Annotated in this window: 58 protein-coding genes (2 of these 58 cut by a window edge); 25 read left to right on the top strand and 33 right to left on the bottom strand. The window is 41.3% G+C overall.

Annotated elements, in window-relative coordinates:
- Nucleotides 1-182: the 5' portion of a hypothetical protein gene (locus tag CL667_08785; protein MAL17796.1), read on the bottom strand. The gene continues 571 nt to the left of window position 1, outside the view; only the first 182 of its 753 coding nucleotides appear in the window; it begins with the start codon at nt 180-182; the stop codon falls past the left edge of the window.
- A gap of 76 nt (nt 183-258) precedes the next feature.
- Nucleotides 259-1,602 (bottom strand): thymidine phosphorylase, encoded by a 1,344-nt coding sequence (locus tag CL667_08780; protein MAL17795.1) that lies wholly within the window; start codon nt 1,600-1,602, stop codon nt 259-261.
- Nucleotides 1,603-1,630: 28 nt separating this feature from the next.
- On the opposite strand from CL667_08780, the gene CL667_08775 reads away from it, so the two are divergent.
- The 3 genes from CL667_08775 to CL667_08765 all read left to right on the top strand — a co-directional run bounded on the left by CL667_08775 (nt 1,631) and on the right by CL667_08765 (nt 4,077).
- Entirely contained in the window at nt 1,631-2,767 is a 1,137-nt protein-coding gene (locus tag CL667_08775; protein ID MAL17794.1) for a hypothetical protein, read from the top strand.
- Nucleotides 2,768-3,041: 274 nt separating this feature from the next.
- The gene (locus CL667_08770; GenBank protein MAL17793.1) at nt 3,042-3,548 is read left to right on the top strand and encodes a hypothetical protein; all 507 of its coding nucleotides are present in this window, start codon (nt 3,042-3,044) and stop codon (nt 3,546-3,548) included.
- Nucleotides 3,535-4,077: a hypothetical protein gene (locus CL667_08765; GenBank protein MAL17792.1), complete on the top strand. Its 543-nt coding sequence runs from the start codon at nt 3,535-3,537 to the stop codon at nt 4,075-4,077. The genes CL667_08770 and CL667_08765 overlap by 14 nt, the downstream gene beginning before the upstream one ends.
- Nucleotides 4,078-4,082: 5 nt before the next feature.
- On the opposite strand, the gene CL667_08760 is transcribed toward CL667_08765, so the two are convergent.
- The gene (locus tag CL667_08760) at nt 4,083-4,622 is read right to left on the bottom strand and encodes a hypothetical protein (protein MAL17791.1); all 540 of its coding nucleotides are present in this window, start codon (nt 4,620-4,622) and stop codon (nt 4,083-4,085) included.
- A 243-nt stretch (nt 4,623-4,865) separates the two neighbouring features.
- On the opposite strand from CL667_08760, the gene CL667_08755 reads away from it, so the two are divergent.
- Entirely contained in the window at nt 4,866-6,611 is a 1,746-nt protein-coding gene (locus tag CL667_08755) for a Na/Pi cotransporter (GenBank protein MAL17790.1), read from the top strand.
- Nucleotides 6,612-6,815: 204 nt separating this feature from the next.
- Here CL667_08755 and CL667_08750 read toward each other — a convergent pair whose 3' ends face one another.
- The 3 genes from CL667_08750 to CL667_08740 all read right to left on the bottom strand — a co-directional run bounded on the left by CL667_08750 (nt 6,816) and on the right by CL667_08740 (nt 9,290).
- Nucleotides 6,816-7,796: a hypothetical protein gene (locus tag CL667_08750; GenBank protein ID MAL17789.1), complete on the bottom strand. Its 981-nt coding sequence runs from the start codon at nt 7,794-7,796 to the stop codon at nt 6,816-6,818.
- A 26-nt stretch (nt 7,797-7,822) separates the two neighbouring features.
- Nucleotides 7,823-8,257, bottom strand: a complete 435-nt coding sequence (locus CL667_08745; protein MAL17788.1) for a cupin — start codon at nt 8,255-8,257, stop codon at nt 7,823-7,825.
- 133 nt (nt 8,258-8,390) lie between these two features.
- Nucleotides 8,391-9,290 (bottom strand): hypothetical protein, encoded by a 900-nt coding sequence (locus CL667_08740; GenBank protein MAL17787.1) that lies wholly within the window; start codon nt 9,288-9,290, stop codon nt 8,391-8,393.
- Between CL667_08740 and CL667_08735 the strand changes: the two genes are divergently transcribed.
- Nucleotides 9,285-9,575, top strand: a complete 291-nt coding sequence (locus CL667_08735) for a hypothetical protein (protein ID MAL17786.1) — start codon at nt 9,285-9,287, stop codon at nt 9,573-9,575. The genes CL667_08740 and CL667_08735 overlap by 6 nt on opposite strands.
- A 268-nt stretch (nt 9,576-9,843) precedes the next feature.
- On the opposite strand, the gene CL667_08730 is transcribed toward CL667_08735, so the two are convergent.
- From CL667_08730 to CL667_08720, 3 genes are all read right to left on the bottom strand, one after another.
- On the bottom strand, nt 9,844-10,308 hold the full coding sequence (locus tag CL667_08730; protein ID MAL17785.1) for a DUF5063 domain-containing protein: 465 nt from the start codon (nt 10,306-10,308) through the stop codon (nt 9,844-9,846).
- A gap of 153 nt (nt 10,309-10,461) precedes the next feature.
- Nucleotides 10,462-11,220, bottom strand: a complete 759-nt coding sequence (locus CL667_08725; protein MAL17784.1) for a hypothetical protein — start codon at nt 11,218-11,220, stop codon at nt 10,462-10,464.
- A 677-nt stretch (nt 11,221-11,897) separates the two neighbouring features.
- The gene (locus CL667_08720) at nt 11,898-12,740 is read right to left on the bottom strand and encodes a hypothetical protein (protein ID MAL17783.1); all 843 of its coding nucleotides are present in this window, start codon (nt 12,738-12,740) and stop codon (nt 11,898-11,900) included.
- A gap of 137 nt (nt 12,741-12,877) precedes the next feature.
- Between CL667_08720 and CL667_08715 the strand changes: the two genes are divergently transcribed.
- From CL667_08715 to CL667_08650, 14 genes are all read left to right on the top strand, one after another.
- Nucleotides 12,878-13,657: a tryptophan 2,3-dioxygenase gene (locus tag CL667_08715; GenBank protein MAL17782.1), complete on the top strand. Its 780-nt coding sequence runs from the start codon at nt 12,878-12,880 to the stop codon at nt 13,655-13,657.
- A 63-nt stretch (nt 13,658-13,720) separates the two neighbouring features.
- Nucleotides 13,721-14,314 (top strand): hypothetical protein, encoded by a 594-nt coding sequence (locus tag CL667_08710; protein MAL17781.1) that lies wholly within the window; start codon nt 13,721-13,723, stop codon nt 14,312-14,314.
- Nucleotides 14,315-14,402: 88 nt separating this feature from the next.
- A complete protein-coding gene (locus tag CL667_08705) occupies nt 14,403-15,587 on the top strand; it encodes a hypothetical protein (protein MAL17780.1) in 1,185 nt (394 codons plus the stop codon).
- Nucleotides 15,587-16,699: a hypothetical protein gene (locus CL667_08700; protein ID MAL17779.1), complete on the top strand. Its 1,113-nt coding sequence runs from the start codon at nt 15,587-15,589 to the stop codon at nt 16,697-16,699. The genes CL667_08705 and CL667_08700 overlap by 1 nt, the downstream gene beginning before the upstream one ends.
- Before the next feature lie 217 nt (nt 16,700-16,916).
- Nucleotides 16,917-17,984 carry a recombinase RecA gene (gene recA, locus CL667_08695; GenBank protein MAL17778.1) on the top strand — a complete coding sequence of 356 codons (1,068 nt, stop codon included), beginning with the start codon at nt 16,917-16,919 and terminating at the stop codon, nt 17,982-17,984.
- Nucleotides 17,914-18,660, top strand: coding sequence for a hypothetical protein (locus CL667_08690; GenBank protein MAL17777.1), 747 nt, complete (start codon nt 17,914-17,916; stop codon nt 18,658-18,660). Before recA ends, CL667_08690 begins: the two co-directional genes overlap by 71 nt.
- The gene (locus CL667_08685; GenBank protein ID MAL17776.1) at nt 18,657-19,745 is read left to right on the top strand and encodes an AI-2E family transporter; all 1,089 of its coding nucleotides are present in this window, start codon (nt 18,657-18,659) and stop codon (nt 19,743-19,745) included. The genes CL667_08690 and CL667_08685 overlap by 4 nt, the downstream gene beginning before the upstream one ends.
- 76 nt (nt 19,746-19,821) lie before the next feature.
- Nucleotides 19,822-20,406, top strand: coding sequence for a phosphoribosylglycinamide formyltransferase (gene purN, locus CL667_08680; protein MAL17775.1), 585 nt, complete (start codon nt 19,822-19,824; stop codon nt 20,404-20,406).
- An 11-nt stretch (nt 20,407-20,417) separates the two neighbouring features.
- Complete coding sequence (purH, locus tag CL667_08675; protein ID MAL17774.1) at nt 20,418-21,992, top strand: bifunctional phosphoribosylaminoimidazolecarboxamide formyltransferase/inosine monophosphate cyclohydrolase; 1,575 nt, start codon at nt 20,418-20,420, stop codon at nt 21,990-21,992.
- Between the two features lie 143 nt (nt 21,993-22,135).
- Nucleotides 22,136-23,200 (top strand): rod shape-determining protein, encoded by a 1,065-nt coding sequence (locus tag CL667_08670; GenBank protein MAL17773.1) that lies wholly within the window; start codon nt 22,136-22,138, stop codon nt 23,198-23,200.
- 95 nt (nt 23,201-23,295) lie between these two features.
- Complete coding sequence (locus CL667_08665) at nt 23,296-24,057, top strand: rod shape-determining protein MreC (GenBank protein MAL17772.1); 762 nt, start codon at nt 23,296-23,298, stop codon at nt 24,055-24,057.
- On the top strand, nt 24,054-24,524 hold the full coding sequence (gene mreD, locus CL667_08660; GenBank protein ID MAL17771.1) for a rod shape-determining protein MreD: 471 nt from the start codon (nt 24,054-24,056) through the stop codon (nt 24,522-24,524). The genes CL667_08665 and mreD overlap by 4 nt, the downstream gene beginning before the upstream one ends.
- Before the next feature lie 63 nt (nt 24,525-24,587).
- Nucleotides 24,588-26,369: a penicillin-binding protein 2 gene (mrdA, locus tag CL667_08655; GenBank protein ID MAL17770.1), complete on the top strand. Its 1,782-nt coding sequence runs from the start codon at nt 24,588-24,590 to the stop codon at nt 26,367-26,369.
- On the top strand, nt 26,362-27,612 hold the full coding sequence (locus CL667_08650; GenBank protein ID MAL17769.1) for a rod shape-determining protein RodA: 1,251 nt from the start codon (nt 26,362-26,364) through the stop codon (nt 27,610-27,612). Before mrdA ends, CL667_08650 begins: the two co-directional genes overlap by 8 nt.
- Here the strand turns inward: CL667_08650 and CL667_08645 are convergent, their stop codons facing one another.
- A complete protein-coding gene (locus CL667_08645) occupies nt 27,613-28,227 on the bottom strand; it encodes a ribonuclease HII (protein ID MAL17768.1) in 615 nt (204 codons plus the stop codon).
- A gap of 115 nt (nt 28,228-28,342) precedes the next feature.
- Here CL667_08645 and CL667_08640 point away from each other — a divergent pair, with 115 nt between their 5' ends.
- Entirely contained in the window at nt 28,343-29,455 is a 1,113-nt protein-coding gene (locus CL667_08640; protein ID MAL17767.1) for a hypothetical protein, read from the top strand.
- Nucleotides 29,456-29,514: 59 nt separating this feature from the next.
- Here the strand turns inward: CL667_08640 and CL667_08635 are convergent, their stop codons facing one another.
- From CL667_08635 to CL667_08575, 13 genes are all read right to left on the bottom strand, one after another.
- Nucleotides 29,515-30,063: a hypothetical protein gene (locus tag CL667_08635; protein MAL17766.1), complete on the bottom strand. Its 549-nt coding sequence runs from the start codon at nt 30,061-30,063 to the stop codon at nt 29,515-29,517.
- Between the two features lie 23 nt (nt 30,064-30,086).
- Nucleotides 30,087-30,605: a hypothetical protein gene (locus CL667_08630; protein ID MAL17765.1), complete on the bottom strand. Its 519-nt coding sequence runs from the start codon at nt 30,603-30,605 to the stop codon at nt 30,087-30,089.
- A 54-nt stretch (nt 30,606-30,659) separates the two neighbouring features.
- Nucleotides 30,660-31,196 (bottom strand): hypothetical protein, encoded by a 537-nt coding sequence (locus tag CL667_08625; GenBank protein ID MAL17764.1) that lies wholly within the window; start codon nt 31,194-31,196, stop codon nt 30,660-30,662.
- Nucleotides 31,196-33,670 (bottom strand): outer membrane protein assembly factor BamA, encoded by a 2,475-nt coding sequence (gene bamA, locus CL667_08620; GenBank protein ID MAL17763.1) that lies wholly within the window; start codon nt 33,668-33,670, stop codon nt 31,196-31,198. The genes CL667_08625 and bamA overlap by 1 nt, the downstream gene beginning before the upstream one ends.
- 19 nt (nt 33,671-33,689) lie before the next feature.
- A complete protein-coding gene (locus tag CL667_08615; GenBank protein ID MAL17762.1) occupies nt 33,690-34,517 on the bottom strand; it encodes a di-trans,poly-cis-decaprenylcistransferase in 828 nt (275 codons plus the stop codon).
- A 73-nt stretch (nt 34,518-34,590) separates the two neighbouring features.
- Complete coding sequence (locus tag CL667_08610; GenBank protein MAL17761.1) at nt 34,591-35,061, bottom strand: 6,7-dimethyl-8-ribityllumazine synthase; 471 nt, start codon at nt 35,059-35,061, stop codon at nt 34,591-34,593.
- A 1-nt stretch (nt 35,062) separates the two neighbouring features.
- Entirely contained in the window at nt 35,063-35,914 is an 852-nt protein-coding gene (locus CL667_08605) for a phosphatase (protein ID MAL17760.1), read from the bottom strand.
- Between the two features lie 3 nt (nt 35,915-35,917).
- The gene (locus tag CL667_08600) at nt 35,918-37,561 is read right to left on the bottom strand and encodes a hypothetical protein (protein ID MAL17759.1); all 1,644 of its coding nucleotides are present in this window, start codon (nt 37,559-37,561) and stop codon (nt 35,918-35,920) included.
- 7 nt (nt 37,562-37,568) lie between these two features.
- On the bottom strand, nt 37,569-39,581 hold the full coding sequence (locus CL667_08595) for a lytic transglycosylase (protein MAL17758.1): 2,013 nt from the start codon (nt 39,579-39,581) through the stop codon (nt 37,569-37,571).
- Nucleotides 39,582-39,690: 109 nt separating this feature from the next.
- Entirely contained in the window at nt 39,691-41,403 is a 1,713-nt protein-coding gene (locus CL667_08590) for an NAD+ synthase (GenBank protein MAL17757.1), read from the bottom strand.
- A gap of 98 nt (nt 41,404-41,501) precedes the next feature.
- A complete protein-coding gene (locus CL667_08585) occupies nt 41,502-42,863 on the bottom strand; it encodes a succinate-semialdehyde dehydrogenase (GenBank protein MAL17756.1) in 1,362 nt (453 codons plus the stop codon).
- A 175-nt stretch (nt 42,864-43,038) separates the two neighbouring features.
- Nucleotides 43,039-44,217 carry an aspartate aminotransferase family protein gene (locus CL667_08580; GenBank protein MAL17755.1) on the bottom strand — a complete coding sequence of 393 codons (1,179 nt, stop codon included), beginning with the start codon at nt 44,215-44,217 and terminating at the stop codon, nt 43,039-43,041.
- 65 nt (nt 44,218-44,282) lie between these two features.
- Entirely contained in the window at nt 44,283-44,906 is a 624-nt protein-coding gene (locus tag CL667_08575; protein ID MAL17754.1) for a thioredoxin family protein, read from the bottom strand.
- Between the two features lie 46 nt (nt 44,907-44,952).
- Here CL667_08575 and CL667_08570 point away from each other — a divergent pair, with 46 nt between their 5' ends.
- Entirely contained in the window at nt 44,953-45,486 is a 534-nt protein-coding gene (locus tag CL667_08570; GenBank protein MAL17753.1) for a hypothetical protein, read from the top strand.
- Here CL667_08570 and CL667_08565 read toward each other — a convergent pair.
- Nucleotides 45,446-46,312, bottom strand: coding sequence for a hypothetical protein (locus CL667_08565; GenBank protein MAL17752.1), 867 nt, complete (start codon nt 46,310-46,312; stop codon nt 45,446-45,448). The genes CL667_08570 and CL667_08565 overlap by 41 nt on opposite strands.
- Before the next feature lie 111 nt (nt 46,313-46,423).
- Between CL667_08565 and CL667_08560 the strand changes: the two genes are divergently transcribed.
- Nucleotides 46,424-47,323, top strand: a complete 900-nt coding sequence (locus tag CL667_08560; protein MAL17751.1) for a 3-methyladenine DNA glycosylase — start codon at nt 46,424-46,426, stop codon at nt 47,321-47,323.
- A gap of 113 nt (nt 47,324-47,436) precedes the next feature.
- On the opposite strand, the gene CL667_08555 is transcribed toward CL667_08560, so the two are convergent.
- Both CL667_08555 and CL667_08550 read right to left on the bottom strand, forming a co-directional pair.
- Nucleotides 47,437-47,895, bottom strand: a complete 459-nt coding sequence (locus CL667_08555; GenBank protein MAL17750.1) for a hypothetical protein — start codon at nt 47,893-47,895, stop codon at nt 47,437-47,439.
- Between the two features lie 123 nt (nt 47,896-48,018).
- A complete protein-coding gene (locus CL667_08550; protein ID MAL17749.1) occupies nt 48,019-49,038 on the bottom strand; it encodes a low specificity L-threonine aldolase in 1,020 nt (339 codons plus the stop codon).
- Between the two features lie 145 nt (nt 49,039-49,183).
- Here CL667_08550 and CL667_08545 point away from each other — a divergent pair, with 145 nt between their 5' ends.
- Both CL667_08545 and CL667_08540 read left to right on the top strand, forming a co-directional pair.
- Nucleotides 49,184-50,338: a hypothetical protein gene (locus CL667_08545; GenBank protein ID MAL17748.1), complete on the top strand. Its 1,155-nt coding sequence runs from the start codon at nt 49,184-49,186 to the stop codon at nt 50,336-50,338.
- Between the two features lie 68 nt (nt 50,339-50,406).
- Nucleotides 50,407-50,958, top strand: a complete 552-nt coding sequence (locus CL667_08540) for a hypothetical protein (GenBank protein MAL17747.1) — start codon at nt 50,407-50,409, stop codon at nt 50,956-50,958.
- Nucleotides 50,959-51,017: 59 nt separating this feature from the next.
- Here the strand turns inward: CL667_08540 and CL667_08535 are convergent, their stop codons facing one another.
- The 4 genes from CL667_08535 to CL667_08520 all read right to left on the bottom strand — a co-directional run bounded on the left by CL667_08535 (nt 51,018) and on the right by CL667_08520 (nt 54,115).
- On the bottom strand, nt 51,018-51,713 hold the full coding sequence (locus CL667_08535; GenBank protein ID MAL17746.1) for a hypothetical protein: 696 nt from the start codon (nt 51,711-51,713) through the stop codon (nt 51,018-51,020).
- A 55-nt stretch (nt 51,714-51,768) separates the two neighbouring features.
- Nucleotides 51,769-51,996, bottom strand: a complete 228-nt coding sequence (locus tag CL667_08530) for a hypothetical protein (GenBank protein MAL17745.1) — start codon at nt 51,994-51,996, stop codon at nt 51,769-51,771.
- Nucleotides 51,993-53,207 carry a 2'-deoxycytidine 5'-triphosphate deaminase gene (locus CL667_08525; GenBank protein MAL17744.1) on the bottom strand — a complete coding sequence of 405 codons (1,215 nt, stop codon included), beginning with the start codon at nt 53,205-53,207 and terminating at the stop codon, nt 51,993-51,995. The genes CL667_08530 and CL667_08525 overlap by 4 nt, the downstream gene beginning before the upstream one ends.
- 89 nt (nt 53,208-53,296) lie before the next feature.
- Complete coding sequence (locus CL667_08520; protein MAL17743.1) at nt 53,297-54,115, bottom strand: carbon-nitrogen hydrolase; 819 nt, start codon at nt 54,113-54,115, stop codon at nt 53,297-53,299.
- Nucleotides 54,116-54,244: 129 nt separating this feature from the next.
- On the opposite strand from CL667_08520, the gene CL667_08515 reads away from it, so the two are divergent.
- Nucleotides 54,245-55,258, top strand: a complete 1,014-nt coding sequence (locus CL667_08515) for a hypothetical protein (protein MAL17742.1) — start codon at nt 54,245-54,247, stop codon at nt 55,256-55,258.
- A gap of 27 nt (nt 55,259-55,285) precedes the next feature.
- Here CL667_08515 and CL667_08510 read toward each other — a convergent pair whose 3' ends face one another.
- From CL667_08510 to CL667_08500, 3 genes are all read right to left on the bottom strand, one after another.
- Nucleotides 55,286-57,208, bottom strand: a complete 1,923-nt coding sequence (locus CL667_08510) for a hypothetical protein (GenBank protein ID MAL17741.1) — start codon at nt 57,206-57,208, stop codon at nt 55,286-55,288.
- 84 nt (nt 57,209-57,292) lie between these two features.
- Nucleotides 57,293-57,508 carry a hypothetical protein gene (locus tag CL667_08505; GenBank protein ID MAL17740.1) on the bottom strand — a complete coding sequence of 72 codons (216 nt, stop codon included), beginning with the start codon at nt 57,506-57,508 and terminating at the stop codon, nt 57,293-57,295.
- Between the two features lie 73 nt (nt 57,509-57,581).
- Nucleotides 57,582-57,671, bottom strand: partial view of a hypothetical protein gene (locus tag CL667_08500; GenBank protein ID MAL17739.1) — the end only. Its footprint extends 2,931 nt past the window's final position; the window shows 90 of its 3,021 coding nt (coding positions 2,932-3,021); the start codon falls outside the window, past its right edge — the gene reads right to left on this strand; the stop codon is at nt 57,582-57,584.

Genomic DNA, 57,671 nt, shown 5'->3' with positions numbered 1-57,671 from the left:
CGATTCATCTCCTTTTGGAGCATCAACAGATTAGCTTTTACCGTCGCAATGTTTTCATTCATTTGAGGAATTTGATCGTTCAAATCCCGAATGTTTTGCTCAAGAATGAGTTTTGGATCTTCCATTGAGCTTATCAAACCACCGAACATAGATTTTATAGCACGGATAAATCGTTGAAACATAATACTTTCCTTTATTTTAAATGCCCTGTTTAAACTACCAACTAAATTAACCGATTATTAGTGTATTTCAAGCAACTTAAAGCTCAAATGCTCTGCTGCCTTTTTTGTCAATTGTATGACTCACCAAATGCACTGCCTCGGGTTTAGTGTTCGCAATAGTAACTGCCCCGAATAATTGATCGCTTGCAGCCTCTATTGCTGATGGCTTGTTCGTATAACCAGCCAAAATTGTTTCACCTTTAGTGATTTTATCACCAATTTTCTTTTTGAGGATAATTCCTGCCTGCGGATCTACATCATCTTCTTTGGTTTTTCGTCCAGCTCCCATTTCTACAGATGCCATCCCAATTTCAAAGGAATCCATCTCAGATACGTAACCGTCTTTGTCAGACTTAATCTCAAACTCATATTTAGCTATTGGATAATTTTCGGGTGATTTAATCATTTCCACATCACCACCTTGCTCTTCTACAATATCCAGCCATTTCTGAAAGGCCGCACCGCTTTCAATTTGTTTTTTGCTGATTTCAATACCTTCTGAAACATCTTTTGCTTTTCCGCCCAGATAAATCATCGTCCCTGACAACAGGTGGGTTATCTCCATAATGTCATCTGGACCGTCCCCATGCATGGCATCAATGCACTCTTCCACTTCCAGCCAATTACCAATTTTATATCCCAGTGGCTGATTCATGTTCGTAATGTAGGCGATGGTCTCTTTCTCAAACTGAGTTCCAATCCCTACTAAAGCTTCCCCAAGTTTAATGGCATCTTCTGTTGTTTTCATGAAGGCGCCGGAGCCTGCCTTCACGTCCAGAACCAAAGCATCAATTCCTTCAGCAAGCTTCTTACTCATGATACTTCCGGCAATAAGCGGAATAGATTCTACCGTGGCTGTAACATCCCGAAGAGCATACAAGCGTTTATCGGCTGGGGCTATTTCTTTGGTCTGACCAGCCAGTACCAAGTCATGTTTCCCAATAATTTCTTTATATCTGGCCAAATCCATATCCACATTAAAACCTGGGATGGATTCCAGTTTATCAAGCGTCCCACCCGTATGTCCTAAGCCTCGTCCTGAAATCATTGGGACCGGAACACCGGCTGAAGCAACAACAGGAGCTAAAATGAGCGAGAGTTTATCTCCCACTCCCCCGGTTGAGTGCTTATCTACTTTCTTACCTTTTACATGGGATAAGTCAACAATTTCACCGGAATGGAGCATAGCTTCTGTAAAAGCTGCCGATTCCTCATCATTCATCCCGTTCAGAAAAGCCGCCATTAAAAAGGCACTGATCTGGTAATCAGGGATTTCATCAGCGGTGTACAAGTTAATGAGATGCTGAATTTCTTCTTTCTCCAGCGTTTTCCCGTCTCGCTTTTTGCGTATAAGTGATACTATATTGTATTTTGTGTCCATGGTTCAAGTATAGACACTATAAAACTTTATTTCTCATTTCAAACAGGACTTTTTGATATACGTTGCAGCTGACCAAAATCTGTATAAAATTGAGGAACTCATTCCTTCAGAATGTAAACTCTCAACTCATAATCTTTCAGAAGGGATTCCTGATCTAAATCAAGCCGATGCCTTAATTGTTCGAACCGTTTCCCATCTGAATGAAGACACTTTCCCAAGCCCGCCCAATCAATTAAAGTTTATAGGTACGGCTTCTTCCGGCACCGATCATCTGGATAATGAGTACCTGGAAGGCAAAGGTATTACCCTGGCCAGTTCCAATGGGTGTAACGCCAGAACGGTTGCTGAATATGTGATGACCTCACTTTTGCTCTGGAAAGAAAAACATCAACCGAATACGCCTTTTGGTAAAGTTGGGGTGATTGGAGTTGGCAAAGCTGGTTCTGCAGTATCAGAGCTCTTGCAAGATTTCGGCATTGAATGCATTGAGTATGACCCTCCCCGTGAAGAAAGAGAGGCTGAATTTACATCTGCTTCTCTTAATGAAGTACTAGGAGCTGAGATTCTTACATTTCACGTACCATTCAATAAAAAAGGCAAGTACTCTACATTCCACTGGCTGAATGAGGAGAAACTATCAAACCGATCATATAAACTAGTTATCAATGCTGCGCGGGGTGGTGTGATTAACGAAATAGCTTTAATGAAAGCGTATGTGGAAGGCAGGGTCAAAAACTACGTGCTGGATGTTTGGGAAGGTGAGCCTGATTTCAATACAGAAGTGGCTAAACACGCATTTATAGCAACCCCTCATATTGCCGGCTATTCTGAACAAGCCAAAGTTAATGCTACTAAAATGATCTGTGATCAGATGGCTGACTTTTTTGAATTATCCTCCGGCTCCCTGAACTATCAAATACCTCCCCGGACTGAAGATTTGGCCCATATACAGTATGATCTCACCAAAATCATAACCCGCCTCCATCCTATCTTAGGATATGACAAGGCACTTAGAGATTTAATTGGCCGACCGGACAGAAAAGTCCTGTTTCGCAATCTTCGGAATGAATGGCCCTATCGGTTTGAATATAGTTCTCTAAGAATACGACAAGGATTATTGGATGAGTTTCCTGAATTGAAAAAAATTGGTATTCAGGGTTTTTAACCTTTGCTGCAGCTTTGAAGTGCTTTCCTTATCTATTTCCGATCAATCTATAAGCCTATCTGGTATGTGTTTACTCTTTTTGGCTTAAAAGCCTTGAAATACTTTTTGGTCAAGATCATAAACCAGCAAAGGTATTCAGACCTGCAGCTGCCCCTGATGACCGTTTTGTCATCCTTGCGAAAAGTCTTACCTGAGTTACTATAAGCAGTAGCAAAATTTCCAATTTTTTTGCATAATCAGGTTAGGCATTTCATTCTAACCTTCACTCCTGCATATGAATAAGCTTATCTCAACCCTATTGCTGGCTGGCTTACTTGTGGGGTTTTCCGGGTGCAAGACCTGGCATACTCTTGAGTTTGATACCGAATCCCAGCCCATTCAATTTGGTCCGCATCATACAACTGCAGGAGCTGATACGCTGGGTATTATTTCCGGTTATTATAAGCAACATTCTGAGGATGCCATCTATTCTGAGTCTGACAACGCCAGCTTGAGCGTAACGATGGGTGGAGATGAATATCTCGAAGAAAACCTAAGTGCCACTATCTACAAGTCGCTTGATGACCACCCTGATCACTTTATTGCAGATGGATTAGTTGAGGTGAAAGTTGAAAGAGGGGTCACATTTTGGGCTTTTCTGAGAACTATGATTGCCGGAGCCATCACGGGCGGGGAATCGGAAGGTGGAGAATATTCTACCGAAAAAATTCACTATACCGGCGTAGTTTATACCATCAACAAAGAAAGTAAAGAAAGTACGGAGGACAATGATGATGACTAGTCGCATGCATTTCGTGCTTTTGATACTCTTGATGCCAACACTCGTTTTTTTGAACGGATGTTCCGTAGGCGCTACCGTTGCTGTTACTGCCAAAGAAGTCGATCACCCGGTTTCATATACACACAGCTTCTATAACTCAAATGACGAACTTGTGGTTTCCGGTAGTTATGAAGAACTCAAAGACTTCAGCTTCACTTTCACTAAATGGGGAGTTTCTTCCTGGATAGAAATCCGAAACAGCGAAGACATTTCTAATCGGCTCAATAAAATCATTGAAAAAGAAAATGGCGATGCCATCACCAACCTGAAAATCTCTATTAATAATCCGTCCGGGAAAAATGGGCTTCTATGGTTTTCAAAGGTGATTACGATTTCAGCCTCTGCCTTATTTACTTTTTTAGCCATTTCAGATTCAGATCACCGTCCTGAATTTACCGCCATTGCCGCCGGGTCAACACTGGCCGCTCTCTTTACTCCTGCCGCAGTGGATATTAAAGTTGAAGGTACGGTGGTTAAACGCACAAACTGATCTGGCTATTCCTTGCAGGCAATATATTTAATTGCCTCTCCTATGCCTCTGGAATCTATAGTGTACTTGTAATATTGCTTTTTGAAATCGCCGTTATAAAACTCATAAGTAATTTCATCAGTCGTACTGTTCTTCACACAAATAACCTCGTGAACACTTTGATATTCAAGAGACCTTGTACTGCCTTTAAAACTGCTCTCTACACTTCTGGATATCAGATCAAACTGCTGTAAAGTTGAGAAGCGGTGTTCCATATTTAATACATCAAGATCTTCAGCATCTTTAGCCGAAAATGAACTATCAATAAAGCTGAACCGAACTCTAGGATTAGTAGAACGAATTAAAACGGGTGGCTCATAGGTAAAGGATATCGTTAAATAACTTTCATGATTTCTAATCCAGGTTATCATTGTATCTCCTTTTACTTCCCAAATTCCAATAACTTTTAGAGCTTTTTTTTCATCAACGGGCTGAGCTTTCAGAAAACCAGTTGCAATAATTGATATAAAAAAAAGGCTTTTGAAGAAGTAATTAAAGAGTTTCATATCTCATAGTTATCAAGATTTTATGTATCAATCATCATATTCGAACTATTGAATGATAAAAACAAACTTGATCTTACTCTACCAGTCAAGATTCCAGTATTTGAAATAGAGATGGGACTGCTGTCTTTTATATTTAGTTTCATAATCCCAAAGTCCTCAAATTACTTTTTAGTTTGAAAGCTACATCTCAGTATATTGGCGACCCGACATTTTTAATAACCAAGCCTGAATCAACCTGCACTTATGACCTACACTTTCTTCGACTTTTTCCAACTGATAGGTTCGCTTGGGATTTTTATTTATGGCATGAAGGTGTTCAGCGATGGTCTTCAGAAAGTAGCTGGAAATAGGCTTCGTGGTATTCTTAAAGGTATGACAACCACGCGCTTTCGTGGTGTTTTTACCGGTTTTGCTGCTACTACAATCACACAATCTTCCAGTACAACCACCGTAATGGTGGTGAGTTTTGTGAACGCAGGTCTTCTTACTTTTCTAGAGTCTACCGGAGTGGTGATGGGTGCTAATATCGGTACTACAGTTACAGCATGGATGGTCTCTATTTTTGGGTTCAAGATGCAGATCACTCCAATCGCGATAATGCTCATAGGTATTTTCTTCCCCTTTATGTTTGCCGGCAAGGAGCGGTTAAGAAATCTTGCTGAAGCTATGATTGGCTTTGGTATTCTTTTTATCGGACTCGATTTCATTAAAAATGCTGTACCAAACATTCAGAACAACCCTGAGATGTTCATGTTTGTAGATCAGTTTACCGAATTCGGCTTTTTATCAATTATCATATTCGTTTTTGCAGGTACTCTTCTCACGCTTGTAACACAATCTTCATCGGCCTCTACAGCTATTACGCTGGTTATGTTATTTCAAGGCTGGATTGATTTCCCAATTGCCGCAGCCATGGTTTTAGGCGAGAATATCGGAACTACGGTTACTGCGAATATTGCTGCTGTAGTTGGTAATGTTTATGCAAAAAGAGCAGCTCGCTTTCACTTCGTTTTCAATGTATTTGGGGTGATATGGATGTTGTTGCTTATGCAACCCTTCCTGATGGGTATTGACAGTGTGATGGGTTATTTCTCGCCTGAAGCAGGATCAGTTTTCAACACCACAGACGAGATGGGCAGGGCAAACGCTACACTAGCCCTCTCCCTTTTCCATACTACTTTCAACGTATTGAATGTGCTTTTTCTGGTTGCCTTTGTACCACGGATCGTAACCCTGATAGAACGTTACCAAAAGGAGAAAAAAGGAGACGACAGCACTTACCGCCTTCAGTATATTTCTTCAGGAATGATGTCTTCACCGGAACTTTCAATATCACAGGCTCATAAAGAAATTCAGCTATTCGGTAAGCTTATCGAAAAAATTCACTACAGCTTCGAAGCACTGCTTTTTAATAAACAGGGTAAGCAAAGCAAGTTCTTAAAGAAGATTAAAGAAAGAGAGAATATCACAGATACCATTGAACTGGAAGTGGCCGAATATCTAACTAAGATATCGAGTACTAACCTCACTGAAAGTTCAACAAGGCGCATTCGCGGGATGCACAGCATCATAAATGATTTAGAGCGGGTTGCCGACATCTACTATCAAATGTCTAAAACATTCGAGCAAATGCAATCTGAGGGAACTGATTTTAAGGAACCCGTACTTATTCGCCTTAAAGAAATGCTTAACCTTATCCTTGAGGATATACAGCTGGTCCGCAATAATCTCAAAAAAGATTACGGGACTGTAGACCTTGACGATGCAATTGAAGTAGAAGGATATATTGATGCCTACCGTGATGAACTCCTCGAATTCCATTACAGTCAGTTAGAAAATAAAGCTTACAGTAATAAAGCCGGATTCATCTTTTTGGATTACGTGAACCGAATGGAAAAAATCGGTGACCACTTATTCAACGTAAATGAAGCAATGGCAGGTATTAAAGTAAAAGCAGCATATGAAAAAGTGATTGAAGAGCGCGGGTAACTTTAACAACCTGCGGTTTTACCGGCATAGCCTTTTGGCTGGTAATGAATTAAAACTCATCTGTGAGATTCCCATTCTACTTTGCCAATTCCTAATTCTCTTGAGAAGGTGGAAGTAATGAAAATGCAGGTGGCCTGATCCTTAACGCTAATTTCGCGAATATTTGTCAGACACAGGCACTGTTTACGAAATTATAAGCAAGCCTTACTTCACTGCCGATCCATATATATCCAGAATCAATTCGGAGGTTGCTTTGGCACTTACCGGATCTGCTATTGGAGTCCCTCCCTTTTTCACGGCTTCCTCAAAATCCAGAATGATCTCTTTATGTGCGCTTACATCACTCACGGAAGCACTTGTAGCCCCGTCATGCTGGTATTCGAAATCCGTGTTTCCCGGGTTGGGAATGCCATCGAAATGCCATTCGCTTATGGTATCATCAACCATGATAAAACTTCCTTTTTCAGTATGGACTTCCAGGCGTGCTGCGAATCCCGGCTTTGTTGCTGTTGAGGCGATGATGGTGCCAATCATTCCATTATCGTATTTCAATAGAGCGGCACCATGATCTTCAGCTTCCATGTCGTGGGTAAAGGTATCCATCATACTCACAACTTTTGCAGGGAGGCCAAAGAACCAAACGTAAATATCTATATTATGACAAGCCTGTTGCATAAAGGGTCCGCCTCCGTCAATGCTATACCCTCCTCGATAGTCTGCGCTGTCATAGTAAGCCTGATCCCGATAAAATTTTGCGGTTAAATCGGCTGCAAATACTTTTCCCAAAACACCCTGTTCAAGTAATTGTTTTACCGTTTGATTGTCCGGTGTGGTTCGGCGCTGATAAGCTACGGCCAGTGTCAGATTATTTTCCTCACAAGCTGTGATGGCTGCCTCCATTTCATCACTGTCAATGCCAAGTGGCTTTTCTGTGATCACATGCTTTCCGTTTCGGGCGGCAGCTAATATTCCTTTACAATGTAATCCGTTTGGGGTAGTCACGATTACAGCATCAAAATCTGCCGATATCGATTCCAGGCTTGGGAAGTCAGGAATGTCAGTATTTGCAGCAATACGGTTCCCGCTTCGGCTTACACAAGCTACAATTTCAGAGTCCTTCAATTCTGAAATTGCATTCACATAAGTATTGCTGATATTTCCAGTTCCAATAATGACGTATTTCACGAGTAGTTCCTTTATGATTTAGATGATCAATCTACCGACAGGTATTTTTTAATAACTAAATATTTCAATTCAGTGTCTCCAACATTCCGGATTCCATGTTTGCTGTATGGTGGACAGTAAAAACTGGAATATGGACCTGCTTCAGTTGTTTCCCCATCCAGGTAAAACTCAGCCGTGCCTTCAAGCACAAAAAAGAATTCATCTTCTTCATGAGAGTGAGGAGCATGAGTTGCTTTTTGAGGTTCAACCACACTCATTTTCAGCGTCCGGCCATCCAGATATGTCTTGTCGACAAACCAAAACTGATACCCCACCTCTGTAGAATCCACTTCCTCAAGGTTGAAGGTGCTGACTGTATTCTTAATGGTAAACTTATCGCCATCACTCTTTTTTTCAGACTGAGCAAACAAGGTTACTGATGTTAGTGCCAGAATTGCTAATAAACATGTAGTCTTCTTCATTGGATTTACCTCAGGTTATTTATTTCTGTTGGGATGTAAGGACCCTGCGTTTAAACTGCGCGGAGACTATAAGTTAATAAAAGGCTAAAATTTCAAAACAAACAACTTTAGTAACCAATAGCTCGTCCTCGTGTCAGAACCGATCCCGGTTGCCGATGCCCCCAAAGCGCGGGTTAACCACGTTATTAAGCACCGATCCGAAGCGGTAGCGGAATCCGAAGCTGAATCCCGCCTCGTAGTTGGTTTTAAGCTGTGTGCGTCGGAGAAGTACATCTTCGAGGTCTGCATTGCCTTTTGGAAGATTGATCTGATCTCGGATCAATTCGAGAAATCCGCCAATCTCCACGGAAAGACCTCTGGTGATACGAATATCGAACTCTGCATCAAACTGAAGACTGTGCCGTGAGGGTTCGTGCAGATACTGAGAGGCATTGATGCCGACTTCGATCCCTCCCCACGGCTGTATCACTTCGTAGCCTGCATTGAGGAGATGCTGTGGAAGTAATTCTTCGATTTCGTTGTAAATGGTTGTGTCTCTATAAGTAATGTGCGAGGCTCCCAGGCGATAAGCAACCGTGAGCTGTCGCCGGTTTGCCTCCCGGTAAGGGAAAAGACTCCACTCCACTGCGCCCATAAAACGGTAGCGCCAGTCTACGTTGGAGAAGGTTGATGTAAGTACATCTCCGTAAGCACCAACGGACCAGTGTGGCGAGATGCTCCGAACGGCATAGCTGGTAAATCCGTCACGCCGGGCCGAGTTCGTGATCGTTCCTTCTTCCCGCTCAAACCGGTCGTAATTGTAGTTGAAGAAGGGACGGAACCGAAGCTTCCACTCCTCAGTCACGCGGCTGACGTACACCCCGTAGCGCGTGTCGAAGGAGCGCTGCTGGGACTCAAAGTCGGCGCTTCCGTCGGCATAAACCTCGATGGTCCAATGGTTCCAGGGGTCTTCCGTTGTTTGCGGCTGATCCACGGCATCCTCTTCGGATGGTGCAATATCCACAAACAGTCGGTCTCGCATGGATGTTTGCATCAGGTACGGTACGAGTGCTGCTTCGAGGGTTTGGAGGAAACCGTTCCGCTCTTCAGCCTCAGTGGTGTTGGCGGGTGTGTTGAAGACGGTCGAGAAATTCAACCCGTCAAATACCCCCAAGCCGATAATGTCGATGGTCTGTGCCTCGCCACCGGACCCTGTGCCCTCCCGGGTAACGAGGACATGGACATCAGCGACTTCACGGTCACGGACATGGTCCAGATAGGGCATCTCCTGCCGTATAAAGGTCTCATCGCAGAAGCCACAGTCGAGGAAGAGGGCTAGTCGCGTAGGTGGTTCCATTTCGACCTCCTGTGCAACCACAGGATGGACGGCAGCACTGAACCATAAAAGTACTATCAGACAAACTAAGGTTGCAGTGTTTAGATCATGGACTTGTCGCGGCATGGTTCTCAATTAAGGATGTAATGACCCAAAATATTACGGGCGCAGGGTTATGAGTATCCTTTGAAGTAGCGAAATTAATTCCTGCCAATCAAGTTTCCATCGCACCCCGTCCGCGTCCGATTTAAAACGCGTTACTATTTGCCGATTACAAGTAAAGGTCATGTAAGTACAATTGTAAATTTCTTAAATGTCTTCCCCAATGAGTTCTGAATAATAATTCATAATTCCATAGTGCATCATTTGTAGAAGTATTTTCAAATCGCCAACGAATGTTCAATAAATCTAAAGTAATATCTGTAATGTCATCTATAGCATCACCTGTGCAAATTTGAGTATCACCAACCTTATCACAGACATCACGTACGATATTATATAAACCAAGATCTGGAAATCTATTTTCTACTTTTTTACGAATTTCAGAATACTCAAAGGTTGAATTATCTAAATAGTCTTTGTCATCGAATTCGAATTCAATTTGGTGGGTGGAAATTGCCAATTTGTCCAAAGCAGAAATTAAATCACTCAATTTTTCGAGCTTTGAGTCCCGTTCTAAAACTAAATCAAGAAAATTATTTATTTCAGTTTGGATGTTCATAAAAGGAATAAGCAATTAATGACCCAGCGTTGAAACAGCGCTGGGATAATGATTTGGTTGAAAAAGCAAAATTAATTTCTGGCAATCAAGTTTCAATCGTACCCCTCCTAAATGCCTTGTTATTGCACATTATAAAGAGGCTTTCTGCAGATCCTACTTCAAACTTTTCTAAATCCTAAATAACCGCTTCGCCGTGGCGGAAGTTTTAGCATCTACTTCCTCTAAGCTCAGCTCAAACAACTCCGCTAACTTCTCAGCGGTATATTTCATAAAGGCGGGTTCGTTGCGTTTGCCCCTTTTGGGGGTTGGGGAAAGGTAGGGAGCATCGGTTTCCAGCACCATCTTGTCCAAAGGTAATTGGGCTACGGTTTTATCTACACCGGCGTTTTTAAAAGTAGCAACACCTCCAATCCCCAAATGAAAACCCAAATCGATAGCGCGCTTCCCCTCTTCCAACGTGCCGTTAAAGCAGTGCCAGATTCCCGTCAGGCTGCCGTCTTGCTCCTGCTCTAAAACCTTCAGCATATCGTCGGTGCTTTCCCGGTTATGGATGATGATCGGCTTCTTTACTTTCTTGGCTACCCGGCAGTGAGCATGCAGGCTCAGCTTTTGCTCTGTAACATGATCGGTGCTCCAGTAGTAATCGAGACCCGTCTCTCCCACTCCATAAATATCATCCTGAGAACATAAATCCAGCAGCTGCTTTTCGAAACCGTCTTCCAGTTCTTCTACATCACAAGGATGGAGCCCTGCCATTTTATAAAACGATATTTCAGGGTGATTCATCATCTCCATCTGCTTCAATGAACCGAAATCTATGGCCGGCATTAAGATAGCCTCGACTCCGGCCTCAACCGCTCGCCGGTTTACTTCGTCTCGGTCTTCATCAAACTTGGGGAGGTAAATATGAGAATGGGTGTCTATCACGGGTTGTACTTTTTCTTCTTGAATTTTCTGAGGAGCTCAAAGATGCTGAATCAAGTTCAGCATGACAAGCTTGGTCAATAATTAATGTTTCCAGCTTTGTCATCCCGAGCGCCTCTTTTTTATTTAAGGTGAGATTTACCAACGCGAGAGATCTCAAAATATATAACCCCTACTTAATTTAGCACCTGAACAGTCCCAAGAATAGGAAAATCCTTCGGAAGTATCCTCAGGATGACTTTGGCTTGGAATGAATAGGTCCGGACAAGTCTCTCCTTGTGAAGGAGAGATTTAGAGAGGTCGGAGTTATAGGGCTTTGAATCTTATCCCACTCGAAAACTCATTTTTTAAACAAATTATGAACCACACTGTAGAATCCAAATCCGGCATCCCGACCTCTTTTGTTTTCTCCTTATCAAGGAGAAAGACGCGTTGATAAAATTTCTACACTTTAACTCCGCATAAAAACTATAAATGGGCTCGAACAAGTCTCTCCTTGAGAAGGAGAGATTTAGAGAGGTCGGAGGTATCTGCTTCTGAACAACGAAATAGCTCCAATATTTCTGTTAACGAATTCCCTGAAATCTACAATCCTGAACTTAATTCAACATCTGAACAGGCTCAGGCATGGGAAGATCCTTCGGAAGTATCCTCAGGATGACTTTGGTTTGGACTAAGTGTTATCGCGAAAATTGTAGGGCGATATGCTCAATGGGACTGCGTATTACGGAGTAAATTTCTACCCCTTTTTGCTTGGCACAAGCCCGGAGTTCACTTTCAAAAACGGATGCAATAGAACCTACAAAGCCAAGTTCGTAAGACTTCGATTCTTCAGGAAAGAATTCGATTACATTGTCCAGAAATTCAGAAAACCCGTCATAGATAATTGCCTGCACTTCCCGGTGAGAAGACTTCTTTGCAAACACCTTGCATACGTGCCCAACATATAACTTTGCCTCGCGAGGTTGCTGAAGCCGATAAAACAACTCTGGGTAATCTATATCTTCCTGATCCTCAAAATAGGTTCTTAATTTTTTATCCATTGAGCCATCCAGGTAGGAGATTAGTAACTTTTGCCCGATCTGACTTGCGCTGCCCTCATCACCAAAAGGATAGCCAATGGATGGCATTTGTTTAACCAATCTGCCCTCTTTGTAGAAGCCCGCGCTGGATCCCGAACCAAGTATGCATACAATGCCTTCTCTTTGGCCGAACAAGGCAAGTCCCGCTCCATCAAGATCGGTTTGAACATGAATGGCTGATTCTTCAAAAACCTTGGAGAGATATTTCTCAACTTCTTTTTTCTTTTCGGATGCACCACATCCTGCCCCAAAAAAATAAATTCGGTTAATAGATTTCCCTAATAGGTTCGGCTTCAACTCTTTAACTAAGATCTGAAAAAACTCCTCTGCGGTTAGCAAATGAGGGTTAAGTCCTTCTGTTTGAATGAATTGAGGCTCTTCGCCTCCCAATAAAACCCAATCTGTTTTTGTAGCTCCGCTATCACCAACTAAAATATTCATGCGTCAATAGTACTGAAAAAGTATTAGATCTGAACTTTTTTATTCCTTAAAACTCTAAAAAAGCCCTTTTTTCTATAAATTCAAACTTAGCAATACTATTATGATCTGACTATTATTCCCTAAATAAAAAACCGCTTATGAGCCTGACTTATACCAATTACCTAAAAATTGACGAACTGCTTGAACTTCAGCAGCTTAAATCGGATCCCAAAGAACATGATGAAGTTCTGTTTATCATCATCCACCAAACCTATGAATTGTGGTTTAAACAGGTTCTTCATGAGTTTGATAAGCTTCGGAATAACCTGCAAGACGGAAATACCTGGGGCGCATTAAAAACCATGCGTCGCGTACTTACTATTTTAAAGACGATGGTATCTCAGATCGACATCCTCGAAACGATGACGCCGCTTGAATTTAACAGCTTCCGGAAATTCTTGGGTCAGTCAAGTGGTTTTCAGTCATTGCAGTTCAGGGAGATGGAAATTTTGTGCGGTTTACGGTTTCCACTGATGAAAGAAGCTCATAAAGATCAGCCCAAACACATCGAGGTCTTGGAAAAGCGGATGAAGGAAGCCACCCTTTGGGAAAGTTTTTGTGCGTATCTGAGAACCCGTGGTTATGAAGTCAACCCCAAGCGGGAAAATGAACAAGGACTCGTTCACAATCCCTCTGAAGAAATTCAGGATATTCTTGTCGAAGCCATGCAAAATGATCCTGAGGCTGCAGTAATTGCAGAGTTATTTGTGGATTATGATGAGGGATTACAGGAGTGGCGATACCGACATGTTAAAATGGTTGAGCGGACTATTGGAACCAAGAAAGGAACCGGCGGTTCTGACGGAGCCAAATATCTCCACAAAACACTAAACCACGCTATTTTTCCCGACCTGTGGGCCATTCGGTCTAAATTCTAAAACTTGATTTCTACCTCTCTTTTGTTAGATTTAATTTCTAATAAATATTCAACGGGGGTAAGTATGAAATGTCCAAATTGTGGGGAACAGCCTAACACTTTCTTTCAATCTATTTTTCCGGGAAGAGAAGAGCTCAAGAAAAACTATAAAGGTCGATTAAGCTGTAGAAAGTGTGGCGCCGAATTAGCTTATCAAAAAACAAAGAATGGATTCTATACTTTTGAGTCACCATTCTATATTCTATTGAGTGTACTTATTATTGCGATTATGACCGTAATGTGGGCTCTTATAATGAATCTTGAGGGTGCTTTTACGCCTGAGTCACACGATACAGGAATAATCATTTTGTTTATTGGAATGATGAGCATTTGTCTTTTCGGAGGGCTTTTATCCCGAAAATATATTCTCATTGAAATATATCAGCCTGAGGATGAACAGGAGGATAAAGAAAAAGCATCCTGGCTTGGAATGGGCTTAATGCTGGGTTATTCCATACTCGCCATTTTTGGATTCGGATTATTGAGTAATTATGCCACCGAGTATTCTTTTAGCCCGTTGGTTTACGTATTAAGCACTTTGGCTTATATGGGAATTTGTATTGGTATTGCCTTTCAGATTATGAATTCCTCCCTCTTCAAACCAAAAGGTGATAAATAGCTTTGATTTCAAAAACTAATCTGAAAAAGAACGTTGCTACGGCTATCTTGTTTATAGACTCAGCAGTACTAACCATACCAAATTTCGAATGTCAGATATTGATTTTTTAGCCAACAAGCTTGTCCCCCATTATTCTCGTTTTAACGTTTCAGAGCGCTTGCTTTTCACCGGACATTCCCATCAGGCCTGGCCGGATTTAGCCCGCGAAGGTCAGCTCGAATATTTTGATGTTTGTGCCCGGGAAGTGGACAACAAATGGGATGTAGCTTTTGAAAAGACAGAAATACTACGCAACTACCTCCGCGACTTTTATGACGATCCGGACGGACTCTACTGTCGCGAAGAAAGTACACACATTCTTTTTGTTAGCTGGATGAGCAGCCTGGATTTGAAGAATAAGCCCAAGATCATTTCTACTGATGGAGAGTTTCATTCTCTTTTTCGTCAATTGCACAGACTTGAGGAAGAAGGTCTGGAATTCGTTCAGGTACCTACCGAACCGGATGATAGCTTTGCGGAACGTATTATTGGAGAAATGGATGACCGCACTTCAGCAATCATGTTATCCAGAGTCTATTTTGAAACCTGTTTGGTAAATACACATTTGACCGAAATTGCTGCAGCTGCCAGAAAAAAAGGCATCCCTGTTTTAATTGATGATTACCACGGTACAAATGTCGTTCCCCTATCTATTCGTGAAGCCGGACTTGAAGATTGCTTTATTCTGATTGGCGGCTATAAATATTTACAATGGGGAGAAGCTAATTGCTACCTCCGTTTTCCTAAAGACTGTCAGTATCGCCCCGCCATTACCGGATGGTTTGCTTCATTTAGTACGTTGGATAAACCCCGAAACGATGATCCTGTTGAATACGATAACGGCAACCAGCGATTCGCCAGCGGCACGTACGATCCCTCCTCCCAATTTCGGGCAGCACGGGTTGTAGAATTTTTCCAGGAACAGGGACTTTCACCAAATATTCTTAGAGAACAATACAAAGCCCAGGTAAGCTTACTCCGTGCCCTTTTTGAGGAAAAGGATTTTGATCCATCAGTAATACGGTTAACTCATACAGAATCGTTGGAACGCAACGGAGGCTTTCTGTCACTAACTTCACCTAAAGCCAGAGAAATAAGAGCTGAACTTTTAGAGAATAGAGTGTTCACCGATGCAAGAGGTGAAATTCTAAGATTTGGTCCGGCACCCTACACTACTACCGGCCAAATTCAGCAAGCCATGAATGAACTTCATAAAGCAGTCGAAGTGATGTAATGCATAGATTCTTAGTACTCATAACAGGATTATTATTACTTCTATTCTCGAGTACTGCTCATGCTCAAAACAAGTCTCAGATATCGGGAGCGGTATTTGATGCTGAAACTGATCAGCCGATCATCGGTGCACATGTATTTTTGAATGGAACTACTTTAGGTACTGTAACCGGAAATGACGGAACCTTTAAATTACCTGATATTCCTGAAGGCATTTACCAATTAGTGATAAGGTATGTAGGCTTTCAGGAATACGGTCAGCAAATCAATACTGAAGATTCAGAAGATAACCTTACTATTTACCTTAGAGAAGATTTGTATGAACTGGGTGAAATTAATGTAATCTCAAATCGGAAGCAGTGGCTAGAAAGGCTGGAAACCTTTGAGACTAAATTCCTCGGGGTTAGTAAGAATGCAGAGCAAACGGAGATTCTAAATCCTGAAATCCTCCAATTTGAATTCGATGAAAAAAACCGAATTTTAACAGCTACAGCGTATGAGCCGCTAATCATTCACAACAATGGTCTGGGGTATGAAATTAAGTTTTACCTTAAAGAATTCTTTTTCGATGAAAAGAACTTTACCTCGGCTTACTATGGAATTCCATTCTTTAATGAAATGGAGCCAGGCGACAAAGAAACCCAGGAAAAGTGGATTAAAAATCGAAAGTTTGCCTACTGGGGTTCTTTACAGCATTTCATAGAATCTCTAATTGAGGGAACCTACCACGAACAGGGATTTGAGATAAAGGCAGAAATCAGAGAAAACCGGCGGTTTCGTGAAGTTTCCAAAGACACGGTAAGAATCAGTGACATTTTTTACAGAAAAGATGACACAACCTATGAACTTTCTTTTAAGCACTTTCTGAATGTCACCTACCAAAAAGAAATTGAAAGCTATGAATACCGGATGTGGCAGTCCGTGCTTTCTGTAGAGCAGAAACCGCGGACGGTAAACCTGCAAAACTCAGTGTTAACCTTAAAAACAGAGTCTCTTCTTATTGATCAATCGGGTTATGTCTACAATCCTCAAAACTACCTTGTTGGAGGCTATTGGGCTTTTGAAGTACTCGCAGACTTACTACCGATTAATTACAAATTGGAAGAAAATTAGCAGCTATAAAAATATTTTGTAAGGAATCCTCTCCGAGTCGCTCTAACATATATCACACATAAACAACTTTTTGGGGAAATTATGATATCGGACGAGTCAATAATTTGGCAATCACATATATTGAACATATATTAAATCCGTTCAAATGAAGGTGACATGAATTGTCACTGGTCTACTTTATATTTGCCTAAAACAAATTCAAAAATAAGAAACAATCATGGCTAAAGACGACAGAGTAAAAGCCCTCGACATCGCCGTAGGGCAAATTGAAAAACAACACGGCAAAGGAACCATTATGAAATTGGGAGCTGAAGCAATTCAGGATATCGATGTGATATCTACCGGCTCCATCATGGTAGATTATGCACTTGGGGTTCAGGGAATTCCACGTGGACGAGTAACAGAAATCTACGGTCCTGAGGCTAGTGGTAAAACAACTCTCGCCCTTCAGGTAATTGCAGAAGCACAAAAAGCCGGCGGTTATGCTGCCTTTATTGATGCTGAGCATGCGTTTGACCCTCGCTATGCCAAAGCACTTGGCATTAATGTTGAAGAGCTTTTAGTGTCTCAACCTGATAGCGGTGAGCAAGCTCTTGAAATTACTGAGACGCTAATTCGTTCGGGAGCATTAGACGTAGTTGTAGTTGACTCCGTTGCCGCTCTTGTCCCCCGCGCTGAGCTTGAGGGCGAAATGGGTGACTCACACATGGGGCTTCAGGCTCGATTGATGTCGCAAGCTATGAGAAAGATTACCGGTATCATCAACAAGAGCCGCACATCTTGTATTTTTATTAACCAGGTGCGTGAGAAAATTGGGGTGATGTTTGGAAATCCTGAAACCACTACTGGTGGACGAGCACTGAAGTTCTATTCTTCCGTCCGTATCGATATTCGCCGGATTGGTTCTATTAAATCCGGAGACGAAGTAATTGGGAACCGAACCAAAGTCAAAATTGCTAAGAACAAGGTGGCTCCTCCTTTCAAAGTGGTCGAGTTTAATATCATGTATGGCAAAGGCATTTCGCGTATTTCTGAAATCCTCGACCTTGCTGTAGAATATGACATCATCGAGAAGCGAGGAAGCTGGTTCCGTCATGGTGGTGAACCAATCGGGCAGGGTTCTGATGCTGCAATGCAGTTCCTTGAAGAAGATCCTGAATTAGCTAAGAAGATTGAAGGTCAGGTACGCAAAAAGCTCAGGGGCGAATTACTGGATGAAGAGATTGAGGAGCAAGAAAAGGAGAAGAAAGAGAAAGAAAAAGAAGCTGTTGAAGACAAAGGATAAATACCAACGGTATTCGGAAGAAGCAGCCAAGCTTCTTCCGGCTCCTATCTCTGGAATACAAGTTCAGAAAAAAAATTCCAGCAGATACTCCCTCTTTATAAATGACAAGTTTTTAATTGGCGTCTCTGATGCTACTCTTACCAAACTTAATCTAAAGAAAGGCGTTGAAATAACGCCTTCTTTATTACAGCAAATTGCTAATAAAGAAGATGAGTGGGCAGCACGAGAATATATGTTTCGCATCCTCTCCCGCCGCGACCATTCCCGAAAAGAACTCAAAGACAAAGCTTATAAAAAAGGATATTCGGGCGGGTTTATTGAAGAGATCTTGGATGAATTTGAACAAAAGGAGTACATCAACGACGAAAAATTTGCTAAAAAATATGTCGCTGATAAGTTTGAGTTCAACGACTGGGGACCTTATAAAATCAGGACGCAGCTATTCAAAAAAGGAATTCGGAAAAACGTTGTAGAAGAAGTCATCAAACATGCTTTTGGGGATGAAGCCATTAAAGAGAGTATGACCTCCCTAATCTCAAAAAGGAAAAAGAGGTATCTCCGAGAGCCGGAAGAAAAGCGGCGAAAGAAAGTTTTCGATTATTTAATGAGAAAAGGCTATGATTCAGGAAATATTTTAAAGCATCTGGATGAACTTTTAGATATCATCTCATCATGACGAATATAACTTTAGAGCGGGTAGTACGATTTATACTTGGGGCGGGTGCAGTTGGGCTGGCTTTACTTGTACTCTATAACTACTCCACCCTTGTTGTTTTCCTGATTTTAGCTACCATTTTAAGCTACATCCTTGATCCTTTTGCCAACCGTTTGCAGGCTGCCGGTTTGAATCGCACCTTTGCAATTACTGTCATACTAGCTACGGTAATTCTTGTTTTGGTCTTTATCTCAACCAGCGTCATACCGATTGTTGCGAATCAAATGGCGGAGTTAACTGCACAATTAACTTTAGATAACATTCGGGAAATAGCTGTTAAAGTTGAAAATCAGCTCACCGCTAAATTCACTTTCTTACCTGACAATTTTTTGGTCGACAACACCACTACTGTTTTCAATGATCTTCTTAATGTTGATCAGATTTCGGCTATCGTTAGCGATGCCCTCAGTATTTTTACAAATATCTTCTCAGCGGTGTTAGTTGTTCCATTTGCAGCATTCTTCTTTTTGAAAGATGGTACCAAAATCAGAAGAGATCTACTCCAATTGGTTCCAAACAAGTATTTTGAAACTACACTTACTGTTATTGATAAAATTGAACAACGTCTTGGTTTATACTTCCGCAGCGTTCTTCTTCAGAGTTTGTTAGTCGCCCTTTCTTCCTGGACTACACTTAGTATTGCCGGTCTGGAAAATTCTATGTCGGTAGGCATCGCCGTGGGTGTTGCTAATACTATCCCCTACTTTGGGCCCATACTCGGATATTTCCTATCTATTATTATTTCCATTATTGAAACAGGAAACTTCTCACTTGTTGCCGCATGTATGTTAGCTATTTTTGCTGTCCAAATGCTGGATAACATCATATTCCAGCCTATGCTATTCTCACGATCAGCGGATATGCATCCCGTTGCGATCCTGTTTATTATTCTTGTAGGTGCTGAAACAGCTGGAATTATCGGGATGTTAATTGCTATTCCGATTGCCACGGTTGTAAAAATCACCATCACTCAGGTCAGCTGGAGCTTCAACAACTACCATATTTTTAGACGAGACGTTAACTCCACTTCCGACCCTCCTGCATAAAGAATAAAATCTTCATCCTACCTAAACATTTGCTATCTTCAACGCCCAATCAGGCACTGCTTAATTTCACAGTTTTTTGAAGAATATCGTTGTTTTTGCCTCCGGCTCAGGCTCTAATTTTCAATCTATCATTGACGCTGTTAAGCGTGGTGATATTCCTGCCCGCATAACCGGCCTGATTTCAAATAAACCCGATATTGGAGCTATTGAAAGGGCTGATAAAGAAAATATCCCTTCCCGTGTTATAAATCCGGATTCACTTTCTGAGGATTCTGATTTTGACGAAATTCTCTTAAGCCAGCTTTTAGAATGGAAAGCCGATTTGATTGTACTGGCGGGATATCTGAAAAAAATCCCTTCAGGTATCATAAAAAAATATCCAAACAGGATATTAAATATTCATCCATCACTGCTTCCTAAATTTGGAGGCAAAGGGTTTTACGGATCTAACGTACATAAAGCTGTTTTAGAAGCCGGCGATACCGAATCGGGATGTACGGTTCATATTGTAACAGAAGAATTTGATAAAGGTCCAATTTTGGACCAAGCTAAAGTTCCCGTTCTTGAGGATGATACTCCAGAAGTTCTAGCCGAACGGGTTTTGAAAGAAGAGCACAAGCTCTTTCCTAAAACCATCAAACAACACATCCAAACCTTATAACCAACTTAGACGTGGCTCTAAAACCTCTCGCATCACTTCCCAAAACACCTCTAAAAATTAAACGCGCCCTTCTCTCAGTATCTGATAAAACCGGATTACCTGAATTAGCTAAAGCACTGCATGCAAGCGGAGTTGAGTTAATTTCAACAGGTGGTACTGCAAAAGCGATAAAAGCTGAAGGAATTCCTGTTAAGGATGTATCTGAAATAACCGGTTTTCAGGAATGTTTGGATGGAAGAGTGAAGACTCTGCATCCCATGGTTCATGGAGGAATCCTCGCAAGAACATCGCACCAAGACGATGTTAATGAGATTGAAGAGTTAGGGATTCAGCCAATCGAGTTGGTTGTTGTAAATTTATACCCTTTCAAAAATAAAGTAGCTGACTCAAATGTCAGTCCTGCAGAAGCTACCGAGTTTATCGACATTGGTGGACCAACCATGATACGTGCTGCTGCTAAGAACTTTGCTCATGTTTCTATTCTCAGTTCACCAGACCAATACGAGAATTTTGTTGAAGAACTTGAAGAACAAATGGCTGTCTCTTTTGAGACTCGCCAAAAATTAGCTAAAGCTGCTTTTGCGCATACAGCAGATTATGACAGCGCGATTGCTAATTACTTTACTGGATTGATTGAGGAAGAGCCGGCTAAACAGTTCAACGCTTCTCTCCCACTTTCTCAGGGACTTCGCTATGGCGAGAATCCTCACCAGAAAGCCGCAGTTTACGGGAACCAAAATGACTTCATCGATTGCTTCCATGGCAAACAACTGAGTTACAATAATTACCTGGATGTAGATGCCGCACTAAATATCATCTCAGATTTTAATTCTGATGAGCAAGCTTGTGCTATCATCAAGCATACCATCCCAAGCGGTGTAGGCGTTGGTGAGAATCTAACTGAAGCTTATAAGAAAGCTTTTAGCACTGACCGGGTCTCTCCTTTTGGCGGAATTGTAGTGGTAAACCAAGAAATGGATATTGAAACCGTTAAAGCCATTGATGAAATTTTTACCGAAATCATCATTGCCCCGTCTTACAGTGACGATGCTTTGGCATTATTGAAGCAGAAAAAAAATCGCCGATTGATCAGGATCAAAAAGTCTGTTCGTGAAGTACAAGCTTCATCATACCGTTCAATTTTTGGAGGATTGTTGAATCAAGATTCAGATTTAACCCCTGCAAACCCGGATGATTTTCAAATTGTAAGTAAGCGAAAGCCAACTGAACAGGAAATGAAGGATTTACTCTTTTCCTGGAAAGTGGTTCGCCATATTAAATCGAATGCTATTGTGTATGCTAAAGACGGAAGAACTCTTGGAATCGGATCGGGGCAAACGAGCCGCGTTGACTCTTCGGAGATTGCCGTTATAAAAGCAGAAAAAGAGGGTCTAGACTTAAATGGATCTGCTATAGCTTCCGATGCTTTTTTCCCATTTGCAGATGGAGTTGAGGCAGCAGCTAAAGCAGGTGCAAAATCAGTAATTCAACCCGGCGGAAGCATCAGAGATGAAGAAGTAATAGCGAAAGCAGATGAATTTGATATGGCTATGATATTCACCGGGAAACGTCATTTTAAACACTAAAAATATTAGTTAAAAATGAATGAATTTTCTCATTTCAAAAATTTCTAAATATTCGTACTTCATACATTCGCAAATACACCTTCAATATTGTATTTTCTAATGATCAACTACCTCACAAAGTTCAAATTTTTTAATCAGCAATAATGTCAGATTCAAGCGGAGCAAATCCTTCACAGTCTTCAAAAAAACCAGCTCAGAAGGGCTTTTTAGATTTTCTTTACACCGATATAGCTATGGACTTGGGCACGGCTAACACCCTTATTTATTCAAGAGGTGAAGGAATTGTGTTAAATGAGCCATCTATTGTCGCTCTCAATCAGCAAAATGTTCCAGTTGCAACAGGTCACCAAGCGCGACTTATGCACGAGAAAACTCACAATAAAATTCGAACTGTTCGACCTCTGAGAGACGGTGTAATTGCTGACTTTGAAGTAGCTGAACAGATGATTCGGGGGATGATCAAGAAAGTTAAAATGAAGTGGTATTCTACTACCCGGCAGATGGTTATTTGTGTTCCCAGTGGCATTACTGAAGTTGAACGCCGCGCTGTTCGTGACAGTGCTGAACATGCCGGAGCTAAGGAAGTATATTTGGTTGACGAACCAATGGCTGCTGCTATTGGGATTGGGCTTGATGTTCACGAACCGGTTGGCAGCATGATTGTTGATATCGGTGGTGGTACTACAGAGATTGCCGTTATTGCTCTTTCTGGTGTTGTTTATGCAGAATCTGTACGCCTTGGTGGTGATGAACTGAATGACGACATCATCAACTACTTCCGAAGAAATCACAATCTTTTGATTGGTGAGAGAACTGCTGAAAAAATTAAGTGTGAAATTGGCTCTGCCGCTCCTCTTGACGAAGAGCTTGAAATGATTACAAAAGGCCGTGACCTTGTGAATGGTGTTCCAAGAACCCGTCACATTACTTCTAAAGATGCACGTGAGGCTATTGCTGAATCTGTAAACACTATTGTTGAGTCCATCACAAAATCTCTGGAACAAACTCCCCCAGAGCTTTCCGCGGATATTTTAGATCGGGGAATTATGTTAACCGGTGGTGGAGCGCTGCTCAAAAACCTTGATAAATTAATCATGGAAACCACGGATTTACCTGTTCATATTGCCGAAGATCCTTTGACTGCCGTTGTACGTGGGACTGGTGCAATACTTGAAAACCTCGAATATTACCGTCCGGTGATTTCCTAATACTCTGGAAATGAATGCGATTTAGATCATTAAATCTAGGTGATGCTAAAGATTACATAGTAACCGCTTTTATTTTACTGTTCGCCTTAACCATAATGATTGGCAGGCATCAGGGAGGGATAGATAGCGTGCGAAAAATTTCTGTAACAGGATTAAGCCTTCTTGAAGAACCCCTTTCAAATATCCGGGTATACAGGCAAGCTTTAAATACAAACACCTATCTGCAGCGCCAGAATATTTTACTTCAGGATGAGCTTAGCAGACTAAGATCAATTGAGCAGGAAAACCGGGACCTTAGGCAACTTTTAGGATATAGCAATAAAAGCGAGTTTGACCTTATGCCTGTGTCCATTGTAGGTAAAAGGCTAAGCGGTTCGAATAATGTTTTCACTATTGATGCCGGAACTTCTGATGGAGCCGAACAAGGTATGCCGCTTGTATCCTCAGATGGCTTAATTGGAAAAATTGTGATTGCTGGCTCACATTACGCTCAGGTAATGCCATATTACCATTCTTTGTTTCGGGTCAGCGCCAGGGTTCAGGAAAACCAAGCAAATGGCATCGTGAGCTGGTCAGGCGAAAGATACGGTGAGCTGATCATGGACTTTGTTCCAAAAACAATTCCTGTCGACAGCGGCTTTGTAATTGAGACTTCCGGTAACAGCAATCAATTTCCGGGTGGCATTCCTATTGGAAGAGTCATTCGCACAGTACCCGAACCCGGCCGAGAAACACAACGTATTTTTTTAGAACCATTTGTACAGTTAGCTAATGTTTCTCAGGGGTTTATCATTGAATTCCGACCAGACACAGCTATTGTAAATCTTCAACAAGAGTATAATCAGCTTTTTGAATGAGTCCTGAAGTATTTAAAGATTTTATTATTGGATGCTGCTTCATATTAGCTGAAGTACTCATATTCCAGCACCTTAGTTTTTTTGGATCTACTCCCGATCCCTTATTGATCTATGTTTTGTGGCTTGCCATAAAATATGATCGGGTGCAGCTTGTAATCTTTGCAGCCATTTTGGGTTTTCTTCAAGATGCCCTCTTTGACTATTGGGGACTTAATATGTTTGCTAAGACCCTAATGTGTTTCAGTTTCTTCAATTTCGTAAATCAAAATAAAGAGGGACGGCTATTAATCTGGCAAATTTTCTTGGTGCTATTTGCTGCATCCATATTTCACAATCTTATTTTCTTAGGTTTAAGCAGTTTTGTTGAAGCTTACACCTCTGGATTTATTCCTATAATATTTACTCTCGGTAATAGTTTGTATACCGCATTGCTTGGCTCTATGCTATTCATTTTCAAAGGTAATTAATAGAACATGTCTCCCGGACAAAAAAACAGAACCCGAACATCTATACGTGCACTTCAAGTCATTATACTTGGGCTCACTTTTATTGTATTGGGACGAGTTTTTTACCTTCAGATTGTTGAGTATGACGTTTATGCTACTCTTGGGCAGGAAAACTCAGTGAGACAAGAATATATAGATCCTGCTCGTGGACTTATCTATGATCGCAACAGGAAGCTGATTGTCGATAATGAACCTATTTTCTCAATCACAATTACTCCTTCTCTTTTTAATAAGGAGAAAATTCCCCTTTTAGCCAATTTGCTGAATGTATCTGATTCTTTACTGACAACGAAAGTTCAGGAGGCTCAGCAATACTCCTGGCATCGAACGTCTAGACTCGTTACTGAAATCGACTTCCCTACTTTTTCAGCGATTCAAGAAAATCTATGGCAGCTGCCCGGAATTGGCCATCAGATAGAGAGTAAACGTCACTATCCCACGGAAATGAGAGCTTCTCATTTATTTGGCTATCTACGTGAAGCCGACGAAAATGAATATAATCGCTCGGAGACCTTGAGACTGGGAGACAAAATCGGTAAAAGTGGCCTGGAGATGATTTATGATGACACTTTACGCGGTGAATTAGGAGTCCGTTATTTAAGAGTAAATGCTTTTGGCCAGGCCTTGGGAGATTTTGAGGATAGTGAATTATCTCGTTCCCCTATTCAAGGCAGTGACCTCATCACAACCATAGATACTGACCTTCAAATTCTTGCTGAAGAGTTAATGGAAGGCAAAAGAGGTGCGGCAGTAGCCATGGATCCAAGAACTGGCGCTATCTTGGCAATGGTTAGTTCTCCCGGGTATGATTTGAGTAAGCTTGCAGGAAGACTTGATCAGGATTACTGGCAAGCCATTAACGCTGATTCAACCACCCCATTGTATAACAGAGCTATTTCAGGGCGTCAGCCACCCGGATCTACCATTAAACCCGCTATGGCATTAATTGGTCAGGATTTGGAATTTATCGATGAAGACACCAAAGTTTATAACAGCGGTGCATACGTTAGAGGAAGACCATACAGAGATACGGCACCTATTGGTGAATATGATCTTGAAAAAGCTATTGCCCTATCAAGTAATACTTACTTTTTCTCTCTTATGGATCGAATGGCATCGAACGGATATTTAAATACCTGGAGTGAAAAGTTAAAGGATTTTGGGCTTGGTGTACCAACTCAAATCGACCTCCCTTTTGCCACCGTTGGCATTGTACCAGACAGTGCATATTTAGATAGAGCTTTTGGTGAAAACAGATGGGGATTAGGGGATGTTCTCAGTATGGGAATTGGTCAGGGGCTTCTTTCTGTATCTCCACTGCAGGTCGCCCAAATGACGAGTGTGGTGGCAAATGGTGGATACAGAGTTCAACCTCATATTGTAGCATCAGTTCGAAGTCCGCAGGGGTTTATAAATGAGCGCGAACCTGTTATAAACAAGGTAAATTGGATTAATGAAGAAAGCCTTCAGAATGTGCGAGCCGCAATGCGTAAAGTGGTTGATGAGGGAAGCAGCCGTTATTACACGAATAATCCTGAAGTGCCTACAGCCGGTAAAACCGGAACTGCTCAAAATCCCCACGGCAGGGATCATGGCTGGTTCACCTCTTTTGCGCCGTTTGATGATCCACAAATCGTCGTAAGTGTTCTAATCGAAAATGGCGGGTATGGTTCTATTTCTGCTGCTCCAGTAGCTGCAGTATTGATAGATAAATACATCAATGGGGAAATCACACGAAACTATGTGTACAACTATGTCCTCAATTTTGAATCCAGACCTACTGACTCGGAGCTGATAGATGAATAACATCAGAGAATTTAGTTGGTCTGTAGTTTTTGTCTGGATTACCCTGTCTACGATTGGGATTATCGCCATTTATAGCGCAACTCAGGGGCCTGTATCAGAATTTTTACCGGAATACATACAGAATAATTTTTTCAAGCAGGTTATCTTTGTTTCTCTTTCTTTTTTCATACTTGCTGGAATTCAACTTATCTCGCCTCGAAACTTCATCCAGCTCTCCTATGCTTTATACGCTTTAGGATTAGTCCTGATGATTCTTACTCTATTCTTTGGAACAGAAGTGAATGGCGCCAAAAGCTGGTTAAGATTTGGACCATTCAATTTACAAACGAGTGAGTTGATGAAAATAGCTACGATATTAGCTACAGCTAACTATTTAACAAGCCGAAGAGATATTACTGCGGAAAATGTTAGGTACGCACTTACTTCTGTAGTAATTATTTTGATACCAACAGTCCTCGTTTTTTTGCAAAACGACCTTGGAACAGCATTGATCTTCTTAACCCTGATTCCCGTAATGCTATTTTGGTCAGGACTACCCTACGGTGTTTCTCTCTTCATTATCTCGCCGGCAATAATTGCTTACCTGGCCGTAATAGAATGGTATTATGGAGTGATAGCGGCCGTGATCCTGACTGCAATTATATTCTTTATTCAGCGCCGAGTTTGGTTATCAATTACTTCCTTAGTTACAGGGCTACTGACTACGTCGGGTGTACATCTGGCACTAACACAATTACTTCAACCTCACCAAATAGCCAGGATCGCTGCTTTCACAAACCCAGCTTATGACCCTACCGGTGCCGGATGGAATGTCATTCAGGCTAAAACTGCTATTGGCTCAGGCGGGCTTACCGGAAAAGGATTTTTAGAAGGAACTCAAACACAGTTAAAATTCCTTCCCGAACAATGGACCGATTTCATCTTTTGCGTAATTGGGGAAGAATTTGGCTTTGTAGGAGCTTTTATAGTGATCGGTGCATTCTTATTTCTCTTTATAAGGCTCCTAAATATGGCGGGCAGCCACAAGCACCCTTTCGCTCAGTTAGTTACTGTAAGCGTAACCTCTGTCTTCTTTGTGCACTTCTTTATTAATGTTGGAAGCGCCTCAGCCCTTCTCCCTGTAATTGGACTACCTCTTCCTTTTGTAAGCTATGGAGGGTCTGCCTTTATCACTAACACAATCATGTTAGCCATCTGTTTAAATATGGACTTCTATAAGCGGGAATTCAGCATCTACCGATAGTTACTTACTCCGCAATCTATCCGTGCCTAGTTTAAAAGAAGTTCTGTGATACTTAGTGTACCCAAAATCCTTCAATCCTTGTTTATGCACTTTGGTTGGATAACCAACATTGCTAGCCCAACCATACTCAGGAAACTTTTCGTGGAGCTCTTTCATCAAATCATCCCTGTATACCTTAGCCAAGATCGATGCTGCCGCGATACTCATCGACCGGTCATCCCCCTTAACAAGACAGGTATAAGGGATTAAAGAACTGATGTATCGATTTCCGTCAACCAATAAATAATCCGGAGTCATTTTAACCGAATCTACACATTTTTGCATTGTGTGAAGCGAGGCCCATAAAATATTAAGCTCGTTAATTTCGGTAATACTTCCCTCTTGTATCGACCAACTCAGCGCTTCTTCCTTAATACGTTTGCTTAATTCAACCCTCTCACTTTCACTAATTGTTTTGCTATCCCTTATTTCCGGAATATCCGTCTCGGGTTTAAAGACAACCCCCGCTGCTACAACCGGCCCGGCAAGACAGCCACGGCCTACTTCATCCAAACCCATTACGCGGGAATAGCCTTCACTCCATAATTGTCGTTCAAACTTAAGCCTGTCGATAATCTTTTGCTTTTTCTGAAATTGTTGGCCTCAAATATATTCAGTTAATTCATTCTTTTCTGATATAATGGAACTCATTTGACCAACTAAGTATTTGATTAGAAAAAGGAACCCGATTATGCATTTTAAATATTTTGAATGGGATGAACGGTATGCCAAATCAAATGGCAAATCTCCCTTTGATACACTTTGGGATTTATTCCAACAGTTGCTCACCATATCAAGCGGAGATGTAAAGCAAGCCCTGAAATGGCTTACCGACCTCGATAATCAGTACGATATTACCGATCAGTTTGATGATGGCTATTCATTAGGTGATTTCATTGATGAGCTTAGAGAACGAGACTACATCGAAAATGATGGCAGCGGTGGTGGCTTCAATATGACGAGGAAAACTGAGCGCAGCCTCAGAAAGCGTTCACTAGAAGAAATATTTAAGAATCTCGACAAAGGCGGAATGGGTTCCCATAAATCTCCGCATACCGGCCGGGGACTTGAGCGACAACCTGAAACCCGAAAATGGAATCAGGGCGACGACATTGGCCAAATAGACAGTGTAAGTACCATGCTCAACATGCTTAACCATAGCACCATTGATGCATTTAATCTTCAGGAAGATGATCTCGAAGTTTATGAAACCGATCATTACACATCTGTGGCAACGGTTCTTCTTATTGACTTAAGCCACTCAATGATTTTATATGGCGAAGACCGAATCACACCAGCCAAAAAAGTAGCGATGGCTTTGTCTGAGCTTATTATGAATAACTATGCCAAAGATTCTTTAGATATCGTAGCCTTTGGAAATGAAGCCTGGCAAATATCTGTAGACGACCTCCCCTATTTAAAAGTGGGCCCTTATCATACCAATACAAAGCAGGGTCTTGAAGTAGCACGTCATATCCTCCAGCGTAAGAAATATGCGAATAAACAAATTTTCATGATTACCGATGGGAAGCCATCTTGTATGATTGAAAACGGGAAGCTTTACAAAAACAGCTTTGGCCTAGATCGGAAGATTGTGAATAAGGTGTTAGATGAAGCCGTAAAATGCCGGAGAGATCAGATTACCATCACCACCTTCATGATAGCCCAAGATCCTTACCTGCAAAGTTTTGTACGGGAAATGACCGAAGCAAATAAAGGAAAAGCATATTTTGCCTCTTTGGATAATCTTGGTGGATACATCTTTGAAGATTATATCCAGAATAGAAAAAAGAATGTGAAATAAAAAAGCCGTCCAAATCTGAACGGCTTAAATCTTTTTAGTAAGAGAAGAGTTTTTAACTATTAGTTAAATACTCCAAGCTCTTGCATAACAGCATCAGTGATATCATACTCAGCCTGATATTCATCAGAAGCATAAAGGATAATTAGGTCACCACTTGAAGTTGTTGTATTCAACACGTAGCTAAGTCCTTTTCTTTCAGCAACTGCGTCAATTGCAGTGCCAATTTGTGTAAACATAGGTCCTAACAATTCCTGTCTTCTTTGTTGAAGTGCAGCTTCAGCTTCCTGCTGTGCAGTACTTAAATCCTGCTGGAGTTGAGCTAAACGCTCTTGTTCACGCTGATTAGCTTCTTGGGTTCTAACGCCTGCTTTCTGCTCATATTCAGTTACCTGCTGCTGGAAAGTTTGCTCTTTCTGAATGAGTTCTTGCTGTTTTTGCTCGGCAAAGTTCTGCAATCTTTTTTGAATCGCAGCCATTTCAGGCATTTTTGCTAGTACAGCTTGAGGGTTAACGTACCCGATTTTCATCTCTGTTTCCTGAGCAGTTGCTACATCTAGTGTAGAAAAAGCAATAAAAAAGGAAATCAGTAATAGGCTTAATTTCTTCATTAGTATCTTATTGTTGGCTATGATTATTTTAATTTTTCGATAATTTTACTGGTGATATCAAGGCGCTCACTGCTTGCAAAGAAGATGATCGCATCGCCATAAGAAGTCCCTTCATTCAGAACCAGATCTAAATCCATTTCCTGAGCAACTTGCTCCATTGCGGTATTCATCCGCTCAATAATAGGTGACATTAACTCACTTCTCTTTTGGCGAATTTCATTCATCATCGTTTCTCGCTGTTGCTCAAACTCTTGATTTAATTCAAGTAGTTCTTGCTCTCGTGTTGAGCGCTCCTGCTGAGATAAACCAGACATTGAAGTTTCATAGTTTGAGAATACTTGCTGAAGGTCTGTTGCCTTTTGAGCAAGTTCCTGATCTCTTTGATCAATCAATGCATTTATCTGTTGGTCTACCTCTTCTACCGCCGGAAGTTCACTCAAAACGCGGGAAGGATTTGTATATCCGATTTTCACTTGGGCAAATGCATTCTGAATGCCAATGAAGCCCAATAGTAAAAGTACGGCTGTAATTTTTTTACTCATAATTATGTTTGTATCGTTAGTGCTAATTATAAATGTTTTATGACTTAATTGTCTTTACTGCTCTTCAATTTCTATTCCCAATTCTAACAGAATATCTTCATTTAAATTGTATTCATTATTAGCATAAACCATGTAGATATCACCTGATCGGTCGAACACAAAATCAAAATTATTCAGTTGAGCAACTGCCCTAACCGCTGTAAAAACCTGACGCTGAATAGGTTCCAGAAGCTCTCGTTGTCTTGAGAAATACTCACCTTCAGGACCAAATTTTTGTGCAAGAAATTGTTCTTTCTCTCTTTTCTTTTGAGCTATTTCTCTTCTTTTTTGATTACGAATTTCTTCGGTATATAGTATTTCCTTTGCCGAGTAATCTTCTTCGAGCTCCTTAATTTCGGTTTCAAGCTCAGTAATCTGTTCCTTCCATTGGTTACTTAAAAGGTCCAGCTGTTGCTGAATGCCTTCATACTCAGGTATTTGCTGAAGAATAAAATCAGATTCATAGAACCCAATTTTTTGTTCCTGAGCTATAGCAGCCTGAGTAAATCCGGCTACAAGAATTATTAGAAAGATAAATTTATAAAATCTCATTAGAATGGTGCTCCAATGTTAAACAAGAACTCCCAATTACCCGGTTGTACGCCACTGGTATTTCTTGGAATATCAACTCCATCAAACCTGTAACCGTAACTAAGATCAATTAACCCGAGAACCGGAAGATATAAACGCACTCCGAAACCGGCAGATCTCTTAACTCGGAAGGGATCAAAATCACTGAAGTCAAGATACGAATTACCTGCATCAGTAAAAGTATAAGGTATTACCTGAAGCTGATCGTTTGAAACAGCAGGGTATCTAAGCTCTAAGGAGTACTTACTGAACATGGTACCACCTACTTTCTGTCCATCTACAATCGGTGCAATACTTTGACTGGTTCCACCTGGATAACCTCTCAAATCAATATTATCGTATAAGAAGCTTTGACGTTGCTGAAGCTGAGTACCACCAACCAGGAATTTATTAAGCTGACTTCTTTTGTCTTTAGTGAAGTAGCCAATGTATCCATAGTTAACCATACTGGTCAGTACTAGCTTGTCAACAAGCGGCACATGATGCTGATACTCTGTTCTCAGTTTATAATACTCTGAAAATCCGGGTAGTGGCGGTGCTGCTTCAAAAGAAAGAGTAAACTTAGAACCTGTAATCGGCGAAATTGGGTTTACCAAAGAATTACGCTCCAATACCTGCTCAAAAGTCAGTAGACTAGAAGTACCATCAGCTAGGAAAGATGAGTTTCCTTCGATGTTATACAGCTGATAACCAATTATCGAGCGTGTTGAGAAGTAATCATCTGGCCATTTCAAGCGCTTACCGATCGAAACAGAACTGGAAAACAATTCATTTCTTTCCGTAGAATTTCTGTAGTTCAGCAAATTGTAAGAAAGATTGAAACCTACTGAGGTAGGTTTTCCTCTGAACCAAGGCTCCTGAAATCCAAAACTATAGCTTTGATAACCGGTTCCTGTAACCTGTACGCCTAATGAAAGGTTTTGACCGTCACCCGATGGGATTGGAGTCCACCCTCCTTTTTCAAATGCTCTTTTAAGAGAAAAGTTATTGAAATTAACTCGGGCTGAAAGAATCACTCCGATACTTGGTCCACCATAACCACCGGAAAATTCAAAGTTACTGGTACTTTGAGTATCATCTAAGCGATAGTTGACGTCAACGGTTTTATCTTCGCGGTTCGGCAATACGTCAGGTTCAATATTCTGTGGATCAAAATACCCAAGCGTACCTAGTTCACGAATTGTTCTAATGATTGCATCTCTGCTATACCGGTTTCCGGGAGTTGTTCGAAGAGTACGGCGAACCACATCATCATGAGTACGGGTATTACCTGAAAACCCAACATTTTGAATCGTAGCTATTTCATCTTCATAAATATCAAAATGGATGTCGAGGGAGTCTTCCCCTACTTTCGTGATGGTTGGGACAGCTTGGAAAAACAAATACCCAATATTCTGATAGAGGCTGTTAATATCCGTGTTATTCTTATTGATATTAACGTTCTGGTCGAACTTAGTTTCATTAAACACATCACCTTTATTGAATTCAAGGGCTTCAGTGAGTCGTTCATCCGTGTAAACCGTATTTCCTTCCCATGTGATATTTCGGACTTTATACTTTGGTCCCTCTGCGATGGTCAAAACAACCTTTAGGGCTTCTTTATCTTTAAACAGACCATCATGAGTGTAGCTATAAACGGTATCACTTGTCACGCGTACGTCTGTAAAACCATTTTCTCTGTAGAAGGTGAGCATGCTTTCAAGCCCTTCTTCAAACTCTTCTTTCTTGTATACCTTTTTTCCGAAAATCTTCCACCATGCGTCTTCTTTCAACGGTTTCATTTTTCGGCGAAGTGTCCGTTCTGAGAAGGCATCATTTCCTTTAAAAGCGAGGTCCTTGACTTCCAGCCTTTTGCCTGGTTTAATGTTGAAAATAAGACGAACTCTATCTTCAACCCCTTCTACTTCTTTCGTCTCTGTCTCAATTTCTGTGTACCAATAACCTTTCTCTCTGTAAAAACGCTTGATGGTATTTCTAGCCTGACCAACGGCTGCCTCGGTGATTACGGTACCCGGAGTAAGTACCAGCAGATCTTCTAAGTCTCTGCGTTCAGATCGCTTAATTCCTTTTAACTTGAACTCAAGGATCCGAGCCTGTTCTTCAACTTCAATCTGAAAACTAATTTCTGTAGCTGTGCGCTCTGTTACGTATATCTTTATATCAGAAAATAAACCTGAGCGGTATAATCTGCTTATAGAACGATTCAGCTTGTCACCGGGGTATACAATTGAAGTACCCTCAACAAGTGTACTTGCGTTCTTAATAAATTGTGGACGTGTATTCTTATTCCCTTCAACCGTAACCTGCTTAATTATATACTCTGCAGGGGTTAGTTCAGTAGGATCAGTTAAGTTAATATCTTGAGCCTGTAAAAGGTGGGAGGTAAAGCCGAACGTCAATAAGGTTGCAAAAAGTAATCTTTTCAAAAGTAACAACACGCCTTTTGGTTAATGCTTATGATTTTTTGTTTACTAAACGAGATGAAAGAGAGTTTTCGTCTTTAGAAGATGGAATTTTTCCAAATCTACGGTCTCTTTGCTGGTAAGAACGAATTGCTTCGTATAGTTCATCTCTTCTGAAGTCTGGCCAGTATGTTTTTGTAATGTAAAGTTCTGAGTATGCTAACTGCCATAGCAAGAAATTACTGATTCTATATTCACCACTTGTTCGGATAATCAAATCAGGATCAGGTACATCTGCCGTGGATAAATGATCGCTAATCATTTGGTCGTTGATTAGCTCTGGGTCCAGGCGGCCTTCTTTAACATGTCGGGCAATCTTCTTTACACCTTCTGTAATATCCCATCGCCCTGAATAGCTTAATGCCAGGCAGAGTTCAAGTCTATTGTTATCTTTGGTGAGCTCTATGGCTTCCTGAAGTTCGTTTTTGCAAGCTTTAGGAAAACGATCCATCTGTCCTATTGTAGCAAGACGAATATCATTCTTATTTAAATTCTCTGCTTCTTTTCGGAGGGAAGAAACCAGCAATCTCATCAATCCTTGCACTTCCGCAGATGGACGTCCCCAGTTTTCAGTTGAAAACGCATACAAAGTTAGATACTTCACACCAAGCTGAGCACAAGATTCCGTGATATCACGAACTGAATCAACACCTACTTTATGCCCATGAAGACGAATACTGCCTTTGCTTTTGGCCCAGCGACCATTGCCGTCCATAATAATGGCTATATGAAGAGGGATTTCCCCGGAATTTTGCAGGGTTTCCTGATTCTCCTTGTCTTCTTCGGTTTGTACGGTGTTTGTTAAAGTAAGCTCTTTCAAGTGATTTTTGGGCTGATTTTGAAGCTTTGAAAATTAGAGCTTTGCTTGTCCTTTATCAAGGTAAATAATTCAGTCATGAAGTCAGTTTCTGTTCCAATGAAATCATTTCAAGAAGAGCCAAAGCAGCCTCGCCGCCTTTGTTTCCCTTCTCCCCTGCACGTTCCAGGGCTTGTTTCACGTCATCGGTTGTAAGAACTCCAAAAGCCACCGGTTTATTATGTTTTAAAATTAAATCCGTGATTCCGCGGTTTACAGCGTCGCAAACGTATTCAAAGTGAGGAGTTCCTCCTCGTATTACAACTCCAAGCGCAATAACCCCATCCACTTCCCGGTGTTCGAGTACCTTTTGGACAGCCAGTGGAATTTCATACGAACCGGGACATTTCACAACGGTAATATCCTCATCAGAAACGCCATTTCCTTTTAAAGCCTTCAGTGCGCCGTCCAGCATTTTGTCGGTAATCATTGAGTTCCATCGGGAAACCACGATTCCAACCTTTACATTATCCGGATTTGTATCACCTTCAATAAATTCTACAGCCATATCAGTTTTTAATTTCTATGATGTTTTTTCTTTGTTCAGTCATCCTTTTCATTTTATCAATATGCTTATAAGCAATAGTCACCACGCCCATATGTGTGTAACTGGCTCCTGTACCTTCGTGAGTATCGCTTCCTCCAGTCATCAATAAGCTGTTCTTTTCGCAAAATTCAGTGTATTTCTTCTGCAGTTTGAAATTGTGACTCGGATGTATGCATTCAATCCCGTCGATTCCGGCATCTACAAAAGCCTGAATTTGTTCGGAGTTATATAATCTTCCCGGATGAGCCACTACACTTGCTCCTCCAACGTTTTTGATGATTTCAATCACCTCACGATAGTCTGGATATGTATTTTCAATAGATCCTAACTTTTGATTACTCAAATATCGAATAAAAGCTTCTTTGGGACTGCTAACATATCCTTTTTGCGTAAGCACTCGCGCTAAATGAGGTCTTCCAATATTTGCTCCGTTAGCTTCAGCCCAAACCTCATCATAATCCACATCCAAACCGGATTTATTTACCGTTTCAATAATACCTTTGATACGGTTTTTACGAGCCGTTTTCTGCTGCTTTAAAAAATCTTCCAGATAATTGGTCTCCGGATCAAAATAATAAGCCAGTATATGAACCTCATCATCACCAAGGGTAGAAGTTATTTCTACTCCCGGAATGAGTTCAATATCTAACTCTTTGGCTTTATGAATAGCTTCAAAATAAGCCTTATAAGTATCGTGATCAGTTATGGAAAGGCTGACAAGGTTTTTATCCTTCGCCATCTGTACAGCCTCAATAGGTGAAAGTCGACCATCAGAGCAAGTGGTATGAATATGTAGATCAGCTTTGGAAGGCATCCTCTAATTTCCTGAGAGCAAATTAACTAACTCTTCTTCATTTGAAATAAATTCAAGAGCCTTTAATACGTCTGGATCCGTTCTTAATCCAGCCCTAACTCTTCCCGACTGACCCTCATACCGAGAAACTAACTCCAGGTACAATGTCCGGCGAATATTGGATTCGTCTTCTGTAAACTGCGCTTCCTTTTCCTGGGTAATCGCTGACTGCAAACCTTCGAGCTGTGGAGTTGCACTTTCTACTTCCTGTAGTTTTTGGCTAAGGTCTGCCAGTAATTTCTCAGAATCTGTAGTATAGCTGAATCCTTGCTCCTCTAAATATGCTCTGAATTCTTGGTAAACCTCGTCGGGAAGCTCGTTATAATCAAAAGCGGAATGCGTTGCTTCATATTCAGTTGCAAAGTCGAAGTACATCCCTTCCCGCAGAAGAGCAACTTCAAGAATACTCATCTTTTCGTTTTGTGACACCACATCAGGCTCAATTCCCCGGCCTTCATAAACAGTTCGTCCATTTCTTGTTTTAAATTCCCTTTTGGATGAATCGGCATCCATAATTACAGAATTCCGCCCCTGATGAGTGTACTGAACCGACTGAATACTCCTGCCGCTAGGAATGTAATATCGGGCTACTGTTATCTTAAGAGAAGTGTTGTAAGGTAACGGCTTTACAACCTGAACTAATCCTTTTCCGAAGCTTTGTTGTCCTACAATCAAGCCACGGTCTAAATCCTGCAGCGTCCCGGCTAATACTTCGGATGCACTGGCACTTCCCTCGTTAATCAACACCACAACCGGTTTATTGAACATCACCGGTTCGCGGGTCGTAAAGTTCTGATTATATTCTGCTACTCTCCCTCTAATATCTACTGCTGTAATTCCGGGTTCTATAAATTTATCAAGAATACCAACAGCTTCCTGAAGGATTCCTCCCGGATTATCACGGACATCAATGACCAGACCATTTAAATCCTGATCTGCCATTAGTTCAATCATTGCCTGGCGAATTTCTTCAGCCGAATTGGTGCCAAACTGAGACAAGCGGATATAACCGGTATTATCTTCCTCTCCAATCCAACCTGAGTAAGAGATATTAGACACTTCAATTCGACGGCGTTCAAGAGTAAAATCAAGCGTTTGATCTAAACCAAATCGCTCAATCGACACCGTAACTTCACTCCCTACTTCTCCGCTGGTTAAAGCATTCACTTCTTCCGGCTGTAATCTTTCTGTTGAGACTCCATCTACAGCTACAATTACATCTCCGGCTCGAATTCCAACCTGCTCGGCCGGCCCGCCTTCTGTAGGTGCAATCACAACGACTTCCCCATCACGATAACCGGCTTGGATACCAATCCCGGCATAATTTCCACGAGACATAATCTCAGCTTGCTCATTCTGTGCCTCATTGAAAAGCACCGTATAAGGATCTAACGTCTCTAGCATAGCATCGATCCCATTTCGCATAAGCACTTCGGGGTCGACTTCATCAACATATTCAAGGGCTACATTTTCGTAGCCTTTACTGAAAATGCTGAAATTTTTTTTGATCAGGAAATAGATATCAGACTGTTGAGCGGCTATCCCTGCGGAAGCCAGTACCACGATTGCTAATGCAAATACTGCTTTATATTTCCCTTTCTTGATCATAAGTAAATTAGTTACTTGAAATGCGCAGGGTTTGTCCTACAAAAATTCTGTTTCCAGAGATGTTATTCAGACTTCTCAATTCACTAAGGCCAACTCCAAAACTCTCAGCGATCTCGCTCAATGTATCATTCTGACGAACAGTGTAGGTTGTGTAGTTATCGCCATCTGTGGAAGTGTTAGCTGAAGCAATAAAGATATTCTCGCCCTGGCGTTGTTTTCTTTCAATAGACTGCTTCTCAGAATAGCTCATCTCATTCACTTTTTTATAGTGACTTTCACGGGTTTTAGGTACATGAACAGTTAATGACTGTCCTACACGGATTGTATTACCTATACCATTCCATGTGCGGATATTCCAAGCTCTCACGTCAAACCATTCTGCAATATGACCTACAGTATCCCCGGTTTTAACATTATAGGTAACCGGTGTAGAATTTGCAGGAGCACTCACTTTTGATGAAGAAGATGAGGTTCTGGATGTCACACTTTGTTGCTGATTCGTAGGGCGGTTTGCTGAAATTTCTGAAACACTGCCTTGAGGAAGAGGAACGACTATTTTCTGTCCCGGATAAATAGTGCTCGAAAGATTTTCATTTGAGCCATAAAGTCCGGCAACAGTTGTTCCATATTTACGGGCAATCAGTCCCAATGACTCTCCACTACTCACCGTATGCATAGTGATATTTTGACTTCGGCTTTCTTTAGGGATTTCCTGATAATTAGCTAAAAACTCTTCTCTATCGGTAGAAACAGGAAGTTTTAAAGGATATTTACCACCCGGAGGTGTTGCCCATCTAAGCAGTTCAGGGTTGTAGTCCTTCAGTTCATTTGTTGAGATTCCTGCGGCAGCAGCTAGTTCTGTAAGCTCCATCAAACCGTCAACTTCAACAACTCTATAAGAGTAAGGCTCACCTTCATATGTTTTTTGAAAGCCAAACTCTTCAGGATTCATACCAATCATGGTTGTCGCTATAAATCCGGGCACATAACCTCTTGTCTCACGAGGCAAATAAGGATAAGCAGCCCAGTAGTCTTCAACTCCACCGGCACGATTGATCGCACGTTTTAATCCGCGTGGACTAATATTGTAGTTGGCCATTGCAAGATGCCAGTCACCCCAAATATTATATAAATCTCTTAAGTGACGAGCAGCAGCACGGGTTGCTTTTTCCGGGTCACGACGTTCATCAACCCACCAATTTACTTCCAGACCATACACAGAGCCTGTTGCACGGATAAATTGCCACATTCCAACAGCGGCTGCCCAACTTTGAGCCGTAGGGTTGAGTCCACTTTCAATAAACGCCAAATAAGTAAGTTCTTCCGGAGCGCCTTCTTCTCTGAATATCTTGCGCATCATTGGCTGATACTTTACTGCTCTCTGTAGCCACGTCTCCATCACTTCAGGCCGGCGGAGTGTATAATAAACAAGGTGGCGATTTACTTTATCATTCTGAATAAGAGGCACATCCGTTTTGTTGAGAGCTAAATCATCCGGAAAATCATATTCTTCCTTCATCCAGCTGTCATCTTCTGAAAACAATTCTTCCTGAATGGCAAAGATTTCACCTTCTGGCTCATTGCCAACTTCGGTTATTCCATAAAATTGGCGGTATTCGGAAATCACTGAGCGATACAATTCTGTAAAGCGCCGGTCTCCTCTTATTTCAGGATAGTCGTCTAATAAACCCTGTGTGGCTGCAAGTGCATCATTGATTTGAGCCTCAGCTTCCAATGGATCATTACTTACCTGAGCATCCATGGCCTTGATATGGATTCGATATATATCAGAAATCCGGCTCATGATATCTTTCTGGAAGTTATCCAGTTCCTGCATGGCAGGTTGCTCTGTTACACCTTCTCCATCTTTAATGCCCTGCATGGGGCTTCTATAATCTAAAAGCCGTAATGGCATGTCTTTTAACTGGAGGGTTGCAGTCGTATCCTGAGCAGAAATGCCCGGAGCTAAAAACATACAACAGATGAAGGCTATAGCCGTAATTCGTAACTTAGTAAGCATGTATTAAAGATGATTTAAATTTTATTAGGGTAAAGTACTAATTATTGTATTGAATTGGGAGAGTTGAACACACAGCTACACCAACGGTAAAGATGCTTAATTAGCGCCCTTATTTTTCAATTTTTTCGGACTCAAGCATTTGCTTTTCTTTACCCGTCCATTGCTGTGCAAGTGGCCATCTGCGGCCGGTTCCAAATGCTTTAGCGGAAACTTTAAGTCCAGGAGGAGCTTGAAACCGCTTATGTTCGTTCAGATCTACTAAACGAAGTGTACGATCTACGATCTGTTCGTCTATACCGCTGCTGATGATTTGTTCTCTTGATCGCTGTTCTTCCAGGTAGTATTCCAAAATGGTATCTAAAGTTCCGTAGTCTGGCAAAGAATCTGAATCTTTTTGATCAGGCCGTAATTCAGCGCTTGGGGGTTTTGTGAGAATGGCTTCGGGAATCACTTCCTGGCCATAATATTCTTCATTCAGCCATCGGCAGATATTATACACTTCTGTTTTATACACATCAGAAATCACAGACAAACCACCTGCCATATCACCGTAAAGTGTGCAATAGCCCACCGCCATCTCTGATTTATTTCCTGTATTCAGCAGCATATAACCAAACTTGTTGGCTATCGCCATGAGTATATCACCGCGTGAGCGACTTTGAAGGTTTTCCTCGGCAACATTGAATTCTGTGCCTTCAAAAATGGGAGCCAAAGCATTAAGATATTCTTCGTAAATGTTTTTAATCGGGATTTCAAGGAGCTCAACCCCCAAATTGTTGGCCAGTTTTTCAGAATCGGAAACACTCCCTTCTGAGGAAAAAGCTGAAGGCATCGTCACGGCTTTTACATTTTCAGCACCAAGCGCTTCTTTTGCAATCGTACACACCAGTGCAGAATCTATACCTCCACTTAAACCAAGAATCACTTTTTCGGCTGCTTTCGACTTTTTAAGATAGTCTTTCACTCCAAGCACCAATCCTTCAAACATAACCTGCTCTTTGGAAGGTGTTTCAAAGTTAGCTTCTACTTCAGAAATCGATTCAACGGTGCCGGTGTCTTTATCAAATTCTATATCTACAGCATCGGGCTCAAAGCGTTTTGAGCGTGCCTTCATCTCCCCCTTTCCGTTAAAAGCCAGAGAATCACCATCAAAAATCAGTTCAGTTTGGGCTCCAACCTGATTCACATAGAATAAAGGAATACCAAGTTGCTCAGCATGATTCCTCAACATATTCTTTCGGGTAACCGGCTTGTCCTTATTAAAAGGAGATGCTGAAATATTAATGATAGCTTTGGCTCCTTTCTTAGCTAAGACTTCCGCAGGATTCACATCATAAATATGGTACTGGATGTCATTATCATTGTACCAAATATCTTCGCAGACCGTGATACCAAACGGAAAACCGTCGATCATCACCGGCTCAAATTCTTTACCAGGCTCAAAATATCGGAGATCGTCAAAAACGTCATAAGTTGGGAGCAGTGCTTTGTGAACCCGCGTGACTTCTTCCCCTTTCTGAGCAACAATTGCCGAATTAAAGCTCTTTCTACCCTTCCCGGTCAGGTTCTCCGTGATAGAGCCAAATATGACCGTTGTATTGTTTGTGGATTGAATGATTTCCCGGTTCACTTTATACATCAAATCCAGAAATACCTGCCGCTCCAATAAATCCATAGGCGGATATCCTGAGGTCACTAACTCGGGGAGAAGTAATAAATCAATTCCATCACCCTCAGCTTGTGAAATAGCCTGAAGGATGAGCTCTTTGTTACCGGTCAAATCCCCAATTGTAGGATTTATTTGTTGAAGTCGTATCTGCACAGTTCCTTATTTAATTCGTTTCAAGATAAGCAGTTCATGTGAAAGTTGAGAGTTGTTAACCCAATGTTTGGCTTTATCTATTTACAACCCCTCAACTATTATTTTATATAAACCGTTTTGGTATTAACAAACTCATGAATACCATAAAGTCCCAATTCCCTGCCATAACCAGAGTGTTTAATTCCACCAAAAGGAAGACGTGGATCTGATTTAACAAAGTCATTTACAAAGCAGCATCCGGCTTCCAATTTAGTAGCTGCTATTTCCTCGGCATGTGCTACATCTTGCGAATACACTGAAGCTCCCAATCCATAATTTGTGTCGTTGGCCACTCTGATTGCTTCATTTTCATCCCGCACTTTTATGATACTTGCCACCGGACCAAATAATTCTTCCGAGTAGGCTGGCATTCCGGGTTGAACATCAGCAAGAATCGAAACCGGATAATAGGCGCCATCTCCATCTGGTTTTTCTCCACCCAATAAAAGTGAAGCCCCTTTTTCTACGCTCTTTTGAACTTGTTCATGAAGTTGGTCTCGGAGGTCTGTTCGTGCCATCGGCCCCAAATCAGTATCCTCATCAAAAGGGTCGCCTACTTTCCGTGATTTCATTAAGGAAGTAAACTCCTCAACGAATTCATCATAAACATCTTCAACGACCACAAATCTTTTTGCTGCAATACAGCTTTGTCCGCTGTTTAAGAGACGAGAATTCACACAAGTTTCTGCGCTTGCTTTGATGTCTGCATCTTTGAGAATGATTGAGGGGTCACTCCCACCAAGTTCTAACACTGTTTTCTTCAACGCCTCACCGGCTTGTGACGCAACTGCTTTCCCAGCTTTAGTACTTCCGGTCAGGGTTACCGCGGCAATCCCTTCATGCTGAACTACTTCTTTCATCTCTGATTTATCACGGATGATAGTTCGAAATAGGTCCTCTGGGACACCGGCTTCATGGATAATTTCTTCAATCTTAAGCGCGCAGCCCGTCGTGTTTTCAGAATGTTTGAGGATGGCACCGTTACCGGCCATCAATGCGGGTGCTGCAAAACGAAAGAGTTGCCAAAATGGGAAGTTCCACGGCATAATTGCCAGAACTACTCCTAATGGATTGAATGTCACATAGCTTTTTGAGGCATCTGTTTCTACTGCTTCATCCGACAAAAATTCCTCGGCATGTTCAGCATAGTACTCACAAACCCAAGCACATTTCTCAGCTTCGCCTATTCCCTGCTGCAGAGGCTTCCCCATTTCCTCGGCCATTAATCGACCAAGTTCTTCTTTCTGATCTTTCAACAAATCAGCAATTCGATTTAGGTAGGCAGCTCGTTGCTCGAAACTTTTCTGTTTCCAAAGTATCTGAGCCTGATTTGCTTTCTGAATAATTTGATCAACCTCACCAAAGCCCATTTCTTTATAGTCTTTGATGAGTTTACCGTTTGCGGGATTGATGGTCTTCATATGGTTTGTTTCTGATCTGAATTCCCTTTTCTTTTTAAAACTATTTGAAAAGGATTGTAATTCCGATTTTTTGCTCCACTTGGGATTTTGAACCATGATTTGCAGGATTTGCTTGATTCTACTTTATTCTAAAAAATTCGTGACCGTCCGCTAAATCTGCTTCATCCGTGTTCAATTACGCATGTTTTTCTACTGCTACTAAAATGGTATCCAGCACGTCATTCAGCAACTCATCTTCAATGATAAGTGGCGGAGCCAGCCGGATGAGTGTATTGGAATGGAGCGTCCATCCAAGCAAAATGCCTTCATCAAAACAATCCTCCACTACGGCTTTTGTAAGCTCCCAGCTTTCTAACTGAAGACCAAGCATGGCTCCTTTTCCCCGGACTTCTACAATTCCTTTTCCGGTCAGCTTCTTTTTTGTAATCCGCTCGATCTCTTTAGCTCTGCTCAGATAATCTCCAGAAAGCAATTCTTTGAGATTCGCATAAGCAGCGGCACAACTCACCGGGTGACCGCCAAAAGTAGTTACATGATTTAAAGGGGGATCGTATTTAAAAGTCTGAAAATATTCTGAAGAGGAAACAAAAGCTCCCATCGGCATTCCGCCGGCCATTGCTTTTGCAAGGCATAAGATATCAGGGACGACCTCATATTCTTCGAAGGCAAACAGCTTGCCCGTACGGCCAAAACCACTTTGAATTTCATCAAAAATAAGAAGTGCACCTGCTTCTGTACATCTTTCCCTTACGGCCTGTAGCCATTCTTTACGAGCTGGAATAATTCCGCCTTCACCCTGAATGGGCTCCATAATAACTGCAGCGGTTTCCTTATCAATCAGCTCAAGACCTTCATCTGCATTGAAGTCCAGAAAATGGACGTCTGGCAATAAAGGCAGATAAGGATCCCGATAAACATCACGCCCGGTTACACTTAAAGACCCATGTGTATCGCCGTGATAGCTATTCCTGAAGCCTATAAGTTTGGAACGTCCCGTATACTTCTTTGCGAGCTTTAAGGCCCCTTCATTGGCCTCAGTGCCACTATTCACAAAATAAACCTGATTCAATTGTTCAGGAAGATTATTAGTGAGTAACTCTGCAAATTCAACCTGAGGCTTTTGAACAAATTCACCATAAACCATTACGTGAAGATGCTTATCAACCTGTTCGTGAATCGCTTTAATCACTTTGGGATGGCGATGACCCAGACTGCTCACAGCGATACCGGAAATGAAATCTACAAATTGCCGATCGTCTTTTGTATAAAGATATGGTCCTTCCGCGTGCGATATTTCCAATCCCATTGGAGCATCGCTTGTTTGGGCTACAAATTGCAGAAATTTATCTTTCAAAGGCTTTTCATTTATTCAAACTGAAGATAGTAAGGATGTTTGATAAGTGATAAGCTGATTGCGGATTATTTAGCACTCCATTCATCCAGCAGTGTGAGAAATTCCTGCTGAACAGCCTTGCCTTTATTTCGGGCATACCACAGATGGAGATTTTGGGTTGCAATCTTATTCTCAATACCTGGGTCAGCTCGTTCACTTAAGTAAGTTTCCTGAGCTTCTTTAGGTCGTGGACCCCATTCGCCGACTACATCTAAAGTATCTGATTTGAGGGCAATTATCTTGGGAATAGAACGCGAGCCATTGGTGAGGAAGGCATCCATCACCTTAGGATATTGATCTCGCAACAAAATTTTAAGCTCTATCTTGTTGGAACTCTCAGCCATTTTATTGATGAATGGGGCAATTTGTGCACTGTCTCCACACCAGCCTTCAGTAATCATCACCCAAACCATCTCATAAGGAAAAGAATGCAATTCTTGAGTCAACTCATCAGAAATCTTTCCTCGCTTATCCCACTTGGAAGATCGGTGGATATTCAGCTTGGTGTATTCGAGCTGACTTTCTGAATTATCATCGTTGGTCGTTTTCCCAACCGTGTATAGTCCGTTGATCAGATCAGTGTACTCTTCATAGGTAAGAGCATTATCGATGATATTTTGGTCGATGGCGCCTTCTGTCACTAAATACATATTTCCTGAGATTTTGATTAGTTCAAATTAGGCATTACACCTTTCATTGTTTATCGAAAGAACTAATCAGGCTGATTGGAAAGCTATAAGTTCCAATCCGGTTTTTGAAGTTCTGCGTATTTCATCAAAGACAATAAAACTATTTGGAGATTATATGAAGAAACGAAAATCAGCTTTAGTGGTTAGTGAAAGTCTTATTGTGAAACAAGAAATGAGAAGAATGCTTGGTGAACTTTATGTTCATAATGTGTTTGAAGCACGTGATTTTGATACTGCAGCAGAAACCTCCAAATCAAAAGCTCCAACTTTCACTTTCATTGATGCAGATTCAGACCCAGAGATGGTTCTGAAATTAGGTTCCTATCTCAAATCTGAAGTAAAAACACGTATTGTATTCCTCAAGAGAAAAGGGACATTTAATAAAGGTAATGATGAGGGTTCAATTTCTGTCCTTGAAAAGCCCGTTACATTAAACAGGTTGAATGATGTCATCCACCCTACTTTAAGTTTCAGTGCCTTAATCGCAGAAGCACAGGCACTTATAGAGCGAGAGCCTGCCACCCTAGAGTTCCAACTATAAACAGCACAAAGCTAAAAGAAGCGAAGAACTTAAGACGCATTACGGTTTCGTATTCCTCTTCCCTGCCTTTCAGTTTCCAAACGAAAAAGCTGATTAGCAAATACGCTGTTAATATTACCCCACCAAATATAAGTCCCAAAGTATGGGCTGTCTGAAATAGCATGGCAGATAATATGAATCCACCAACAAGGAATAAGATGGCAAAGAACCATTTTATTCCAGCCAATCCATACTTTATGGCAAAAGTCTCATCCCCTCTTTTGCCGTCCTCTTCTGTTTGATAGATTTGAGAAACCGGGTATAAACTCAAAATAATTAGGGCAACGCCTAAAGCAATCAGGTCTTCAGTAAAAGTAATGGGATAACCGCCTGCCGCTAAAAATCCTAAAAAGAAAGAGTTGTTTCCCGTACTCACTCCAATAGCTATTATACTTCGAATGGGCTTTCCCTTCCATCGAGCTAATGGGGTAGAATACAACCAAAAGAATAGCATGCTGATTGCATAGATGATTGCATAATTCCAGCCTATATACATTGCCCATGTAAGCCCAATAAATTGGATTACCAACGAAGCCGGCCACATCCATTGATTCATTTTTGGGGGTGATTTTAGCCCGCCAATGGGACCTTCGTCTTTATCCCACCAAGAGTTATAAACCGTAGCACCGCCAAACAATAGAATATGGACATTCAGAAACTGCAGCCAGAATTGTTCCCAGTTCACCTGCTCAACAAATAGTGCCGCAATCAAATATCCCCCCGAAAGGATAAAAAACTGGTAATGCAGACGAAGATGGATGAGAAAGTTGAGAATTTGTTTTGACATCCGAAGACAGAAATGAAAGATAAATTAAGATTATAAACGGTTTCCCCTGCTTAATCTAATCTTTAATTTTGAATTTTTAATTCCTAAATAATCATTCCTTATCTTTGCCCCATGTTAATAGAGACAGAACAGGTAGGAAATGTAAATCAGGTTTCAGAGTCGGAATGGCTTCAGGAAAAGTCAGCTCATGAACACCGGGTGAGTGACTTACTGGATGATTATTTGGCAGCCCGATCACGACATGAAAAAAATCCGGTTATGGATTTTTTATTCGAATACTATGCCTTTCGCCCATCCGGATTGAGACGATGGTCACCGGGAATGGGAGTAAAATTAGCTTTCTCTGATTTTGATCAGCTTCCTGAGATAAGTGAATTGACCCTTGATGATGGTGTTGCCTTTTTAGACCTAGCTTTGTTTCCTAAAAAGAGAATATCTTCCTTAGAATGGATGATTCAGATGCTCGAAAATACGCAATCAAGCCGACCTTCTTTCGGATGTTTTGGGATGCATGAATGGGCTATGGTGTATAAGAGCGATAATCCAAGGCATAATCAGGTACCCATGCGAATGGAGCGGGATGAACTTGCTGAGTTTGTAGAATCACGCCCTCTCCTTTGCACTCATTTTGATGCGTTTCGATTCTTTACCAAACCTGCTCAACCCATGAACAAGTTTGAGCTATCTCGCGAAAAATTTCATGAAATGGAACAGCCGGGCTGCATTCATTCCAATATGGACTTATACAAATGGGCTTTCAAAATGTACCCATGGATTCCAAGCTCGCTCATCCTCGATGCCTTTGAGCTGGCCGTTGAAGCCCGGCATATCGATATGCAAGCCAGTCCCTACGATTTGAGAGATCAAGGCTTAGAGCCTATCAAAATTGAGACTGATGCCGGCCGAAAGGAATACAAAGCCAAACAGGAAATGATTTTCCAGAAAGGCTTACCGATTCGGCAGCGGATTCTTGATAAGATGAAAGAGGTTTTGTTGAGAGTTGAGGGTTGATAGGATGATATGGTGATATGGTGATATGGTGATATAGTGATATGGTGATATAGTGATAGAGAGCATAGCCAAATTCATTCCTAATCACTTTATCACCATATCAACTTTCAATTTCATTGATGCCGATGATATACTTTAGCAACCACCTTCCAGCCGCTTTCAAATTTAAGAAGCGAAAGGTAATCAGTAAATACATGCTGGCCTTTGTGATGTAACTCTAGCTCAACAGAAGCTGCATTTCCAGTTACGCTTACATTTGTAAATTTTGGTTCCCACACGTTATTCTCAGGATCAAAGTCTGGATTCTCTTTTTGCCTTTTAGTCCCTTCAATCCAGTTTGAAATGGGATAGCGGCTTATCTCTTCACCATTAGCTGAGAAAATAGCAAAGTCTTTATGAAAGGTTTCGGCCATGGCTTCAGGATTTAATTCATTAAAAGCGCCATGTACATATCCATCCATGATTATTTCCTTCACTGCCGCTTCTTCGGTGGGTACATAGTTAGTGGCATTTATTCCCACGAGGATTAGCGTTAAAGCGAGAATGAAACTTAGTGTCCTTGACTTCTTCATAATTTGAAAGATTGAGATGTGAATATTATCTAATCGTATCACGAATAAATACGCTTTTAGTTACAATCCCGCCACTTTACTTATTCCAACCGTTGCATTCTTTATTTGAATGTGAACACATCCTTAGTCAAATAGCTTTTTCAACACCTCTTTAATGGTCGCGACCTCATCATCCCCAATTTCAAAATAAAAGGTCGCCCGGATGGTTCTCGGTCCAAATGGGATCATTATGATGCCCTGTTCTTCTAACTTCTTTAAGGCAGAAGTGGCATCTTCTTCAAGCACATCAAAAATGAGAATGTTTGTTTGAAGGCTATCCAAGTCAACAGAAAGTTTGGAACATTCCGCAATAACTTCAGCCACTTCTCTTGCTCTACGGTGATCTTCCTTCATCAAAGGCCAGTGATGTTCCATCCCATATTCAGCAGCAGCTGCCAGCAAGCCAACTTGCCTCATTCCGCCGCCCCACATTTTCCGATAGCGCCTTGCCGTAGCAATATGCTCTTTAGAGGACAGCAGCATGGAGCCGACCGGTGCTCCTAATCCTTTAGAAAAGCAAACGGAAATAGTGTCAGCAATTTCACCAAAAAAAGATGGCTCGATATCAGTAGCCGTCATTGCATTCCAAATTCTTGCACCATCAAGGTGAACAGCAAGCTCATGCTCATCAGTAAATGCTTTGATTGCTCTCAATTCTTCTTTGGTGTAGCACACTCCGCCACCTTTATTTGTAGTATTCTCTACACACACAACTTTTGTTTTGGGCTCCCAGTCATAAATTCCACGAACTGAGTTTTCCAGTACTTCCCGATTTAATTTCCCCTGCTTCCCCACTAACTTATTTATTTGAACACCTGACAAAACAGAAGCCGCAGAAGATTCATAATTAAAGATGTGTCCCTTTTCATCAATCAGAATTTCATCGCCGGGATTGGTTAACACCTTAATGCCCAGTTGGTTACTCATGGTTCCGCTGGGGACAAAAAGTCCGGCCTCCATCCCAAACATATCGGCTACTTTTTGCTGGAACTTATTTACTGTAGGATCTGATTCAAATACATCATCACCAACTTCAGCCGACATCATGGCTTCCAACATTTCCGGGGTTGGCTTAGTAACTGTATCACTTCTTAAATCAATCATAGTTTGTATTTTGCTTTTTCAATTTCAAGGAATATAATCAATACCTGCTGCGAACATAAGTCACGCTCACTCAGCTCATGAAAAAAAGTATTAAAGATCAGTACTTCTATTTATTAAGGAGACACTTTAGGGGGACATTTACACTTTGAAGATAGAAGCCAAATACGACATTATTATTGCCGGTGGCGGACTCGCAGGTTTAAGCCTGGCTTGGTATTTAGCCAAAGGCGGGTACAAAGGTGAAGTGCTTGTTGTCGATTCTGTTTTTGCGCCCGTTAATGATAAAACCTGGTGTTTTTGGACAAACAAAGAACCCCCTTTCCGAGATATCATATTTAAAAAATGGAAAAAAACCTGGGTATCTGTTTTAGACTACAGCACCTTTAGATATTTAAATGAATACAGTTACTATTGTATTCGCAGTGGCGACTTTCGTGAGTATGTGCTTCGTGAACTCACAAAGCGTAAAAATTTTGATCTGCTCGAGGAGAATATATTAGACTTCTCCTCTCATAAGAAAAAAGCTGTTTTATTGACTAAAGGTGGCGATAGCTACATTGCAGATTACATTTTCCAGAGTGTTATGAAGCCTAAAGATCTGGACAAAGACCAAATTAAATATCCGCTCAAACAGCATTTTTTGGGTTGGGAAATTAAGACCTTTGAGCCTGCCTTTGATCCAGAGACTTTCACAATTATGGATTTTGACAATGACTTCAGGCCCGGAGTCGGATTCATGTATGTGCTGCCCTATACCCATCAAAAAGCTCTGCTGGAGTTCACCGTATTTTCTGAGGATACTCTAAAGAAGAAGGAGTACAAGAAGCGGATCAAACATTATTTGTATCATAATTTTGGGCTGGATAAAGAGCATTACGAAATCAAGCGAAAAGAGTATGGTGAGATTCCCATGGAAGACCGCCCTCATATTCCTTATTACCAAAATAATATTATAAATCTGGGGTCGGTTGCCGGGCAGACAAAGCCGAGTACCGGCTACACGTTTACCCGAATTCAGGATTACACACAGGGTCTTGCCCAGAATCTTATTCAGGGATTTGACCCTCTTCCTCCGCAACAGTCAAAATTCAAGTATCGTTACTACGACCTGCTGTTGCTTCACATTCTATCCAACTCTACCGAAGATAGCCTCAGAGTATTTCAGTCTCTTTTTAAGAAGAACAACTTTGATGAAATTTTCAGATTTCTGGGAGAAGAAACTAACTTCAAGCAAGACCTCAAAATAATGTCCTCTGTGCCGTATATGCCGTTTTTTAAGGCCATTTGGAAGAATTTATGAAACGATAACAGTCTCACATCCATTTTATAGATTGAATAAGAAGTAGAAACACATATTCACATATTATTATGAAAACTGAGAAGCTTCAAGATTATACAACTGACCTTTACGCACTTACGAAGCACACATTAAGTGTGGTCAAAACACAAAAGACATCAAGCAAAGTTAACAACTCCAAAGCGGTAGATTTACTACATGATATTGATGTAGCATTGACGGAACAAATCAATGAGTTTGATAAGATGGAAGATTTTGTCAATGACTCTACCCTCGCGACCATCAAGGAAAAAGTAGCGGGTTTTTCAGGTTCCATAGCTGGATTTCTGAATACACAAAGAGAAGATCCCGTCTCAAAAATGTTACGAGACGATTACACGGCATTAGGTATGATTGCATCAGGATATACGATGTTGCATACGGCAGCACTAGGAGCCGGCGAAGACAAACTGGTTGATTTCACCAAATCAAGCTTAACGACGATTGCGGCTTTAATTACAGAAACAAGCCGAATTCTTCCTCATGCAGTAGCTTCAGACTTAGATATTAATCAAGTTGCAGAAGAGGCAGAAACTAATACTCAGGAATGCTGGAATCCTGAAAATATGATGGCTGAAGCATAATTTAAGCCTCATCCAGATTTGAACAAGCCCGGTCTGAGCCGGGCTTTCTTATTTCAAGGCTATTCGGAATAAAGATACTGGGATAGAAAAGTAATCGAAGCTGTTTCTGCTCTCAGTCTGTTTTTGCCTAATGAAATAAACTCCACATCATGCTCTTTAGCCAGCTGCACTTCCCGGTTAGAGAATCCACCTTCAGGACCCACTAAAAGTAGGTTTTCAGGCTTTGTCAATTTGCTTGGCTTATTTACTTTTGAATCTATATGAGCCATTAAAGGAGCATGATTTGAGTAGTGATTAAGAACTTCTTCCATCGACTCCAGATATAACACTTCTGGCAGCCACGTTCTTTTACTCTGTTTGAAGGCACTCATCACAATTGACTGCAGCCGCTCTTCGTTTATTTTTGAACGTTCAGAATGATCAGCGTTAAATACACAAATTTCCCAGGCTCCCAACTCTACTGCTTTTTCTACGGTAAACTCTAAACGATCCCTTTTCTTTATGGCTCCAAAAGCCAATACCTTCTTTATCCTGGGTTCAGTTTCAAAATCTGTTTTCTGAATTTCAGCTATTACTGATTTTTTGCTAGCGGAAATAATACCTGTTTGGTAGATATTTCCTTTTCCATCAGCTGCATACAATTCATCCCCTCTTTCAAAGCGAAGCACTTTTGAAGCGTGCACTGCTTCTTGGTCAACCAGCTCCAGCTGATTTCCTTTGATGTTTTCAGGATGTGCAAAAAAGATATTGTCCATAATTAAGCGCTATGGTGCTAATCACAAATAGAATTTATTCGAAATTCAACATTCATTAATCGATATCTGATGTTCTCTTATAGTAGGCTCCCGGCTCAAATTCTGTCTCACCGGTTTCGAACATTAGTTCTATATAAGGAATACATAACCCACAGCTGTTGCTGCAGAAGTTATCAGATTGCAATTCTTCAATTTTAGAATACCCATTAGCTTCTGCATACTCCTTAACTTCATTGAAGTTTTTTTTGTGGCAAATGCATTTAGATACTAAAAATGAGCTCATGGTTGCTTGAAATGCTTTCCGAGTTTCAAATCCTGCCCTTGGTAATTGCTATCGATTTCTTCCCCATAAACAAAATCGGGTTTCTCGGCATTTGGCTCAAATTGCATGCTGAAGAGCGTTTGTCCGTCTTCAATCATGAAGGGAACATCGTGGGAACGGACTTCTAAAACGGCTCTTGCTCCTTTATCCGTTACTGACCCGCCAAACCCACTGTCAAAAAATCCGGCGTAGTGTGTGCGAAGCTCTCCGGAGCCCGTATCGTAGGCCATCATTTCACAAGCAAGGTGAGCCGGTACTCGAATTCGTTCTTTTGATGCAAAAATATAGAATGCTTCCGGCTCCAAAATAAGCTGATTATTTTGCTGAGCATAGATTGGTTCCCAAAATTCTTCTACAGCATAATGATCGATATGATCAAGATCGATATAGTTGTTGTGCTTCTTCGCTTTATATCCAATCACATCTCCCTTTTTACCTTTCAAGTCAACACTCATGAAAAGTCCTTGCTTCACTTTGATCTTCTCCATTGAAACCGGCTTGTAATCTTCATCAAATAGCAAAGGATCTGAGCCATGAACACGCAATAAGTCCTGATCAGGAATAACTTCAAAGCCATGACGAACACGCAATTGATTTAACCGCTGTCCGGTTTTCACCTTGATGGAAAAAGACTTGGGAACCACCTCCAGATATAAATTTCCTTTGTAACCAGGGGTGATTTCTTCAAATCGGTGGGAGTAATCGGTAATCACTCTTGTAAAAACATCCAGGCGTCCGGTCGAACTTTTAGGATTAGCTTTGGCAGAAAGGTTTTCAACGGTTCCTAACCTAATCTCACTTTCCTTTTTACTGCCATTTACCAAACCCGATTGCACAGTGTGGGTAGATTCAGGTAGATTTAATTCTTCAAGCAGCGGGATTATGTACACACAATTTTGCTCAAGAACGGCTCCATCCTTAATGGGTACCTCATACATCTTCAGCTTGCCAACTTTCTCCTCTACCGTTTCATTTTCAGGTAAAAAACTACAGCGAACACGATAAGCAACCTCGCCAAGCCGTAAATCAATAGAGTTGGGCTGAAATTGATTTTCCTGTATGGGATAGTCTTTGTGCGACGTGATAATACCAAGCTCGGAGAGGAGCTTGAGTTTTTGGACCGGTAAAATTCCTTTGGTGCGAAGCTGAACTTCTTTCAGAGTCTCAGACATATCGAAATTACGTGCTTGTTTTCAGAGGAAGATAACGACCACATGTTAATATTCAATATGGAATCATGAATAATAAACAATGAGTCCCTTTAGCTTATCCAATCTTTGTAGAGTTCGGGCCTGCGATCCCTCAAGAACAGGGTTTGGGCATGGGAGCTTTGGACTTCTTCAAGATCTAAATCACAAAATAAAATTTCCTCAGTTCCTGAGCCCGCTTTGGCAATCACCTCTCCGGCCGGATTACTCACAAAGGATTCCCCCGCAAAAGTCAGTTTAGGCTCCTCACCCACTCTGTTACACAACGCTGTGAAATAACCATTTTGGAAAGAAGCCGTTCTTATTTCAGCTTCATACAGACCTTCGGGCCATTCACCCACCGACCCGGCTTGCGGGATAAACACAACTTCTGCACCAGCAACCGCCAGAGCTCTCATATATTCCGGATAGTGCCGATCGTAGCAAATTGCTATCCCAATCTTGCCAAATGGAGTCTCATAAACCGGTGCTCCATTATTGCCGGGCGTATAGTATTCTTTCTCATGAAAGCAGGCATAATCAGTGATATGGACCATTCGGGTTACTCCCATTATTGAGCCATCCACATTAATTACCGGAGAGCTGTCGTAAAGTGCATTTCCGGCTTTCTCGTATAAGTTCAGGACAATAACCACTCCTAACTCTTTTGCCAGTTCAGAAAAAGCGGTGGTTATCTCTCCTGGAATTTCTTCAGCATGCTGAGCAGGCTTCTCAGGGTTTTTGTGTTGTGGGTAGAACGGCTCAAAAGCAAGCTCAGCAAAGCAAATTACATTGGCCCCTTTTTTTGCTGCTAACCTTGCAGAGGTCAGCCCTTTATTCAGGTTTTCCGTTTTACTTGGAGTACATTTTTGTTGAATGAGAGCGATTTTCATAAAACAATGGTATGCATTTTATTAGCCGAAATCGATATCAAAATTTCAGTATTCAAAATGATTTTAGCCGAAAAAATATATTATATTTCTGAAATTATTTTTCATAGTTGTACTCAATACACTTACTAAATGAAGGTAACGCTTAAAGATATCTCTGAAGCGACAGGGTTTTCGATATCGACGGTTTCAAGGGTGATACGCGGTGAAAGCGGTGCTCCCGATAAAAGCTCTAAAAAAATTATATCCAAAGCGCTTGAATTGGGCTATCCGATTCAAAATAAACGCAAAGTTTTGCCTGCAGTACAAGCTGCTACATTTGCCTTAATCACTGAATTCAGACCCGGAGAATTTTACAGCTCTTTCGTCCGGGGATTTATTGATAGTGCCGAAGAAAAGAATGTCCGCATCAGCATGTTCAACTCAAACCCGGTCATAGAAGAATTGAAGCCCGTTTTATCTCATATCAGGGTATTAGGCTATCATGGAGCCATTCTTTTTCTACCCGGATTGAGTGAAAGTGATTACCAGAAAGCATTAGAAGCAAGTCCTGATGACTTTTCAATTATTTCTTGCTCGAATATCGATCACTCTATAGTTGATACTGTTACTTTTGACTCCTATCAGGGTGCTTCTCTTGTGGCTCGGCATTTTCATGAACAGGGGTTTGAAAAAATGGGAATTATAGAAGGCCCTAAAAAACTGACCGAAGCTAGATTCAGAGTGAATGGATTTACCGATTATGTTAATCACGTTGCTGAAAAATCGGTAGTATGGACTTTTCCGGGCGATTATTCTGCTGAATCCGGAGTCAGGGCATTTCACGCATATCAAGAAAGTGATATAAAACCTGAAGCTATTTTTGCTCTAAATGATGAAATGGCAGTCGGTTTCATGGAAACGGCTAAAGCTCATGGCGTAAATATACCCCAGGATTTGGCCATTGCAGGATATGATAATCTCCCTCAATGCGAATCACACCATCCCAACATAACTTCAGTAGATACAAACTATAACAAGCTGGGAAGAACCGCTATCGAACAGATGATGTCACTCTTCAAAAATCCCCAGACTCCTGATGGCATTGTAAGCATGATTCCTGTTGGGCTGAAAGTGAGAGACTCAAGCTTAAGGGTTAAAGACTAATATTCGGCATGGGCATAAAACACCGCTTTATTTAATCAGCGTCATTTTTTTTGTCATAACCCCATCCGATACTTTCAGCTTATAATAGTAAACGCCGCTAGCGAAACCTGTTGCATCCCAACTGATACGGTAGCTTCCTGCTGATTTCACTTCGTTGACTACCGTTTTAACCTTCTGCCCCATCGCATTGAAAATATTTAAAGTAACGTTGCTGGATCTGGTTAATCTGTACTCGATAGTAGTAGAGGGATTAAAGGGGTTGGGATAGTTCTGATATAGGCTGAAGGTATCTGGGTTTTCTCCTGACTCAATGCTGGTCGCCTGAGCAGCTGCTACAACAATCTTAAACCTTGGAGTCAGGCCTGATGTTTGTTCTACCTGCTTTAACAGCTTTAACTCTTTCTTTGGTAGGTTTTTCGACGTCGATTCAATTTCAAACTTATAGGATTTATAGTCCCTCATCGATAAGGAAACACCGGTTTCTAAATCCAATAGCATCAGTTCCCAATGTTCGGGAATGTTTCTAAAAACCGGCCAGCTCAATGTATAAACTCCGCTCTTTCCATTGTCATAAACCAGAAGATTATATACTTGTTCTCTTTCGGGATTTAATGCTCTTGCATCCTGTACCAATAATCTTGTTGAATTATCTCCTGTATCAGAAAAAGCCAGAAATGGACGTCCATCGATTGGATATAACTTGCTGCCATCAAAAGGATCGGTTGATTCTGATGCGGCAGAATGAAAAAATAGTTTAGATGACTTATCCGTTAAGGAATTCGGACCTTCAAGGTGCAGTTCGATTTCCCTAAATGAAGGACTTTGTTGCTTCGAAAAAGAACCAGCTGTTGCAGCAGTATCTGTTTTAGCAGAACTTGGGATCGTCAATTTAGTTGTTGATGAACCTGCACGTTCAAGAAAAAAACCAGACCAAGTACTAATTATGGTGTTTGTTCCAAAATTAGCTGTGCCTAGCCCACCAGAATCATAATAATAGACTGGGCTTTGTAGACCACCTTTGGTACCTCCACTTCCATTTCCTGATATTTCATCCAGTTCCAGATTGTTTAAAAAAGGATTACCTACCAGAGTGAATGTATTCGAAATACTTAGCGTAACATCCCCTTCAGGTTCTTTGCCCATTGCATTAATTGTAACTGGAAGATCAGAGCTCCCTGCTAGTTTGTTGTCAAAGAAATAGGTAAGAAAACCATATCCATCACCCCAAGAGGTGTAAATATCTGTCGGCGCTGAATATCCATTTCCAGCTGTACCATCAGAGGCAAGATTGAGGTAGAAGTTAGGATCAGCGGATTCATTTTCGCCACCACTAATTCCCTGAATGGCCGTGTCGTCCGTAAGTTGTGTTACCGAGGCTCCTGTCACCGGAAAGGAAAGCACCCTCCACCCCGCATCTCCTGTAATTACAACCTGAGAAGTAACCGGCTCAATCAAAACCTGGAAGCTTCTGCTTGTGGTAAAGGAGTATTCCGATTCGTCGCTCATATTAATGGTAGAGTCAAGATCAGTATCAACCAGCCATAATTCCCACAAATCAGGAATGTTTTTAAAATTCAGCCAGCTGATTGTGAAAGTCCCTGAAAATTCTGAATCTTCAACTTCAAGACTATAAGTCTGAATGGTATCAGGATACAAGCCCCTCGCATCCTGTACTAATTCAATTTCACCTTCTCCAAAATCCTGAACAAAATACATATATGGATTGCCCGGCGATATTGATGCTAGCTTTGAACCATCATAAGCGTCCTCACCTTCGCTTCCGTTTTCGTAGAAATATAATTTATTACTGTAATCAGTAGCTCCATTTGAAGCATCCAGCCGTAGCGAAATTTCCCGAAAGCTGACGTCTTCATTTTGTGCGAATAAGGTGGAATGCAACAACACAAAAGAAGCTAAACTAACTACCGTAAAATTGATTTTGCTGATCAAAGATTTTTCTTAATTCATTCAGATAAAAAAAATGGCGCCCGAGATTAAGGCACCATTTAAAATATAAATATCTATTTAATAAGCTTACATTTTGTGATCATCAATTTCAGCATCTTGTGCTTTTTTTCGATCTCTAAGCTTCTTAATTGCATACCCGCCACCTGCAGCGGCCAGTAAACTCAGTCCGCCATCAATCGGAGCCTGAGAAGGTGCAGAAGGCAAACCGGGCTGGGCTACAACAATTGAAGCTAATGCTAATAAGAAAGCGAGGGTCAAAGAAATATATATCAGAGTTCTCATAATCTTGATTTTGTATGGATGATCCTGAATAGTCGAAAGTAATTTACATGAACTATTCAGAGTTCATAAATAATTATTTAATTAATGTCATTTGTTTGGTGAATACCTGGTTGCCTGCCTGCAAACGATAATGATAAATTCCACTTGCCATATTCGAAGCATC

The organism is Balneola sp. (genome assembly GCA_002694685.1).
In the GTDB taxonomy this organism is placed as follows: domain Bacteria; phylum Bacteroidota; class Rhodothermia; order Balneolales; family Balneolaceae; genus Gracilimonas.
The sequence above is the reverse complement of the archived record's forward strand: the minus strand, read 5'-3'. Positions and strand labels throughout refer to the sequence as shown.

Excerpts from the sequence above, each read along its gene's own strand:
- CL667_08780 (MAL17795.1), bottom strand. The coding sequence starts at position 1,602 with ATGGACACAAAATACAATATAGTATCACTTATACGCAAAAAGCGAGAC.
- CL667_08770 (MAL17793.1), top strand. The coding sequence starts at position 3,042 with ATGAATAAGCTTATCTCAACCCTATTGCTGGCTGGCTTACTTGTGGGG.
- CL667_08765 (MAL17792.1), top strand. The coding sequence starts at position 3,535 with ATGATGATGACTAGTCGCATGCATTTCGTGCTTTTGATACTCTTGATG.
- CL667_08760 (MAL17791.1), bottom strand. The coding sequence starts at position 4,622 with ATGAAACTCTTTAATTACTTCTTCAAAAGCCTTTTTTTTATATCAATT.
- CL667_08755 (MAL17790.1), top strand. The coding sequence starts at position 4,866 with ATGACCTACACTTTCTTCGACTTTTTCCAACTGATAGGTTCGCTTGGG.
- CL667_08745 (MAL17788.1), bottom strand. The coding sequence starts at position 8,257 with ATGAAGAAGACTACATGTTTATTAGCAATTCTGGCACTAACATCAGTA.
- CL667_08740 (MAL17787.1), bottom strand. The coding sequence starts at position 9,290 with ATGCAAACATCCATGCGAGACCGACTGTTTGTGGATATTGCACCATCC.
- CL667_08720 (MAL17783.1), bottom strand. The coding sequence starts at position 12,740 with ATGAATATTTTAGTTGGTGATAGCGGAGCTACAAAAACAGATTGGGTT.
- CL667_08715 (MAL17782.1), top strand. The coding sequence starts at position 12,878 with ATGAGCCTGACTTATACCAATTACCTAAAAATTGACGAACTGCTTGAA.
- CL667_08710 (MAL17781.1), top strand. The coding sequence starts at position 13,721 with ATGAAATGTCCAAATTGTGGGGAACAGCCTAACACTTTCTTTCAATCT.
- CL667_08705 (MAL17780.1), top strand. The coding sequence starts at position 14,403 with ATGTCAGATATTGATTTTTTAGCCAACAAGCTTGTCCCCCATTATTCT.
- CL667_08700 (MAL17779.1), top strand. The coding sequence starts at position 15,587 with ATGCATAGATTCTTAGTACTCATAACAGGATTATTATTACTTCTATTC.
- recA (MAL17778.1), top strand. The coding sequence starts at position 16,917 with ATGGCTAAAGACGACAGAGTAAAAGCCCTCGACATCGCCGTAGGGCAA.
- CL667_08690 (MAL17777.1), top strand. The coding sequence starts at position 17,914 with ATGAAGAGATTGAGGAGCAAGAAAAGGAGAAGAAAGAGAAAGAAAAAG.
- CL667_08685 (MAL17776.1), top strand. The coding sequence starts at position 18,657 with ATGACGAATATAACTTTAGAGCGGGTAGTACGATTTATACTTGGGGCG.
- CL667_08670 (MAL17773.1), top strand. The coding sequence starts at position 22,136 with ATGTCAGATTCAAGCGGAGCAAATCCTTCACAGTCTTCAAAAAAACCA.
- CL667_08665 (MAL17772.1), top strand. The coding sequence starts at position 23,296 with ATGATTGGCAGGCATCAGGGAGGGATAGATAGCGTGCGAAAAATTTCT.
- mreD (MAL17771.1), top strand. The coding sequence starts at position 24,054 with ATGAGTCCTGAAGTATTTAAAGATTTTATTATTGGATGCTGCTTCATA.
- CL667_08650 (MAL17769.1), top strand. The coding sequence starts at position 26,362 with ATGAATAACATCAGAGAATTTAGTTGGTCTGTAGTTTTTGTCTGGATT.
- CL667_08640 (MAL17767.1), top strand. The coding sequence starts at position 28,343 with ATGCATTTTAAATATTTTGAATGGGATGAACGGTATGCCAAATCAAAT.
- CL667_08635 (MAL17766.1), bottom strand. The coding sequence starts at position 30,063 with ATGAAGAAATTAAGCCTATTACTGATTTCCTTTTTTATTGCTTTTTCT.
- CL667_08630 (MAL17765.1), bottom strand. The coding sequence starts at position 30,605 with ATGAGTAAAAAAATTACAGCCGTACTTTTACTATTGGGCTTCATTGGC.
- CL667_08625 (MAL17764.1), bottom strand. The coding sequence starts at position 31,196 with ATGAGATTTTATAAATTTATCTTTCTAATAATTCTTGTAGCCGGATTT.
- CL667_08610 (MAL17761.1), bottom strand. The coding sequence starts at position 35,061 with ATGGCTGTAGAATTTATTGAAGGTGATACAAATCCGGATAATGTAAAG.
- CL667_08605 (MAL17760.1), bottom strand. The coding sequence starts at position 35,914 with ATGCCTTCCAAAGCTGATCTACATATTCATACCACTTGCTCTGATGGT.
- CL667_08600 (MAL17759.1), bottom strand. The coding sequence starts at position 37,561 with ATGATCAAGAAAGGGAAATATAAAGCAGTATTTGCATTAGCAATCGTG.
- CL667_08595 (MAL17758.1), bottom strand. The coding sequence starts at position 39,581 with ATGCTTACTAAGTTACGAATTACGGCTATAGCCTTCATCTGTTGTATG.
- CL667_08585 (MAL17756.1), bottom strand. The coding sequence starts at position 42,863 with ATGAAGACCATCAATCCCGCAAACGGTAAACTCATCAAAGACTATAAA.
- CL667_08575 (MAL17754.1), bottom strand. The coding sequence starts at position 44,906 with ATGTATTTAGTGACAGAAGGCGCCATCGACCAAAATATCATCGATAAT.
- CL667_08565 (MAL17752.1), bottom strand. The coding sequence starts at position 46,312 with ATGTCAAAACAAATTCTCAACTTTCTCATCCATCTTCGTCTGCATTAC.
- CL667_08560 (MAL17751.1), top strand. The coding sequence starts at position 46,424 with ATGTTAATAGAGACAGAACAGGTAGGAAATGTAAATCAGGTTTCAGAG.
- CL667_08555 (MAL17750.1), bottom strand. The coding sequence starts at position 47,895 with ATGAAGAAGTCAAGGACACTAAGTTTCATTCTCGCTTTAACGCTAATC.
- CL667_08550 (MAL17749.1), bottom strand. The coding sequence starts at position 49,038 with ATGATTGATTTAAGAAGTGATACAGTTACTAAGCCAACCCCGGAAATG.
- CL667_08540 (MAL17747.1), top strand. The coding sequence starts at position 50,407 with ATGAAAACTGAGAAGCTTCAAGATTATACAACTGACCTTTACGCACTT.
- CL667_08535 (MAL17746.1), bottom strand. The coding sequence starts at position 51,713 with ATGGACAATATCTTTTTTGCACATCCTGAAAACATCAAAGGAAATCAG.
- CL667_08530 (MAL17745.1), bottom strand. The coding sequence starts at position 51,996 with ATGAGCTCATTTTTAGTATCTAAATGCATTTGCCACAAAAAAAACTTC.
- CL667_08525 (MAL17744.1), bottom strand. The coding sequence starts at position 53,207 with ATGTCTGAGACTCTGAAAGAAGTTCAGCTTCGCACCAAAGGAATTTTA.
- CL667_08520 (MAL17743.1), bottom strand. The coding sequence starts at position 54,115 with ATGAAAATCGCTCTCATTCAACAAAAATGTACTCCAAGTAAAACGGAA.
- CL667_08515 (MAL17742.1), top strand. The coding sequence starts at position 54,245 with ATGAAGGTAACGCTTAAAGATATCTCTGAAGCGACAGGGTTTTCGATA.
- CL667_08505 (MAL17740.1), bottom strand. The coding sequence starts at position 57,508 with ATGAGAACTCTGATATATATTTCTTTGACCCTCGCTTTCTTATTAGCA.